This is a genomic window from Nocardia sp. NPDC059236, assembly GCF_042754085.1.
Classification (GTDB): Bacteria; Actinomycetota; Actinomycetes; order Mycobacteriales; family Mycobacteriaceae; genus Nocardia.
This window is the reverse complement of record NZ_JBHZAF010000007.1, coordinates 1-55961: the sequence shown is the minus strand read 5'-3', so window position 1 is coordinate 55961 and position 55961 is coordinate 1. Positions and strand designations below refer to the sequence as shown.

Genomic DNA, 55961 nt, shown 5'->3' with positions numbered 1-55961 from the left:
CGACATGCCGACCCTGGCCGCCGGGCGGGTCACCCTGGCCGGCGACGCGGGCTACTGCGGCTCCCCCCTGACCGGCATGGGTACGGCGATGGCACTGGTGGGCGCGTACATCCTGACCGGCGAAATCGCCGCCACCCCGGACGATCTGCCCGGCGCGCTGGCCCGCTACGAGGAGCGGGTGACCCCGTTCCTGGACGCGGCCAAGGAACTTCCCGGCGGCGGCATCCAGATGATGCTCCCGAAGTCGAAGGTCCTGACCGCCCTGGGCCGGCTCAATATGCGGATCATGACCTCGGGCCCGATGCTCCCGCTGACCCGGAAGCTGTTCGAGCCCAAGGCCGAGGACTACCGGCTGCCCGCGTACGAGACCGAGACGCTGGTCTGAATCCGGCCTCAGCCGAGATGCTTGCGCAGGAAGGCCGCGACCTCGTCGGTGGCGGCCGCCGCCTCCGGGGTGTCCCGCATGATCGGGTAGACATGCGGGAGACCCTCACCGCGCGACAGCGTCACATCGACGCCCGCGGCCCGCGCGGCGGCCGCGAAACCCTCGGAGTCACTGAGCAGCAGTTCGGCCGTGCCGACCTGGATATGCAGCGGCGGCAGGCCGGCCGGGTCACCGAAAAGCGGTGAGGCCGAAGGAATTCGGGGATCAGCGCCATTCAGGTAGGCGGCGAAGACACCCCGCAGCATGCCGGCGGTGAAGATCGCGTCCTGGCCGTCGAGCTCGGTCATGGAGACCCCGGAAGCGCTCATGTCCAACGCGGGCGAGAGCAGCACGGCTGCCGCGGGCAGCGCCGCGCCGGCATCGCGCAGCTCCAGCAGCAGCGCCGCGATGAGATTGCCGCCCGCCGAATCGCCCACCAGCGCAATGGAATTCACGGCCACACCCGGTTCCTCGCGCAGCCGGCGCCAGACCGCCCGGATATCCTCCACCGCCGCCGGGTACGGATGCTCCGGCACCAATCGATACTCCGGGAACAGCACCCGCGCCCCGGCCGCCCGCCCCAGCCGCGCCGCCAACTCACCGTGGCTGTCCAGCGAGCCCAGCGAGAACCCGCCGCCGTGCACGTACACCAGCACCCGATCCGGCGAGGTCCCCGGCGCGTCCAGCCAGTACGCGGGCACGCCCGCCACCGAAACCGCGCTCACCCGGACATCATCGGGAATCTCGTACCGCTTGCCCGCGGGCAGGAAATTGGCCCGCAACTCCTCGATCGACGGCGGCGTCGCCGGCCGCGCCACCCGGTTCCGCTCGAACAGCTCGATGTGCTCCCGCATCTCCGGGCTCGGCATGGCGATTCCCCTTCCGCTCCAAGTCCTTTTGATCTCGTCGCAGCCGACAACCCTGCCCGCCCGCCGTTTGTTCCGGCCACCCCCGGATATGCCACGACCCCGGTCACCGGACCGGGGTCGTGGAATGCCGAGGGGATTCAGGCGCTGCCGTTGGTGGCTTCCGGCTTGGTCTCGCTGCGCGGCTCGGACTCGGTGTCCTCCGCCTGCGCGGCCTCGTGATCCTCACGCGCCGCGATGCCGTGCTCGGTGCCCTCGTCGGCCTCCTGGTCCGCCTCCGGATGTTCCGGGGAGAACTCGGCGGGCAGGTTCTTGATGTGCCTGTTCATGTTCCGGATGAGCAGGATGGTGCCGGCCAGCAGCACCAGCACGATGACCAGACCCAGCGGGGACGCCTTGCCGAACTCGGGTCCGGTGGGCGAGTTGGTGCCCTGGGCGAGCAGCGTGAGCATCATCGGGCGGTGTCCTCGTTGTCGGCGGCGTCGAAGCCGGAATCGGCCTCGTCGATTCCCGCGAACAGGTCGGTCTCCGGGATCGCGGTCTTGACCCGGGTCTTGGCCAGCTCGAACTCCTCGGTGGGCCACAGTCGCTGCTGCATCTCCAGCGGAATCGCGAAGAAGGCGCCGTTGGGGTCGATCTGGGTGGCGTGGGCGCGCAGGGCGTCGTCACGCTGCGGGAAGTACTTGGCGCACTCTACCTGGGTGGTGACCCGCGCCATGATGTCGCCGCGCTCGGCGGCGTACTTGCGCATGCGGTCCATCCAGTCCTGCATGGGGAAGGGCTCGCCGCGGCGCGCGTACTCGTCGGCGAAGACCTCCAGCCGGGTGAGGCTGAAGCCGTGGTTGTAGTAGAGCTTGAGCGGCTGCCAGGGTTCGCCCGCGTCGGGGAACCGCTCCGGATCGGCCGCCGCCTCGAAGGCCGCGACCGACACCTTGTGGCACATGATGTGATCCGGGTGCGGGTAGCCGCCCATCTCGTCATAGGTGGTCATGACGTGCGGCCTGAACTGGCGGACCACGCGCACCAGCGCCTCGGTGGCCTCCTCCAGGGGCACCAGCGCGAAGCTGCCCTCGGGCAGCGGCGGCAGCGGATCACCTTCCGGCAGACCGGAATCCACGAAGCCGAGCCAGGTCTGGCGGACGCCCAGCGCCTCGGCGGCAGCGGCCATCTCCTCGCGGCGGACCTCGGTGATGCGGTCCTTGATGCCGGGGGTGTCCATGGCGGGGTTCAGGATGTCGCCGCGTTCCCCGCCGGTGAGGGAGACGACCAGCACGTCATTGCCTTCGGCGGCATAGCGCGCGGTGGTCGCCGCGCCCTTGCTGGATTCGTCGTCGGGATGCGCGTGCACCGCCATGAGGCGAAGACCACTCACTTCTCGTTCACCTCACCGATCACGTTTTTCACCTCGTAGCGTCGAGCTGTATCACTTGGCACGTGCAGGGGTCCTGCGTGGTTACGCAAGCTGCCTCCTCCGGACCCTGACCGCACGTGCCGAGTCCAGACACAGGCATCAGATATGCATTCCCTATAGTTCCATCCGATCGTTGTTTGTTCCGACCTACCCCCCGGGAGCGTCCCCGATATGAGTGAAAGACCGGCTGACCGGTACGGGATTACGCCTCGGAAGACCCGCCGCTGGCTCCCCTACGCCCTCGGAGCGGTCGTCATCCTCGCCGGGCTCGGGGTCTCCTATCTGGGCTACCGCACCTACGGACCGCAGGCCATCGAACCGGATCGGATCGGCTACACGATCGTCGACGACTCCACTGTCAGTGTGGATTTCAAAGTGACACGCAAGGATCCGGGCCAGGCGGTCGTCTGCTTCGTGCGCGCCATGGACGGCGACACCGACGAGGTCGGCCGCCGCGAGATCCTGGTGCCCGGCTCCGACTCCGGCACCGTCCGCGTGGTCACCACGATCAAGACCACCCGACGGGCCGGCGCCGGCAATGTCTACGGGTGCACCGACCATGTGCCGGCCTATCTGCGCGCCGGGTGAATCGTCCGTAAAGCGACCCGCATTGACGCTTCTACCTGCGCCTTTCCGAATCGTGCTAAAATGACGCGATACACGGTTCCGACGTTCGGAGCCGTGTTTGCTGCATTGACGGCCGGCGCTGTCGGGACTCTCCCCAGGGATCGCTCTGGCTGTCCGGTTGCTGCTGTGCCCATCTCCGGATGGCCACGGTAGCGGGCATCAGGGAATCCCGGCTTGCCGGGGACAACTACTAGGGAGTGATCGAGATGACTGAGACCGTGACTTGGCTGACCCCGGAGTCGCACGAGAGGCTCACGAGCGAACTCGGCGCGCTCATCGCCAACCGTCCCGTCATCGCGGCCGAAATCAACGAGCGCCGTGAAGAGGGCGACCTCAAGGAGAACGGCGGTTACCACGCGGCGCGTGAGGAGCAGGGCCAGCAGGAGGCGCGCATTCGCCAGCTGCAGGAGCTGCTGAACAACGCCAAGGTCGGCGTCGCGCCCACCAAGTCCGGCGTCGCCCTGCCCGGCTCGGTCGTCAAGGTCTACTACGACGGCGACGAGACCGACACCGAAACCTTCCTCATCGCCACCCGCGAAGAGGGCCTCGGCAGCGCCGACCTCGAGACCTACTCCCCCAACTCCCCGTTGGGCGGCGCGCTCATCAACGCCAAGGTCGGCGAAACCCGCGAATACACCCTGCCCAACGGCAACACCATGAAGGTGACGCTGGTCTCCGCCGAGCCTTACCACAGCTGATTTACGACCGACGGATTCGCGGCCCCGGTCCACACGGACTCCGGGGCCGCAATGTTTGTCGGCACCGGTAGCGATATGACGAAGCGCCGCACCAAGAATGGTGTGGCGCTTCGCTTCTTTCCGAAGGTGACAACTGATTTCGCGAGGTTCCGGGTAACTCACCGGGTACACCCGAAATCGGTTCGGCTCCCGACCGCCGGCACGGGTGCGTGACCGAGCACGGCACCCGGCCGCCCGCTAAAGGCTCGGGGAGGCGGTCAGGCCAGGGCCTGCTCGATGTCGGACAGCAGGTCGCTGATGTCCTCGATGCCGACGGAGAGGCGGACCAGGTCGGCGGGGACCTCGAGGGCCGAGCCGGCGGTGGAGGCGTGGGTCATGGCGCCGGGATGCTCGATGAGGGATTCGACGCCACCGAGGGATTCGGCGAGGGTGAAGATCTTGGTCTTGGCGCAGAAGGCGAGGGCCGCGTCCCTGCCGCCGTGGACGCGAACCGAGATCATGCCGCCGAAACGGCGCATCTGCTTCTGGGCCACGGTGTGGCCGGGGTGCTCGGGCAGGCCGGGGTAGATGACCTGAGCGATCTTGGGGTGGTTGGCGAGGAATTCGGCGATGGTCTCGGCATTGTCGCAGTGCCGGTCCATGCGCAGGGCCAGCGTCTTGATGCCGCGCATGGTGAGGAAGGCGTCCATCGGGCCGGGGACCGCGCCGGCACCGTTCTGCAGGAACGCGAACTTGGCGTCCATCTCCTGATCGTCGGTGATCAGCGCGCCGCCCACCACGTCCGAGTGCCCGCCCAGGTACTTGGTGGTCGAGTGCAGCACGATGTCCGCGCCCAGCAGCAGCGGCTGCTGCAGGTACGGCGAGGCGAAGGTGTTGTCCACCACCAGCTTCGCGCCGCCCGCGTGCGCCACCTCGGCCAGCGCCGCGATATCGCCGACATTCAACAGTGGGTTGGTCGGCGTCTCGACCCACACCAGCTTGGTGTTGGGGCGCATGGCCCCGGCGACCGCGTCCACATCCGACACCGGCGCGACCGAGTACTCGATCCCCCACTGGGTGAACACCTTGTCGATGAGCCGGAAGGTGCCGCCGTACGCGTCGTTCGGGATCACCATGTGGTCACCGGGCCGCAGGTTCGCGCGGATCGCGCAGTCGGTGGCCGCCATACCCGAGGCGAAAGCCCGCCCGTAGGTACCGGATTCGAGCGCCGCCAGGTTCGCCTCCAGCGCCGTGCGGGTCGGGTTCCCGGTGCGCGCGTACTCGTACCCGCCGCGCATCCCGCCGACACCGTCCTGGGCGAACGTCGAACTCGCATAGATCGGCACGTTCACCGCACCGGTCTGAGGGTCCGGATCGAACCCAGCGTGCACCGCCCGTGTGGAGAAACCCAGCTCGCTCATGCGAACAGCCTAAGGGCTCCCCCGCCACGCTCCCCCGCCTCCCCGGGTATTCAGCGGGCGGCTGAGAGCCGCTTGCTGTCGGCAACCCGTACCGGCGGTTGGGTGCCGAACCGATTTTGGTCGTACCCGGCGAGTTACCCTCCCCTCACGAAATCGGTTGTTGCGTTCGCATGGACCGGTGTAATGCGGTGGCGGCCGAGTTCGGGTGGGGGCGCGGCGCGGCGTTGTCGGTAGGGCGGAGACGGTCTTATGGTGGGGCGCATGGTCACCGTGGACGAGTTGTTCGCCATCGATTCCCTGCTCAGTGACGAGGAGCGGGCGATCCGGGATACGGTGCGCGCGTTCGCCGCGGAGCGATTGCGGCCACGGGTGGCGGAGTGGTTCGAGGCGGGGACGTTTCCGGCGCGGGAGCTGGCGCCGGAGCTGGGGAAGCTCGGGCTGCTGGGGATGCATCTGGACGGGTACGGGTGCGCGGGGACGTCGGCCACGGCGTACGGGCTGGCCTGCCTGGAGCTGGAGGCCGTGGATTCGGGTGTGCGCAGCATGGTTTCGGTGCAGGGGTCGCTGGCCATGACCGCGATCCACAAGTACGGGTCCGAGGAGCAGAGGCTGCGGTGGCTGCCGGAGATGGCGGCGGGCCGGGCGATCGGATGCTTCGGGCTGACCGAGCCGGACTTCGGCTCGAATCCGGGCGGCATGCGGACGCGAGCGCGGCGGGACGGGGACGACTGGATCCTCGACGGGTCGAAGATGTGGATCACCAACGGGTCGGTCGCGGACGTGGCCGTCGTGTGGGCGCAGTCGCGCGAGGGTGAGCGGGATGTCGTCCGCGGATTCGTAGTACCCACGGACACACCGGGTTTCAGCGCTCGCGAGATGAAGCACAAGCTGTCGCTGCGCGCGTCGATCACCGCCGAACTCTCCCTCGACGGCGTCCGGCTGCCCGCCGGCGCCCTGCTGCCCGAGGCCCGTGGACTCCGCGCGCCGCTGGGCTGCCTGTCCGAGGCGCGCTTCGGCATCATCTTCGGCGCGCTCGGCGCGGCCCGCGACTGCCTGTCCGCCACAATCGAATACGCGCAGACCCGCGAGGTGTTCGACAAGCCGCTGGCGGCCTACCAGCTCACCCAGGCCAAACTGGCCGATATGGCGCTCGAACTCGGCAAGGGCGAACTGCTGGCGCTGCACCTCGGCCGTTTGAAGGACCGGCACGAGATCTCCAACGAGCAGATCAGCGCCGGCAAACTGAACAGCACCCGCGAGGCCATCAAGATCGCGCGCGAGTGCCGGACCATCCTGGGCGCGAACGGCATCACCCTCGAGTACCCGGTGCTGCGGCACGCCAACAACCTGGAGTCCGTCCTCACCTACGAGGGCACCGCCGAAGTCCATCAGCTCGTCCTCGGCGAGGCCCTGACAGGCGCGAAAGCGTTCCGCTGACCGGCGGTTCCGACGAATTGCGCGATATGTCACAGCCGGTCCCCCGGGTGCCGGTCGATTGCTAGCATCACCGGGTGTTTGTGCCCGGCTCCGCCCTGCTCGTCGTTTCGGCGCGTAAAACCCTGAACCGCCTGCAGCGCACCCATGGAGCCCCCGCCGCGGAGGCCGCGGCCGTCTTCCCCGGTGTGTCCGCAGCGATCGACCAGCATGCCGCGGCTATCCGCGACATCCTCGACCTCGGCGTCGACAACTCCGGCCTCGTCCCGGCAAGTGTCCTGCTGGCCGGCTACGCCCGCGGCATCCTCGAGGACCTGCGCGAAGCCGAGACCATCCTCCCCCACTCCCTGCTCGACTGGCAGGACGCCGACTGGCTCCACCTGCGCCTGGCGGGCGTCTGCGCGCTGGCCCGCGCCTCCTGACCTCACGATGAAGCAGCCCCGGGGGTAGAGACCCCGGGGCTGCTCGGTTTCCGGCGGCACGGGATCAGCCCATGTCGTCGCGATCTCCCCGGTCCTGATTGCCGGGCCGCGGCATCGGCCCACTGGAACGTGGGGGCTGTCCGGGCGGCATCGGCTGTCCGGGCGGCGGCATCTGGCCGGGTTGTGCAGGCATCTGGCCGGATTGGGGCGGCATCTGCCCAGGCTGCTGCGGCGGCATTTGGCCGGATTGCTGCGGCGGCATCTGGCCGGGCTGCTGCGGCGGCATCTGGCCGGGCTGCTGCGGCGGCATCTGGCCACCGCCCGGTCCCCAGCCGCCCTGTTGGCCGTATCCCGTTTGCCCGTAACCCATCTGGCCGCCGCCCTCGGGCTCTGCCCACTTGCCCGGAGGCATCTGGCCCATACCCTGCCCCGCCATCATGGGCCGGGTGGCCGAGCGCTGCGCCCACATGGCCGCCTCCTGCGCCTGCCGCTGACGGGCCGCATCCTCACGGCCCCGCTGATAGGCCTGCGCATGCCCCTTCACCTCGGGCATTTCGCCCTCGATGGCGTCGAGCCAGCCCGCCCACCGCTCCTGCATGGGCCGGATCAGGCCACCGCCGAGACCGACGACGAGGATACCGCCGATCGTCGCCAGCACCGTGATGAGAATCGGCATGGTGACCGACGTTCCCACCCCGATCTGATTGAGGGCCGCGATGATGCCGATGCCCCAGATGAACACCGCCGCAATGCGTCCCAGCGTGCGGCCGTAGTCCAGACCGCTCAGCATGTTCGACACCATGTCCTGCACGACGCGTGCGATCGCGCCCGCGATGCAGATGATGACGATGGCGACCGCCAGCCGGGGTAGCCAGGCCACGATGCCGTTGAGCATGGTGCTCACCGGGTTCGGGCCGAAGACGCCGAAGCCGAGCTGCAACGTGATCAACAGAATCGCGTAGTACGCCAGCTTTGCGATGATGCCGGTGGCGTCGTAACTACCGCGGGCCAGCATGTCCTTGATGCCGCCGCGTTCCACCAGCCGATCGAACCCGACTCGGTTCAGGATCCGGGTCACCAGCTTGGCCACGAGTTTGGCCACAAGCCAGCCGATGAACAGAATGACCAGGAACCCGACGAATTTGGGCACCCACGTGGCGATGGAACTCCACGCGTTCGAAAGCCCCTGCCCGATCTGAATATCGATAGCCGAACTCGAGGTGTGCATGACCCCGTCCCTTCGCTATCCGTTCCGGCCGTGTGCCGGAACTGCTCTCCGGGGTCGTTATACGCCTGGTCGATCGTCGAGTTCGCTTGTTTGCGAAATAGTTGCCAAATCGGATGCCTGAGATTAGCCAAATGGCGGTATGACCGCCACCAAGACTCCGGCGACAGGCACCGCGGGCGGAGACGCAGCGATGGCCCGCCCGATCGGGCAGGCCATCGCGGTGTCGTCCGGTACGTCGTCGGACCGGATCAGTAGGCGCTGAAGACGTTGTCCATCGAGCCGTAGCGGTGCGCCGCGTAGTTGCAGGCAGCCACGATGTTTGCGACCGGGTCCCAGACGTCGAAGGCGGTGCCGTCGACGTGGTACGCGTTGAAGGTCGGGTCGATCACCTGGAGCAGGCCCTTGGACGGGATGCCCATGGCCGCGTTGGAGTCGTACAGGTTGATCGCCTGCGGGTTGCCGCTGGATTCGCGAATGATGTTGCGGTAGATGCCGTCGTAGCTACCCGGGATGCCGTGCTGAGCCATGATGTCCAGCGCGTGGTGGATCCAGCCGTCCAGGTTGTCCTCGTAGACGGGGGCGGGCGGCGCGGGGGCCGGAGCCGGCTCGGGAGCGGGCAGCGGGGCCGGCATGGGCGCCGGGGCCGGAGCCGCAACCTCGGCCACGGGGGCGGGAGCGGGAGCGGGCTGTTCCTTGACCGCAGCGGCGGCGGGCGCGGCGACGGCCAGGGAGGCCTTCAACGCGGCCGGCTGGATATCTCCGCTGGCGGCGGCGCCGGCGGCGGTGATGATGGAGCCGAAGACGCCCAGGGCGAGGGCGGCGGCGCCGGCCGTACGAGCGGCGGCAACTACCTTGCTACGTCTAGCAGGGTCACTGAGAGCAGTCATAACATTCTTGGGCATGGCGAATTTGGATTCCTGTTCGGTTTCGGGCTCGCGGGCCTGAAGAAGGCAGCGCAGGACCATCCGGACGTCTCACGACCCCCGTCTGCGTACCTCGGGCTGTTGTGGATGCTGTTGTGAAACCCGGTATGGGTCAATGGGTTTGGCACACTGCGCGGAGTGCAGTGGGTACCTGTGCGACCTTCCGGCCGCGGTGCCTCATCGCACCGATGTAGTGATCACGTTCCGCATGTGTGTTCACATCTCCTTGCGCCATTCAGACTTGCGGTCTGTTTCCGACAAGGTCACAGCTTGATTGCGTCTCGTGAACATAGCCTGAATCAAACGTGAACAGAAAGTGAACTGGCCCGTTAGGAAGCTCCTGGACCTGCATTAATACATGCGCTGACCTGGTGATTCAATTCGAAACGCAAAGTGTTTCGGATCACAGAAAAATATCGCCCCAAGATCGCGATATACCGATATTTGCCTGATTTCTCGGCGTTCATCAGCGTTTCACATTCCAAAAGTAACAGCTCAGCAAATTCACATTGGCTATCACGAATCACATCAGCCCCAATTTTCACGCGATATAAAGGCGCCGCAACGCTGCCTATCGCGGCCCGCACCGTGGGCGACGCGCCTACCGGCTGTAACCCGCCGAGGTATCTCCGGTGCCCCTTCTGAGAACACCAACCACAGAGGCGAGATGTCCTTGCTGACAGACGTTTTCACCGTGTCTCGGCGCAATCTGATCGCGGTGCCGGTGCTGCTGGCCGGCGCCGCGGTCGCGATCGCGCTCGGGATGGCAGGCACCCACTACTGGCCCGGCACCCAGCCCCTACCCACCTGGGGCTTCTCCGCACCGCAGATCTTCAAGGCGTACCTGAGCAGCGTGGTGCTGGTGCTGATCGGCGGCCAATTGCTGACCGCCGTCTGGATCTACCGCTTCCACGCGCCGCGATCGGTGCACATCTACCACCGGCTGTGCGGCGTGCTGGCCTTCCTGCTCAGCCTGCCGGTGGCCTTCTACTGCCTCTACAGTTTCGGCTTCCAGTTCGGCCGGGGTGTCACGGGCCGGGTCATGGCGCACTCCGTCGCGGGTGTGGTGTTCTACGGCGCCTTCGCCTCGAAAATGCTGACGCTGCGGCTGAAGCGGACACCGGGCTGGCTGCTGCCGATCCTCGGTGCCCTGGTCTTCACCAGCTTCGTGCTGGCGTGGACGCTGGCGTCACTCTGGTGGTTCCGTACCGTCGGATTCGCGAGATGAGCAGCCGCGAAAAGCAGACCGCCCGCCGGAACCAGCTGTGGCTCCGGCGGGCGGCAAATACTCGGGCTGCGACCTAGGAGAGGGCGCCGGTGCTGAGGAAACCGAGCAGGTCGTGGCGGGTGATGACGCCGACCGGCTTGCCGTCCTCGACGACCATGAGGGCGTCGGTGGACTCCAGCAGCTTGGTGGCCGCCGCGACCGGCTCGCCCGCGCCGATGAGCGGGAAGGCCGGGCTCATGTGCTTGGCGACCGGGTCGGTGAGCTTGGCGCGGCCCTCGAAGACGGCCGACAGCAGATCGCGCTCGGTGACCGAACCCGCGACCTCGCCCGCCATCACCGGCGGCTCCGCACCGACCACCGGCATCTGCGAGACGCCGTACTCGCGCAGGATCTCGATGGCGTCGCGCAGCGTCTCCTGCGGGTGGGTGTGCACCAGGTCCGGCAGCTCACCGGACTTGCCGCGCAGCACGTCTCCCACGTGCACCTCGGTGTCCGAACCGTCGAGGCGGGTGCGCAGGAAGCCGTAGGAGCTCATCCACTGGTCGTTGAAGATCTTGGACAGGTAGCCGCGGCCGCCGTCCGGCAGCAGCACGACCACCACGGCGTCCGGATCGCGCTCGGCGACCTTGAGCGCCGCCACCACGGCCATACCGCAGGAGCCGCCGACCAGCAGGCCCTCCTCGCGGGCCAGGCGACGGGTCATCTCGAAGGAGTCGGCGTCGGAGACGGCGATGATCTCGTCCGGGATGGCCGGGTCGTAGGCGGTGGGCCAGAAGTCCTCGCCGACGCCCTCGACCAGGTATGGGCGGCCGGTGCCGCCGGAGTAGACCGAGCCCTCGGGGTCCGCGCCGACGATCTTGACCTTGCCGCCGGAGATCTCCTTCAGGTACCGGCCGGTGCCGGTGATGGTGCCGCCGGTACCGACGCCCGCCACGAAGTGTGTGATCTTGCCCTCGGTGTCGCGCCAGATCTCCGGGCCGGTGGTCTCGTAGTGCGATTCCGGGCCGCCCGGGTTGGAGTACTGGTCCGGCTTCCACGCGCCCGGGATCTCGCGCACCAGGCGGTCGGAGACGTTGTAGTAGCTGTCCGGATCCTCCGGCGCGACCGCGGTCGGGCAGACCACGACCTCGGCGCCGTAGGCGCGCAGCACGTTCCGCTTGTCCTCACTGACCTTGTCGGGGCAGACGAACACGCACTTGTAGCCGCGCTGCTGCGCGACCAGGGCGAGGCCCACACCGGTATTGCCGGAGGTCGGTTCGACGATCGTGCCGCCGGGCTTCAGCAGCCCGGCCTTCTCGGCGGCGTCGATCATCTTGACGGCGATGCGGTCCTTCGAGCTGCCGCCCGGGTTCAGGTATTCCACCTTCGCCGCCACCAGTCCCGAGTTCGGACCCACCACGGAGTTCAACCGAACGAGCGGGGTGTTTCCGATCAGATCGACGACATGGTTAGCGATGCGCATACCCCTTATCGTTGCAGAAAGGAGATCCGCGCCCACGCGCACGTCGGAGATATCACGGCGCCGCGAACTACGATCGGCCCTATGTGGATGCCGACGAGCGTGCCCGCCGCCGCCCTGCTCGCCGCCTCCGGCCTCGCGACCATGATCGTCGCGGCCGCGCCCGCGGAGGCCGCAACCGTCGAATTCCCGCAGGTCCCGAGCATTTATCACGATGCTTTGATCTGTGGCGGCAATATCCGATCCTGGGCCGACACCGGCCCGCAGTGGCCCGGCCGGGCGATCATCAGCATCCAGGCGCTGCCGGTCGCCGGGTTCGATCCGGGCGAGTACAGCTTCGCCCCGCAGTGCATCACCGTGGCCACCGTCGCGTGGCGGAACATGGACACCGGCGCCGCCGGCGAATATCGAGTTCCCGTGCTGGCCGGCTTCTACGGCAGCGAGCACTACGCCCTGTTCCAGGACACCGGGCCGGGGCACATCATCGTCACCGTCTACACCGACATGCCGAACATCCCGGCGCACAGCGCCTTCGACGTCCCCGGGTGACCCACCTTTGTCGCTGTGCTGCCCCATCTTTCCCCCTGTCCGTGCCGCGCTGCCGGCAGGCAGCGCGGCACGAGAGCCGGGAGAGTGAGCGATATCCCACAGTTCAGTAGTTGGGATACGGGCATACCGGATGTTTGAGCCGGAACACACCCGTCGTAAATTCGAAGAGGATCACCCCAGCAAAAAAGGAGTCCTCATGGCTGAGGCCGTCATCGTTTCGTACGCCCGCTCGCCCATCGGCCGCGCTGGCAAGGGTTCTCTGGTGAGCATGCGACCGGACGACCTCGCCGCGCAGATGGTGCGCGCCGCCCTCGACAAGGTGCCCTCGCTCGCCGTCTCCGACATCGACGACCTGCACCTGGGCTGCGGCCAGCCCGCCGGTGAGGCCGGTTTCAACATTGCGCGCGCCGTGGCCGTGCAGCTGGGCTACGACTCCCTGCCGGGCGTCACCGTCAACCGCTACTGCTCGTCCTCGCTGCAGACCACCCGGATGGCCTTCCACGCCATCAAGGCCGGCGAGGGCGACGTGTTCATCTCCGCCGGCGTCGAGACCGTCTCGCGCTTCCCGAAGGGCACCGCCGACGGCTGGCCGGACTCGCACAACCCGCTGTTCGCCGAGGCCGAGGGCCGCACCAAGGCGACCGCCGAGTCCAACGCCACCTGGACCGACCCGCGCAACGACGACATCCTCCCGGACGTCTACATCGCCATGGGCCAGACCGCGGAGAACGTCGCCACCTACACCGGCATCTCCCGCGAGGACCAGGACCACTGGGGCGTGCGCTCGCAGAACCGCGCCGAGGAGGCCATAAAGTCCGGCTTCTTCGAGCGGGAGATCACCCCGGTCACCCTGCCCGACGGCACCATCGTCACCACCGACGACGGCCCGCGCGCCGGCACCACCTACGAGAAGATCTCGCAGCTGAAGCCGGTCTTCCGCCCCGACGGCACCATCACCGCCGGTAACGCCTGCCCGCTGAACGACGGCGCGGCCGCCCTGGTCGTCATGTCCGACGTCAAGGCGCGCGAGCTGGGCCTGACCCCGCTGGCCCGCATCGTGGCCACCGGCGTCTCGGGCCTGTCCCCGGAGGTCATGGGCCTCGGCCCGATCCAGGCGGTCCGCAACACCCTGAAGACCGCGGGCATGACCATCGACGACCTCGACCTGTACGAGATCAACGAGGCCTTCGCCGTGCAGGTGCTCGGCTCCGCCCGTGAGCTGAACATGGACCTGGACAAGCTGAACGTCTCCGGTGGCGCCATCGCCCTCGGCCACCCGTTCGGTATGACCGGTGCCCGCATCACCGCGACCCTCATCAACAACCTGCAGACCCACGACAAGCAGTTCGGTCTGGAGACCATGTGTGTCGGTGGCGGCCAGGGCATGGCGATGATCATCGAGCGCCTGAGCTGAGGCACGAGATACCCGCAGCTGAGCTACGGCATTAGTTGGGCCGCCCGACCTCACGGTCGGGCGGCCCACTTTGTTTGGGGGAAGGTGGGCCACACCCTCTGAGGAGTCGGCTTTACCTGGTGGGTAATCGACTTCGTTCCCGGTAGGCGGAAATATCAAGGGCAGCAAAGCAATCCGACCGAGGAGCCTGAAATGCCCGCCTACGCCATCGCCAATCTGTGGGACGTCGACATCAATGCCGAGATCGTGGAATACCTGGAGCGCATCGACGGCACGCTGGCGCCCTACGGCGGGAAGTTCATCGTGCACGGCGGCACGCAGCGGGTGATCGAGGGCCCGGCCAGTGCGATCGTCATCGTCATCGAGTTCCCCGACTATCAGGCCGTGACCGACTGGTACGAGTCGGCCGCCTACCAGGAGATCCTGCCGCTGCGGCTGCGCAACTGCTCCAGCGTCGGAGTCCTGGCCGCGGACTGCGGCGAGAATCACGTCGCCACCGACGTCCTGAAGGAGGTGGTGACCAACGACTGAACGCTCTCAGGCCGGCTACACAGCAGTGGGCGGGCACCGGATTCCGATGCCCGCCCACTCATGTATTCAGCTGTGCGTCAGCCCTTCCCGGACTACCTGTCCTGGAAGTAGCTGAGCAGGCGCAGGATTTCGAGATACAGCCAGATCAGGGTGACGGTCAGGCCGAACGCCACGCCCCAGGCCGCCTTCTCCGGAGCCTGGGCCCGGATGAGCTGGTCGGCGGCGTCGAAGTCCAGCAGGAAGCTGAAGGCAGCGACACCGATGACCACCAGGCTGAACACGATCGAGAGGGTGCCGCCCGAGCGCAGGCCGAAGCCGTCGGCGGTGAAGAAGCTGGCGACCAGGTTGCCGAGCATGAGCACCAGGACGCCGATCATGGCGCCCACGATCATGCGGGTGAAGCGCGGGGTGACGCGGATCGCGCCGGTCTTGTAGACCACGAGCATGCCGAAGAAGACGCCGAAGGTGCCCAGCACCGCCTGCGCGATCAGGCCGGATCCGCCGACGCCACCGAACTGCACATTGGTGAACAGGAACGAGAACGAGCCCAGCAGCAAGCCTTCCAGCGCCGCGTAGCTGAGCACCAGCGCCGGGTTGTCCTGCTTGCGGCCGAAGGTCATGATCATGGCGAGCGCGAAGCCGCCGAGGCCGCCGACCGCGAGGAACAGCACGGCCAGGCCGTGGTTGGCCGAGGTGAGCGCGTAGGACAGGATCGCCGTCAGGGTGACCACGCCGAGGGTGATGCCGGTCTTCTGCACCACATCGTCGATGGTCATCGGGCGGGTGGTCGGTACGGCCGGCTGGTAGGGCTGCTGGTAGCCCGGGTACTGCGGCTGCTGACCGTACGGGTTGTTGGGGAACTGTCCGGCTCCAGGCGCCGAGCCGAAGCCGGCGTAGCCGCCCTGCTGCGGCTGCAAGTTCCGGAAGACCGGGTTGGATGTGGAGCGCATTTCCGTGCGTCCCTTTCTGGAGTCGCGGCTCACGTCGGTCGTGGCCAGTGAAGCTACTCGTCCAACGCGCTGTGGGGGCCCGGAGTTCCCGAACCCCCACAGGTCGGACGAACCGGACTTTACCTTAGCTTTACCGAGCGCGCCGCCCGATACGCCGCGGCCCGGCCGCCCCGGAAGCCGGTCTCAGCCCAGCTGGCTCATCACGCGAGTTGCGATGAGCTCCAGATGATCCAGATCGGACAGATCCAGAATCTGCAGGTAAACCCGGCTGGTACCGGCGATCTCGGCATAGCGGCCGATCTTCTCGACCACCTCGTCCGGGCTGCCGGCCAGGCCGTTGGCCTTCAGCTCGTCCACCTCGCGCCCGATGGCGGCCGCGCGCCGCGCCACCTCGGCATCGCTCGCGCCGACACAGGCGACCAGGGCGTTGGAGAAAGTGATGTCGTGCGGATCGCGGCCGGTGTCCTTGGCGGCCATGCGGACTCGCTCGAACTGCTCGGCACTGGCCTCGGCCGACTGGAACGGCGCGTTGAACTCGGTCGCGTACTGCGCGGCCAGGCGCGGGGTGCGCTCGGCGCCCATGCCGCCGATGATGACCGGGATACGCGGCTGCGCGGGCTTGGGCAGCGCCGGGGAATCGGTGAGCGTGTAGTGCTCGCCGGCGAAGGAGAAGGTCCCACCGACCGGCGTCGACCACAGGCCGGTGACGATGGCCAGCTGCTCCTCGAAGCGCGGGAACCTCCGGGCCGGGAACGGAATGCCGTAGGCGGCGTGCTCGGCCTCGAACCAGCCCGCGCCGAAACCGAATTCGACGCGGCCGCCGGACATGGCGTCGACCTGGGCCACCTCGATGGCGAGCACGCCCGGGTGGCGGAAGGTGGCCGAGGTGACCAGGGTGCCCAGCCGGATGCGGCGGGTCTCGCGGGCCAGGCCCGCGAGGGTGATCCAGGCGTCGGTGGGGCCCGGGAGGCCGTCGGCGTCGCCCATCTTCAGGTAGTGGTCGGACCGGAAGAAGGCGTCGTAGCCCAGGTCTTCGGCGGTCTTGGCGACGGTGCGCAGCGTGTCGTAGGACGCGCCCTGCTGGGGTTCGGTGAAGATTCGAAGATCGATTCGTCCCATGCGCCCGATTATTCGACGTCGTGCGGGCCGGGTACCCAGCGGGTCACAGTGGGCGGATCCCGGCGGGTCACAGGGGACGCACCGAGCGGGTCACGGTGAACTTGCGATTGCGGCCCATCACATCGGTTCTGCCGACCATGCGTTCCATGACGCCCCGGTAGTTGAGGTGGGTGTTGTAGACCGTCCACAGCTCGCCGCCGGGGCGCAGCACCCGGCCGGTCTGCTGGAACATCTTGATGGCCGAGCCGGTGTGCACGGCCGCGCCGACATGGAAGGGCGGGTTGCACAACACCAGGTCGGCACTGTTGTCGGGGGCGCTGGACATGGCGTCGTCCTGCAGCACGGTGACGCGGTCGGCGACGCCGTTGGCGGCGGCGGTGGCGCGGGTGGAGGCCACGGCGGCCGCGGACTGGTCGGTCGCCGTCACCCGGATGCCGGGGCGGGCCTTGGCGAGTGCGACCGCGAGAATACCGGTGCCGCAACCCAGATCGATGGCATCGTGGGCATCGGGCTTCATCCGCTTCAGGTGGTCGAGCAGGAAGCGGGTGCCGATGTCCAGGCGCGGGCCGGAGAAGGCCGCACCGTGGGCCACCACCTCCAGGCCCTGCTCGTCGAGCCGGTTGCGGATCGGAAAACGGGGCTCGCCAATGGTTTTGGGCTCGGCGGCGAGCAGGATGCGGGATTTCTGGCGGCCGCGGGTGGCGCGCACCGAGCCGAAGGATTCGGCGAGCACCTCGTTCATGGCGGGGGTCAGGTACTTGTCGCGGCCGCCGGCGAAGACCTCGACATCGGGTGCGGCCCATCGTGCGATGGCCTCGGCGGTTTCGGCCAGGCCGGACAGCGCACGCGGCAGCCGCCACAGCACCACGCGGACATCGGAGAGCAATCCCGCACCCAATTCGCGGGTCGAAAAGCGATCGGCTAGACCGACAATTCGGGCATTGTTGGCGAGTGCCAATTCACCGGTGAGCAAATCCTGATGCACCCGGACCCCGTGCAGGTCGTGCGCGGCGATGGCCCCGAGCGTCAACGCCCCGTAGCCGTCGTCGATCACGGCCACCCGCCCGTCCCCGGCGGTGGCCAGCGAATCCGCGGCGACATCCAGCATGAGGCGGTCGGCGGCATCGACCGCATACAGGTTCACCGCTTCGACATCCGGATACCGCCGTAACCGGCCCAATACGTCCTCGACCTCAACCACACCTACAGTGTGCTAGATCATTGCCGAAGGATTCCATTCGGCACGGTCGGCGGCCTTTTTGCGGAATTAACCGATCCCGGCGCTATTCTGCGATTCCGCAAATCACATGTCGATCGTGTTCACGCCGAATGGATTTCCGAGTTGCCCGCGCTTCGCCGGGGCATGACGGCCGCCGCACCGATGAGGACCACCGCCATGGCGGCCACGCCCAGGAAGACCAGGTGCACCGCTGGCGCGAGGTCCGACGCGGCCGGATGGCCGGTCTTCCCGAGCCGGGCATTGACCAGCGCGCCGAATACGGCCACGCCGACCGCGCTGCCCAGCGAGCGGGCGAACATATTGGTGGCGGTGACCACGCCCCGCTCCGACCATTCGGCGCTCGCCTGGGCGGCGATCAGAGTCGGGCTGGCCACCAGGCCCATCCCCATGCCGACGACGAAACAGCCGATCGCCAACTGCCACAGGCTCGACCGCGCGTCCACCACCAGCAGCGACGCCGCGCCCACCACGGCGATCAGGCTGCCGATCACCGCCGTCGCCCGGAACCCTATGCGCAGGTACACCTTTCCGGCCTGCGACGCCGACACCGGCCAGCCCAGCGTGAGCGCGCCGACGGTGAGACCCGCGATCAGCGCCCCGCTGCCCAGCACACCCTGCGCGAAGGTCGGCACGTACGAGGTGAGACCCAGCAGGATCGCGCCGACCAGCAGCGAGGCCAGGCTGCTGGCCACGACGATGCGCCGGGTGAAAACCCACAGCGGCAGAATCGGATTCGCGGCCCGCCGCTCCACCAGCCCGAACAACGCCAGCGTCACCCCGCCGCCCGCGAAGAGCACCAGGCTCGCGGGTGAGCCCCAGGCCCACGCCTGGCCGCCCTCGAGCAGGGCCAGGATCAGCGCCCCGGCCCCGACGGTGAGCAGTCCGGCACCGAGGTAGTCGATCCGATGGCTCTGCCGCGGAGCGCTTTCGGTGAAGTTCCGCAGGATCATCCAGGCCGCCAGCGCCGCCAGCGGCAGGTTGATCAGGAAGATCCACCGCCAGCTGATGTACTCGGAGAACACGCCGCCGAGCAGCGGCCCCAGCACCGACGAGGTCGCCCATACACTGGCCAGATACGCCTGCACCTTGGCCCGCTCCGGCACCGTGTAGATATCACCCGCGATGGTCATCGAGATCGGGCTGACCGCGCCCGCCCCGATGCCCTGCACCGCCCGGAACGCGATCAGCGCGGGCATGCTCGTCGCCAGCCCGCACAGCAGCGACCCCACCGCGAAGGCCCCGATCCCGAACAGCATCACCGGTTTCCGCCCGACCATGTCGGCGAGCTTCCCGTAGATCGGCACCGTCACCGCCTGCGCCAGCAGGTAGATGCTGAAAAGCCAAGGGAACTGCGCGAACCCACCGAGCTGATCGGTGATCGTCAGCACCGCGGTGGCAATGATGGTCGAGTCCAATGCCACCAGCGACGTCGACAACATGATCGCCGCGAGAATCGGCCCCCGCTCCGACCGCAAACCGATCGACGACGTCACATCCGTAGCCGTCACCGGCAGCCCCTTCCCTCAACACAACTCACCACCACAGTCGAACACGCCATCCGGGCCGCTATTCCCGGCGCGGTTGCGCCGGATCGTGCGGGACACGAAACACGAAGGCTCGCAACGGCCGGCACGCGGCCGCGCCGACGGCGAGCCAGCGTGCCCATGAAATCGGGGGCGCAACGATCTGCGTGCGGGACTCGACGTGCTCGGTAGTACCGAGTGGGAGGGATTTTCATGAAGAGGATCGTTGGCATCATCGCGGCGGTCGCCGCGGTGGCCCTGGCGACGGCATGTCAGGACGGTGGTTCTACACCGGCGACCAGCGGGGCGTCGGTGCCGAGCTCCGCCACAGTGACCGCACCGGGAACTGTTCAGTCTCCCGCCCCTCAGCAGTCGCCGGGCGCCACACCGCCCGCCGGTGACGGCGCTCCCGCCACCGCCGGAAACGGCAAATGCGTCGATCTGAAGTCGGCGGTGGTCACCGCCGCGCTGGGCAAACTCGGCCCCGGTGTCGGCGGTGACGGGTACTACGCGGACAGCGGTACCGATGCCGCCGTCGGCTCCTGCCCCGCCCTGCTGTGGGTGCTCGCCGGGACTCCGCACGGCACGGCCAGCTCACCCTGGCACGTGCTGCTGTTCAACCACGCGGGTTACCTGGGTACCGCGACCAAGAAGTCGACGTCCTATACCCAGGTGGTCGGCTCGTCCGATCGCAGTGTCCAGGTCCAGTACCGGTGGCTCGCCGGTCAGGACGCCAGCTGCTGCCCCTCGGGCGGACCGGTCACCGTCACGCTCACCCTGGGCGCGGACGATCACACCGTCACCCCGGATCGTGACTTCCCGGCCGAGGTGACCGATCCGAGTTCCGCAGGCACCCCGCCGGTGTGCCCGGTCACCAAATCCGTTCTGCTCCAGGCGTTGCACGGCACCGACATCGAGTCGCGATTGGCGCAGCCGGTCGAACTCGAGGATCGAATCGACTGCTCGGGCGATTGGGCGATGGCCCACAGCGGAACCCACAACAATACGGTCAACCGAGCCCAGGTCCTGTTCCACTACGTGGCGGCCGACGGCGGCTGGAAGCCGGTAAACCTCGGCAGCGCCCTGCACTGCACCGAGATCGGGGTTCCCGCCGATGTCGCGGACAAGATCTGCCACTGATCGATCTGTCACCGGGGCGATCTGTCACCGGGGCGATCCGTCACCGGGGCGGGCGCCGGTGAGCCACGCCCACCGGCCTGCCCGCCACCGAGTGTCAGAGGGAGTCGGCTAGATCGCGCAGAACCGGGAGGCTGACCGAGCCGGAGCCGAGCACCGTGTCGTGGAAAGCCTTGATGTCGAAGGCGGATCCGAGGCGGTCCGTGACCAGGGCGCGCTGGCGGCGGATCTCGAGCTGGCCGACCTTGTAGGCGACCGCCTGGCCGGGCATGGCGATGTAGCGGTCGATCTCCACCCGGATTTCCTCGAGCCCGACCGGGGCATTGGCGGACATGAAGTCGACGGCCTGCTGACGGGTCCAGCCCTTGGCGTGCAGCCCGGTGTCCACGACCAGGCGGCAGGAGCGCCACGAGTCGGCGGCGAGCATGCCGATGCGGGTGAGATCGTCGGGGTACAGGCCCATTTCGTCGGCGAGGCGCTCGGTGTAGAGCGCCCAGCCTTCGACGAAGGCCGTATTGGAGAAGGACATGCGCTGGAAGCGCGGGAGATGGTCCAGCTCGTTGGCGATGGTGAGCTGGAGGTGGTGGCCGGGGATGGCCTCGTGGTAGGCGACCGCGGCGGTCTCGTAGCGGTTGCGGCTCTTGGGTTCCCGCAGGTTCACGTAGTAGGCGCCAGGCCGGGAGCCGTCGGCCGCGGGCGTGAAGTAGTAGGCCGCGGGCGCATCCGCGGCCAGGAAGTCGGGGACGGGCAGGATGTCGCAGGACTGGCGTGGGAGCCGGCCGAACCAGTTGCCCATCTCCGCCTGGGCGGCGGCCAGATATGCCCGGGCGTCCGCCATGATCTCCGCACCGTCGCCGTAGCGCAGCGCCGAATCCTCGCGCAGCCGGGCGAAGATGGCGGTCTGATCGGCGAGTCCGAACAGACGGCCGCCCACCTCCTCGTATTCGGTGCGCAGACGGGCCAATTCGTCCAGCCCGAGCTGGTGGATCTCTTCCGCGCCCAGGTCGGGCAGCGTGGTGTGGTGGCGCAGCAGGCGGCGGTAGATGTCCGCGCCGTCGTCGCCGAGCCAGCAGAGGCCGGGCTTGTCGTCGGGGCGCGAAACGGGTTCGAGCTCGGCGGCGAGCACCGCCCGGTAGGCGGCGAAGGCGGGCCGGATGACCTCCCGCGCGACCTCGGCCAGCTCTGCGCGCCAGGCGGTTTCGCCATCCCAGCCCGCCGGGCCGGCCAGGGTGACGAACGGGTCGTCGGCGAGATCGGAGGCCAGGTAGCCGTCCAGCTGATTGAGCGAGCGCTCGATGGTGATGTGCGCGGGCGTGCGCCCGGCCGCGATTCCCGCCCGGAAGCGCTCCACGGCCTGGTTCATCAGGGTGCCGAACTGCCGGTAGCGCTGCACCAGCCGCTGCGCGTTCTCCGGTTCGGGCGCGTTCACCAGGGGAGCCATGGTCAGCATCCCGGCGTGCACGCCCGTCATCTGATCCGAGGCCATCTCGACGGGCCGCCACTCCAGATGCGAGACCGCCGACGCCAATTCGGTGCGCAGCAGGCTCCGTGTGGTCCGGTCCTCGTCGCCCAGCCGCGCCGGATCCAGCGCATCCACCTCGGCCAGTAGCCCCCGCCAGGTACCCAGCAGCCGTTCCTCCGCCGCGACCGACAGATCCTCGATGCGATCGTCGAATCGCCTGTCCCCCAACAGGGTCGCCTCGCTGGGCGCGGACTCCAGCATGGCGTCCCAGTACCGGTCGGCGAGTGCGATGAGTTCCTCGTGCGAGTCCATGCCGACCATCATGCCCGGGCCCGCCACCGCCGCGCGCCCGCACGGAAACTTCGCACCCCCAGCTGCGAGGCCGCCCGCTCAGCGGCGCGGCGGAACCGGAATGCGCATCAGATCCTCGGCCACCACGATCTCCCCGTCGAAATGGGCCCGGGCATCGGCCAAATGCTGGTCCAGGGTGCGGTAGCGCTGCGAGTAATGGGTCAGTACCAGGGTGCGGACCCCCGCCCGCGCCGCCACCTCCGCCGCCTGCCCGGCCGTGAGATGACCGTATTCGACCGCCAGGTGCTCATCGGCGTCGATGAAGGTGGACTCGATGACGAGCATGTCCACACCCCGGGCCAGGTCGTGGACGCCGTCGCAGAGCCGCGTGTCCATGACGAACGCGAAACTCTGTCCCGGCCGCGCCTCGCTCACCTCGTCGAGAGTGACGGTGCGCCCGCCGATCTCGACTTCGCCGCGCCGCTGCAGTTCACCCACGACCGGCCCGGACAATCCCAGTTCACGCAACCGCTCGGGAATGAAGCGCAGGCTGTCCGGCTCGTCGAGGCGATAGCCGAACGATTCGACCGGGTGGGACAGCCGCTCCGCGCGCAGGGTGAAATCGGCTCCCGGCGGCGGCAATTCACCGGCGTCGGTGATCGGGTGCGGGTGCAGCTCCACCTGGCGGTTGTGCGCCGAGGAATCGATGAGCCGTTCGTAGTAGACCTCGCCGGACGCCGGGAAGTAGACGTCCACGGGATGCAGCGCCCCGTCGAGGCTGATGCGGCCCAGCACACCCGGCAGGCCGAAGCAGTGGTCCCCGTGGAAGTGGGTGATGCAGATGCGGGTGATCCCGCTGGCGGCCACACCGGCGAAGCTCATCTGCCGCTGGGTGCCCTCCCCCGGGTCGAACAGCAACCCCTCGCGATCCCACCGCAGCAGGTAGCCATTGTGATTGCGCTGTTTGGTCGGTACTTGGCTGGCCGTCCCCAGAATGACCAGTTCGCGCTGTGACACGGCCGTCAGGCTACCGCCCACCCCGCCGATCCTCGCGATGGCGAGGCGGGCGCGTCCCGCGACGATACCGACAGGGGGTATCCGGCCCGGGTCGGCGGCAGGTCCGTAGAATGGCCGCCGTGATCGAGCAGCAGCCCCGAGGCACCCGGTTCATCCGGGCCTTCGGGCTGCTCGCCCTGCTGGCCGGGCTGGTGGCCATGCACGCGCTCGTCCTCGGCATGAGCCACGACCGCATGACCGGCGACCACGCCGGGAGCCCGGCGACCGTCATGACCGAGCACCTGCACGACGGCGTTCTGCCCATGACGGGTATCGCCCCGATCGCGATGGCCGCGGGCGACGACCACGAGATGTCCATGCCCGGCTGCGGCGGCGATTGCGGCAATGGCCACGCCGGAATGCACGGTTGTCTGTTCGTGCTCGCCGCACTGCTCCTCGGACTGGGTCTGGCCGTGCTGGCCTGGGTCGGCATCGGTCGCCGCGACGCCGCCACCTCGACACCGCGCCACCCGCGCGCGCATCACGCCCGTCCACCGCCCTGGACGGTGCTCTCCCTGGCCGAACTGGCGATCCTGCGGATCTGATGGGCCGCCGCGGCCGCGTATCCCCCACGCGGACGCGGGTTTTCGCCTGCTCATTTTCCGATTCGCCAGCACCCACCAAGGAGTTCGACCATGTTCAGCACCCGGATCAAGCTCGCCCTGATCGCCGGCACCGCGGCCACTGCCCTGATCGCCGCCGGCTGCAGCAGCAATGACAGCGACACCTCGAAGGCCGCGCCGTCCTCGACCACCACGGCCATGGATCACGGCAGCATGCCCGGCATGGATCACGGCACGACCGGCACCTCGGCGCCGGCGGCCACCCGCAGCGACTTCAACGCCGCCGACGTCACGTTCCTGCAGATGATGTACCCGCATCATGCGCAGGCCGTGGAGATGGCGAAGCTGGTGCCCACCCGCTCGCAGAACCAGCAGCTGATCACCCTGGCCACGGCCGTGGAACAGGCGCAGTCGCCGGAGATGCGGCAGATCACCACGCTGCTGCAGAGTTTCGGCAAGCCCGCACCGAGCGGCGACATGGGTCACGACATGCCCGGCATCATGTCGAAGGACCAGATGACCAAGCTGGAGGGCCTGTCCGGCCCGGACTTCGACAAGCTGTGGATGCAGATGATGATCGAGCACCATCAGGGCGCGGTCACCATGGCGAATACCGAACTGGCACAGGGCGCCAACGCCGAATCGAAGGCTCTGGCCCAGTCCATCGTGACCGCCCAGCAGCAGGAGATCACTCAGATGAACACCATGCTGGGCCAGAGCTAGCAGCGAGAAGCAAACGGGTGCGCCGGTATCCGGCGCACCCGCAAGCCTCGGTCCCCCAATGGGGTTCCGGGGGCGAGGCCACGGCCTTGGGAGGTATGGCCGCGAGTTACGAGAGTGGTTCTAATTGCCGATGACGGCGTTCATGATGGTGCCGGCGCTGGTGGCGGTGACGCCGCCGATCATCGCTCCGGCCACCATCTTCGGTGATTCGAGGCCGCCACCGCTCCACTTCTCCCAGGCGAACCGGCCACCGCCGTAGGTGATGGCGGTGACGCCGGACAGCATGGTGAACCAGGTGAAGTAGCGGACCAGCTTCATCAGCTTGTCCGCTACGGGCGGGGTCTCCGGGGTCGGGTTGCCGATCTGCGCGACAACCGTGGTGTAGGCGTCATGCACAGCGAGGAGCATGCTCACGATCGGTTCCTCTCGGGATGCTGAGACGGTGCTGATGGGCCGAACTTGTGGCACAACTCTCAATATTCAGAGCAATTGAACCGCATTCCGCGAGGTGGCGTATGGAAGACACACCACCAGCACCAAACTCGAGCACCCGATCAGCTACCGGTTTTCGCCTCCGCGCGGGCCATCACCGAGTGCTTTCGGCCGTAGGCGAAGTACACGACCAGGCCCAGCGCCATCCAGATGACGAACCGCAGCCAGGTCTCCACCGACAGGTTGAACATGAGCCAGGCACAGGCGATGACCGACAGGATCGGGATGAACGGCACCAGCGGCACCCGGAAGCCGCGCTTCAGATCCGGCCGGCTTCGGCGCAGCACGACCACGCCGATGGACACCAGCACGAACGCGAACAGCGTGCCGATATTGACCATTTCCTCCAGGGTGCCGAAGTCCACGAACCCGGCCAGCACCGCGCAGATGACGCCGACGATGGCGGTGATCCGCACCGGTGTGCCCTTGGGACCGGTGTGTGCGAGCCGGCGCGGCATCAGGCCGTCGCGGGACATCGCGAACAGCACGCGGGTCTGGCCCAGGAACAGCACCATGACGACGGTGGTCAGACCGGCCAGCGCGCCGACGGAGATGATGTTCTTGGCCCAGGTGACGCCGTGCAGGGCGAAGGCCGTCGCGAGGGTGGCGTCGTTGCCCTGCAGGTCCTTGTAGGACACCATGCCGGTGAGCACCAGCGAGACCGCCACGTACAGCACGGTCACGATGGCCAGCGAGCCCAGGATGCCGCGCGGCACATTGCGCTGCGGGTCCTTGGTCTCCTCGGCGGCGGTGGCGACCACGTCGAAGCCGATGAAGGCGAAGAACACGATGGAGGCCGCGGCCAGCAGGCCGTACCAGCCGTAGTGGCTGTTGCCGCCGCCGGTGACCAGCTGGAACAGGGTCTGCTGCAGCTTGCTCGCGCTGCCGGAGTCCGCGTTCGGGACCGATGCGGGGACGAAGGGCTTCAGGTTCGAGGCCTTGAAATAGGTGGCGCCGACCACGACCACCAGCGCGATGACGGCCAGCTTGATGGCGACCGCGACCGCGGAGACCCGCGAGGACAGCTTGGTGCCGAGGGCGAGCAGCACGCCGAGCACGGCGATCAGCACGACCGCGCCCCAGTCGAACTTGACCGACCCGAAGTGCCAGATGGGCTGATGCCCGCCCATGACCGTGCCCAGGTACTGCGACCAGCCCTTGGCGACCACCGAGGTGCCGAGCGCGAACTCCAGGATGAGGTCCCAGCCGATGATCCAGGCGACCAGCTCACCGAAGGTGGCGTAGGAGAAGGTGTACGCGCTGCCCGCGACGGGGACGGTCGAGGCGAATTCGGCGTAGCAGAGGGCGGCCAGGCCGCAGGCGACGGCGGCGAAGACGAAGGCCAGCGAGACCGCGGGTCCGGCCATGTTGCCCGCGGTACGCGCGGTGAGGGTGAAGATACCGGCGCCGACCACGACCGCGACGCCGAAGACCGTGAGGTCCCACGAGGTCAGTTCCTTGCGAAGTTTGGCATCGGGATCGTCGGTGTCCCGGATCGACTGTTCGACGCTCTTGGTGCGGAACAGTCCGGTGGTGCGTTGGGCAGCGGGACCGGCAGCGTCTCTCGAGGAGTCCGATATCGCCACTGTCTCTCCTAAATCTGGCTTCTCGGCAACAATGCAGTTCTCACCGGTCGGTCACCATCAGGCGAGTTATCGGCGTCACACGGCACCGTATCATCAGCTGGTACGTACCAGTTCAGCAACAGGCTGGTCACCGAGAAGGCACCCGCGTGCCGTCGCAACACCACGCCGGGGACCGGTGGGCGGATTAGTGTTTCGGTATGGCTTTCGGGGGAACGTCCGCGGGCGGCGATCCGGTCGCGCTGGATCGGGTGCTGGCGCATGCGCACAGCGTCCGGGTCAGGGAGATGCCCGGGGACGGCCCGACCCTGCTCGAGGAGCGGGACCCGATTGCCGTACGAGCGCTGCGGGACGCCCTGCGCATTGCCGACCTGTCCGGTTTCGTGTGCATGTGCTGGGGCGATGTGGTGCTGGACTTCTTCGACACCGACGAGCGTCCGCTCACCACGGTGACCCTGCATCACGGGTATTCGATCCGCTGGGACGGCTGGCCCCAGGACGCGCTGCTGGCCGACGGCGTCCGCTCGCTGGAATGGCTGGCCGTGCGCGGCATCGCCGTTCCTTTGCGCGAATACCGTGTGGCCGAGCAGCGCCAGGCCGAAATCGACCGCACCGCCCGGCTCTGGGCGGCCGAGATCCCCACACCACTCATGCCCTACACCGACGTTTTTCTCGATACGTCCACCTCCGACGGCGGTCTGACCGGACCCCAGGTGGCAGAGGCCGGTGCCGTGCTGTCGGCGGCGTACCCGGATGCGGTGGATCGAATCCTGCGCCTGTGCGCCTGGTACGCCGCGGGCACCGGCGCCTACTCGGGTCACCCGCCGCACGAACGTATTCCGGCCCAGTTCCTGGATCTGGAGAACCGCACCGATTTCGCCCGCGCCGTCGACCTGGCCGACGACGCCGCCATCGCCGGCGCGGTCCGCTACCTGATCAGCTGGGATACCCGAAAACGCCTGGCCCGCCTCCTATCCGCGCTCTCCCCCGCCGCCCGCCGCAAGGTCCTCGTCCACGCCCGCGACGCCGAATCCCGCCGCTGGCTGGAGCGCCGCATCGCGGGGTTGCAATGAGATACCGCCGGGAGCTGGTGCCCGGTGGTCAATTCGAGGTCTGGCCGGAGGCCTCGCACGCCATCAACGGCGAGTTCCCGGACGAGATCGCGGCGCGCCTCGCGAAGTTCCTCGGCGAGATGGAGCCCGCCGCAGGCTGATTCGTCCGGCCTGTCTCGGGCTCATTCGCGAATCGGTCACGGCACCAGGACCGCGCGCCCCCGGATCTGGCCCGCGTCCAGGCGGCGGAAGGCTTCCGGCCCCTCGGCGAGGTCGAAGCGCTCGACCTCCATGTGCAGCTTGCCCGCCTGGGCGAGAGCCACGCACGCGTGCAGGTCGCTACGGGTGCCGCCCAGCGATTTCCGCACGGTCGCGCCCCACGGCCAGCCGGGGCCGCCGGCCGGTCCGGCGGTGATTTCCGGTGCGCCACCGCCGATTCCGACCATGCGGTAGGCGCCGTTGGGGGCGACTGTCTCGCAGGCCAGCTTGGCGGTGGAGTCCACGCCGACGAAGTCGAAGACGGCGTCCGCGCCGCGCCCGTCGGTGAGGTCGAGGATCTGCTGGGCGGTGTCGCCGCCGGAGAGGATGCCGAGTTCCGCACCGCAGTCGGCGGCCAGGTCCAGCTTCTCCTGCGCCTGGTCCACGGCGATGACCCGCACGCCGGAGATGGCGTGCAGGATCTGCACCGCCACGTGCCCGAGCCCGCCGATGCCGATGGCGACCGCGGTGCCGCCGGGCCGGAGTGCTTCGCGCGCACCGCGAATGGCGTGGTAGGCGGTGAGGGCGGCGTCGGCGACCGGCGCGGCCTGCAGGAAGTCCAGGTCGCCGATGGGCACGAACGAGCTCGCCGGAATCCGCACGTACTCCGACATGCCGCCCTCGATGGTGAGTCCGGGACAGGGCGGCATGGCGACGCGACCCGCCGCGAGACAGACGTTCTCGTTGCCGCTCACGCACTCCCGGCAGACGCCGCAGGTCCAGAACAGGTAGACGACGCCGCGTTCGCCGATCTCGCGCCCGTTCACGTCCGAGCCGATGGCCTCGATGGTGCCGGCGATCTCGTGGCCGAGGGTGAGCGGATCCTCGCGCAGCTGGATCGGGAAGTTGACCAGCGTCAGGTCGGAGTGGCAGACGCCCGCGGCGCCGACCTTCACCAGTAGGTCGGTGGGTCCGATGTCCGGGACCGGGATGTCGTTGATCTGCACCTTTTCCGGGCCGGTCCACTGGAGTGCGCGCATCGTGCTTCCTTGCCTCGTGCTTGTGATCTGGCGCACACGGTAGCAGTGGCTTTACACTGTGTCTAGCGAATGACGGAATGTCTACTGATTTACTCGAAAGTCTTCCCACCATGTCGGACATCTGTCTAGGCTCGCGTCCCATGAACACACCGCGGATCGCCATCGTGGGCGCCGGAATCTCCGGGATCTGCATGGCCGTAGCTCTGCAGCGGGCCGGATTCACCGACTTCACCCTGTACGAGAAGGCCGACGAGTACGGCGGCACGTGGCGCGACAACAGCTATCCGGGCCTGGTGTGCGACGTGCCCTCGCGGTACTACCAATTCCGGTTCGCCATGAATCCCGAATGGTCACACCTGTATTCGGCCGGACCGGAGATCAAGGACTACCTGGTCGGGGTGGCGCGCGAGCACGGACTGCACCGGCGCACCCGCTTCGGGACCGAGGTGACCGGCGCGGTGTTCGAAGGCGACGGCTGGCAGCTCACCACCTCCGACGGCGTGACCCAGCGCGTCGACTTCGTGCTGTGCGCAACGGGTTTCCTGCATCACCCGAGCCGGCCCGATATCCCCGGCCTGGACGAATTCGGCGGCCCGGTCATGCATTCCGCGCGCTGGCGGCACGATGTCGAGCTGACCGGCAAGCGGGTGGGCGTGATCGGCACCGGCTCCACCGGCACCCAGCTGGTGAGCGCGCTCGCGGGCACGGTGCCGGAAGTCGTACTGTTCCAGCGCACTCCGCAGTGGATCCTGCCCACGGTGAACCGGTCGTACACGCGAGTGTCGAAGCGGCTCTACTCGCTGATCCCCGCGCTGGGCGCACTCCCGTACTGGTTCAATCGCGCCGCCTTCGCCGTGTTCTCGCAGGGCCTGGTGCATCCCGGCCGGGTGCGCGGGTTCATCCAGTGGGTGGTGGAGCGAAACCTACGGTCGGTCAAGGATCCTGAACTGCGGCGCAAGCTGACGCCCGACTATCAGGCCATGTGCAAACGGCTGGTGGTGTCCGACCGCTTCTACCAGGCCGTACAGCGCCCCGATGTCACGCTGGTGACCGAGGGCATCGATCACGTCGAGAAGCGCGGCGTGGTGACCACCGACGGCCGCCTGCACGAGCTCGACATCCTGGTCCTGGCAACGGGATTCGACTCGCACGCTTTCATGCGCCCGATGGCCGTCACCGGACTGGACGGCCGTACCCTGGATCAGGCCTGGGAGCAGGGCCCGCGCGCCTTCGAGGGCGTCATGATGCCGGACTTCCCGAATCTGTTCATGCTCGTCGGCCCGCACAGCCCCTTCGCCAATCATCCGCTGACCGCGGTCGCCGAGGCGCAGTCCGCCCGCATCGTCGGCTGGCTGCGGCGGTGGCAGGCAGGTGAATTCGCGACCGTCGCCCCCACCCGCGCCGCCACCGACCGCTACAACGCTCGAATGCGGGCCGCCGCCCCGAGCACGGTGTGGACCACCGGCTGCACCAGCTGGTACCTCGGCAAGGACGGGCTGCCCGAGCTGTGGCCGTGGACCCCGGGGCGCTACGAGAAGCTGATCCGCAGCGCACCGGATCCGGTCGACTACGACCTGAATCAGCGCGTCGAGAGCCGGAAGTGAGATCGTGGAAATAGCGTTCTGGCGCTTGCTCTCCCGCCTGGTGGGCCACTGGTGGTTCGGCCCCGCCCCCGACTGGTCCCGGGTCCGCGCCCGGGTCGGCGCGGGCACCACTTTCGCCCGGGCACCCCGCGGTATCGCCGTCGAGACCAGTCGACTCGGCGGCATACCGGTCGAAACTCTCACTCCCCGTTCGGCGCCCGCCGATGCCGCGGTGCTGTACCTGCACGGCAGCGGCTATGTGATCGGCATGCCGCGCATGGTCCGCACCCTCACCGGTGCGCTGGCGGCGGCCATGGGGACGACCGTGCACGCCCTGGATTACCGGCTGGCCCCCGAGCACCCGTACCCGGCCGCCATCGACGACACCGTCGCCGCCTATCGAGCCCTGCTCGCAGCGGGCATCCCGGCCGAACGCATTGCGGTGGTCGGTGATTCGGCCGGTGGCGGCCTGGCGCTGGATCTGGCCCTGCGGCTGCGCGAGAAGCACTGGCCGCAACCCGCGATCCTCGGCCTCATCTGCCCGGTGCTGGATCTGACCGCGAATTCCTCGGCGTTCCAGTGCGATCCGAGTCGGGAGCCGCTGCTGAACCCGCCGCTCATGACGCAGTTCATGGATGCCTACCTGCCGGGTGTCCCCGAGGACGAGCGCCGCGCCCGGTCCCCGCTGTACCGCGACATCACCGGCCTGCCGCCCATCGTCATGCATTCGGCGGGCGACGATCTACTGGCCGGGGACGCCCACCGCTTCGCCGCCCTCGCGGCGAAATCGGCTGCGCCCCTGCGGCACCGCGAGTACCGCAATCTCTGGCACGTCTTCCACGCCATGCCCATGCGGGTGGCACGGGAAGCCGTGACCGACCTCGCCTCCGCGCTGTCCGACCGCCTCTACGGCCACCACGTCGGCCACCGGGCAAGCCGCTGATCGATCGATCCGACATCGCCGCCCGGGTCCGGCACGTTCAGCGCCGGGCGGCGTGCTCGTCCAGCTCGAGGTCGATGAAGGCTCCGATCATGGCCCGCCACACCGCTTCCGCGACGGCAGGCGCCAGTCCGGTCGCGTCGGCACGCTCGCGGGCGAGGGCCACGACCCGCTCCACGCGATCGGGCGCGCGCACGGCCTGCTCGTCGGCCTTGAAAGTGGCGGCCGCGCGCACCAGCTCCTGTCGCTCGGCCAGCAGCCGGATCAGGTCACCGTCGAGAACGTCGATGCGCGTGCGGACTTCGGCCAGCGAACGTGGAGCGGACATGAGCAGGCAGCCTATCGAACGCCGGGCGCCCGACGTTCGGGCCGACGGCCCCGCGGCTCACACGAAGGCCCGGCTGACGACCGGCACCACGAACTCCTCCAGCATGGCGCGCTCCTCCGCGTCGTCGCGGCCGGGGGCGGCGAGGAAGGAGACGATGATGCGGGTCAGCCAGCGGGCCAGCCGGCTGCGTTCGGGATCGGTGAGGGCGGTGGGCGTGAACAGGCCCGCCGCAATGGATTCGATGACGTCGGAGTCCTGGCTGATGCGCCCGGCCGCGCCGGATTCGCCGGGGCGGAACCAGGCGATGAGCATGGGGTCGGCCCGGACCGCGTGGATCGCGCCGAGCATGGCGGTGACCACCTTCTCGCCCGGATCCTCGATCGCGGCGACCTGCTCGAACACGCCCCCGGCAATGCGGCGGGTGGCGCGGTGCACGAAGGCCAGGCGGACGGCCTGCCGGTTCTCGAAGTACCGGTAGAGGGTCGCGCGGGAGCATCCGGCCGCCTTGGCGATATCGCCCATGCCGACCGCGGTGACGCCGCGCTCGGCGAACAGGCGCGCGGCGGCATCGAGGATGCGCTCGGCGGCCAGGTCGGCGCGGTCGTCGGCCAGCCAGTCTCGGCTCATGGATGTCCCTTCGATGCTCGCGGGTCCGGCGGCGGGGCAGCCGCCACGGACCCACTCGTTCACACTCTGCCCGCGCGGTGCGCGGACGGTGCGACCGGGCCGACCTTGCGCGGTGGCCGGCCCGGAGTCGGTCAGGCTGTCGCCCGGAACGGGACGGAGATCGGCCAGCGCACGTAGTTGCCGTGCGCCCACTGCACGGTATCGAGATCGACGGTGAAGTCGGGGCAGCGGGCCAGCAGTTCCTCCAGAGCGACCCGTGCCACCATGCGGGCGGCGGCCGCGCCGAGGCAGTGGTGGTGGCCGTGGCTGAAGGTCATGATGCGCTTGGGATTGCGGCGCACGTCGAGTTCGGCAGCGGTGGGCCCGAATTCGCGTTCGTCGCGGTTCGCCGACCCGTAGAGCAGCAGCACGCGGCGGCCCGCGGGGATGGTGACGCCGTGCAGCTCCACATCGCGGGTGGCAGTCCGAGCCAGACCCTGGACCGGGGAGGTCATACGCAGGAATTCCTCGACGGCATCGGGGATGAACGCCGGATTCTCCACCAGCAGGCGGCGCTGCTCGGGGAAGGCGGTGAGCAGTTGCACCGCGCCGCCGAGGTTTCCGGTGGTGGTGTCATTGCCGCCGGTGATCATGGTGAAGGCGAAGCCGAGCATGGCCAGCAGGCCCTCGTTGTCGCCGTCCGCGCCGAGCCCGGAGGCCAGCAGGTGCGAGATGGTGTCGTCGCCGGGTTCCTTACGCCGCCGGTCGATGAGCTCGCCGAAGTAGCCGACCATTTCACCGACAGCGGTGAAGGCGTTCTGGTCGCCCGCGGCCAGCCCCGCACCCTCGACCGCGCCGCCGACGATGTTCTCGGTCCACGCGTCGAACTTGCCCCGATCCTGTTCCGGCACACCGAGATAGTGCGCCACCACCATGGTGGGCAGGGGCTTGAACAGGTCCTTGACGATATCGCCGGAGCCCGCGGCCCGCAGCCCCTCGATGCGCTCGATGACGAAGGCGCGCACCTCGGGTTCGACCGAATTGACCTGCCGGGGTGTGAATCCCGGTGATACCCGGCGGCGGAAGTCGGTGTGGTCGGGCGGGTCCATGAAGACGAACGGCTTGGCGGCGCCGAATCCGGCGGCCAGCAGGTCGACGTAGTCGACGGTCAGGCCGGAGGCCGAGGAGAAGGTCTCGGGGTCGCGCGCGGCCGCGTACACGTCCGCGTGCCGGGACAGGACGTAGAAGTCGTCGGATTCGCGGCCCTCCGGGACGGCCCGGTGGACCGGATCGTGGTCGCGCAGCTGGGAATACATGGGATACGGGTCGCGCCAGGTTTCGCCGGAGCGCAGTTCGAATCGCACCCCATGAGACGCCGTTGAACTCATGAACCGACGGTAAGACAAAACTCACGATATGTCTAGAACCTGTTGCACAACTGTCCCGATGTACCAAGAAGTCGGGATCAGAGCACCCGGAAACGCACCGGATGGGCCAGCGGCCGGCCCGCATCATCCAGGTGATGCAGCAGGTAGGAGCCCGTCGGCAGCGGACCGGACCGCAGGGCCGCGTCGGCCGGGACCGCGGCCGCGCCGACCTGCCGCAGGCCCGCTACCGGAGCGACCGCTGCATCGGCCGCGCCCGGCTGGGCGATGACCGGCAGGACCACCTGATCCCGCGTCACCCCGTTCCCCAGCGTGAGGGTGCGCAGCGCGGGCGTGGCGGGCACCGCGGCGGCCAGGCCACCGGGATCGGCGTAGACGGCGAGGCGATGCCCGGCCACCGCGCCCGCGAGGCCATAGCTGACGACCAGGTCCCGGCCGGGCTCGTAGAGGGACCGGTCGAGCAGCAGCCGATCGAAGGGCGCCGCGTCGTCGGCGGTCCTTCCGGCGGCCCCGGTTTCCACGAATCCGCGTGCCCGGCACCAGAATCCGGCATCGGCGGCGGCGGTCACCGAGAAGTCGTACCAGCCTGCTCCCTCGGCGTCGGCGTCACAGGACATCTCGCGCCGTTCGGTCCCGCCCGCCGCGATATCGATAGTCCAGGGCCCGTCGTGCCGGTAGGCATGGGAGACCACCGCGACCGAAACACGTTGCGTCCCGCCATTTTCGAATACCCAGGAGAGCTTGCGCCTGCCGGAGGTGGCCGCGGCGGCGGTGACCCGCAGCGCGCCGCACGGACCGGTGAGATCGCCGGCGAAGCGGCGCTGGAAGCCGTCGGGGCCGTACACCGAATAGTCGTAGCGACCGTTCACCACCGGAAAGTCCTGTGCGACAGTGCCCCCGCCGGGGATGTCGAAGCGGGTCGGCGTGAAGTCCGCGGCGAAGGCGTTCGGATGCACCCGGCAGTGCACGGTGCCGGTGCCGCCGTTGTCGATGGTGAGGGTGATCCCGCCCTGCCCGTTGGGCGCGCACCGGGCCTGCATCCGGTACGGCAGCGGTACCCGCGCCTTGCTGCCGTTCTGCTGCTTCGGCAGGCGCTGCACGAACGGAAGCGGTTGCGCGACACCGGACATCGTCTGCTCGGCGCGCGGGGCGGCGGTGGGCAGGATGAGGGTGCGGCGCGCGCCGAAGTCGAACAGCGAGGACAGGTCGCCACACACCTCCCGCCGCCACGGGCTGATATTCGGTTCGGCGACACCGGTGACCCGCTCCAGGAACTTCAGCACCGAGGTGTGGTCGAACAATTCGGAGCAGACGGCCTGTTTGCTCCACGGCGACACGATGATCGCGGGTGTCCGCGCGCCGAGGCCGACATTGTGGCGGCCGAAGTATTCACCGGTCGCGCCCTCCGGCGGCGCCGGCGGCGGGATGTGGTCGAAGTACCCGTCGTTCTCGTCGTAGTTGAGGATGAATACCGTCTTGTTCCAGACGTCCGGGTGTTCGGCGAGCGCCTCCAGCACCCCACGCACCATGGCCTGCCCATTGCGCGGGCCCATGACCGGATGCTCGCAGTCGACGTAGGGCGCGACGATCCAGGACACCGTGGGCAACCGTCCGGTCGCCACATCGGTGCGGAAGGATTCCACGAGCGTGCCGGTGCGCGCCCGCAGCAGCCCCTGCTCCACCAGCGCCCGCTGCCCCGCCGACAGCTCGTCCAGGCCCCGCTTCAGGTCGGCGGCGTAGGCGGGTTCGAGGCTCGGATCCCGTTGCAGGTCCGTGTAATAGCGGAAGAAGTTCTCGAAGGCGACCCCGCGACCGCCGTTGGTGTACTTCAGCGCGGCCCGCGCGGCCTCGCGGAAGGGCAGGAAGAACTCGAGCGCATTGTCGGTGTAGTTGTCCCACTCCTGGTAGACGCGCCAGCCGATGCCGCGCTCCTGGAGACGTTCGGCGTAGGTGGTCCAGGGCAGGCCGAAGATGATGTCGTTGACGCAGCGTCCGGCGTCGGGGCCGAGCAGCGCGTCGTAGAGGAACAGATTGCCGGTCCGCGGCGCCATCAGCCCGGCCAGCGATTCGGCGACCGAGTGCGGGAGGGCGCTGGTCAGTCCGTGCACCATCCCCAGTACGGCGTCCACGATCCCGGCGACCGGCAGGCTGCGCATCCAGCGCAGTTTCAGATCGTCGGCGAACAGCGAGACCTGCAGGGATTCCGCGAAATTGTCCAGGGCCAGTGGGTTTTCCACGGTGCCGGTGAACAGGTACATGCGATTGGGGTCGGTGGGCCCGTTCACCGAGCAGTGGTAGCCGTCGCACAGGGTGAACGCCTCGGCGAGCTGGTAGTAGAAGCCCAGGCTGTCGCGGTCGTAGCCGACCATGGTGCCCTCGCCCTTGGCGGGGATCCAGCCGTCGTGCCGGCCGAAGGCGAAAGCGTCATGGCCGGTGCGGGTTCCGTGATCGGTGCCGTCGATGTTCTGCAGCGTGGTGGGGTACGGCAGCACCACCCGGCCGCCGTCGGGCTGGTGGAAAACCGAGCGTCCGGTGGACAGTTGTAGCGCATTGAGATCGGCGTAGCCGCGCACGCCGGCCATGGAGCCGTAGTAGTGGTCGAAGGAGCGGTTCTCCTGCATGAGGACGACCACGTGTTCGATCCGGTCCCAGCCGCCGGGCGGGGCCGGTTCGGCCCAGGCCTGCACCAGGCTCGGCGGGAGCATCGACATGGCTCCGGCCGCACCACCCAGCTGCGCGGCGTGCTTCAGAAAAAGCCTCCGATCCATGGCAACCCCTGTGAGCATAGGAACGGCTACCGTTGAGGATCGCCGACCGAGCTTGGGGGTTCGTGGCGGTGAGGGGGATCAGTAATGAAGGGTCAGTTAATCATTGGCTCCGGACGTCGCGGATCTGTCATGTGGCATTCACTACTGTTCAGCCGGCGTTGTCCTCGTCGCGAACCAGCAGGAAGACCAGTTCGGTATCGCCGATGCGCAACACCGCTCCATCGGACAATAATCCGCTGTCGGCAACCCGTGCGCCATCGACGTAGACGCCGTTGGAGGAGTGCAGGTCCTTGATCACCCAGGTGTGCCCGTTGTCGATGAGCAGCGCGTGGTGGCGGCTGACCCGGCCGTCGGCGAGCGCGATGTCATTGTCGGACAGGCGACCGATGCGGGTCGTGGAGCCGGTCACCGGGAAGACGTTCCCGGAGCGGTCGCGCAGCAGCGCCTGGGGCTCGTGCCAGCTGCGGTCCACGATGGTGGTGGCGCGGGTGGCCGAGGCCGCCGCGACCGCCGGCACACTGAGCTGATCCTGGCGGAGGATGCGCGATTCCAGCTCCCGGATGCGATGCCCCGGATCGATGCCGAGTTCCTCGGCGAGGATGCCGCGCAGCCGACGGGCCGCCTCGAGCGCGTCGGACTGCCTGCCGGTCAGGTAGAGCGCGGTGATCAGCTGCTCCCAGAGCGATTCCCGCAGGGGATGATCGCGCACCAGCAGGGCCAGTTCGGAGACCACGCCCTCGGCGCGGCCCTGGGCGATATCGGCCTCGGCGCGGGCCTCGATGACGCCGATGCGCTCGTCGCCGAGGGCGACGGCGTAGGCGTCGGCGAAGCCGAGTCCGCGCAGATCGGACAGGACCGGTCCGCGCCACTGGGCCAGCGCGTCGGAGAGGGCGGTGGTGGCGGCGGCGAACCGTCCGGCGGCGAGGGCGCGCAGGCCGTTCTCGCGGCGGGCACGGAAGCGGAAGACATCGCAGGCCGGGTCCGCGAGCACGATGCGATAGCCGGTGCCCATGTGCTGCAGCATGTTCCGGGCGTCGATGCCGCCATCGCGCAGCGGCTTGCGCAGATTGGAGATGATGGCGTGCAGGCTGACGCGTACGTCGGGCGGCGGATTGTCCTCCCAGACCGCGCTGGCGAGGGCCTCGACGGATACCGGACGATTGGCATTGATCGCGAGGTAGGCGAGCACAGCGCGCTGTTTGGGCCCGCCCAGCGGCTGGGACACCCCGTCGATGGTCAGCTGCACCGGGCCGAGCACCCCCACCTGCGCGCGCACGTCGCCCATCGCCGACCTCCCACCCGGCCCCAGCTGTCGTCCGTCACTGTAGCTATCCACGGCCGCCCCGCCCCTCGCATCCGCCGAATTCCTCTCACCGAACTGGTCGGTCCCCGGCCCGAATTCGTTCCACCCGGGCGCGAATACGACGGGCATGCACTGGTGCCCGCACCAGTGCATGCCCGTCGATGCTGTTCCCGGTCAGGGGTTGAGGTTGTAGACCTCCACGCTGCCCATCTTGGTGACGGGGTAGTTCGCTTTCACCCAGGCGGTGATCTGGGCGGACGTGGACTGATCCGACTCCGAATTGCCCGGGCCGGACTGGGGGTTGCTCGGCTGACCGGCATTCGGCCGGCCACCCCGAGAGTTGTTGTCCTGTCCGGATTCCTCGCGTTGACGCACCAGCAGGTAGCCGATCTGGTGGTCGGCGACGTACTGCTGGAACTGGGCCAGCGTCGGCGAATCGTCGCGACCGCTGAAGCCACCGACCGCGAGCAGCGCCTTGCCCGTGCTCAATTCGAGCGAACTGACGTCCTGAGCGCCGATAGCCGCTGCGGCCCAACGGGTGTCACTGCCCGCGATGAGGCCGGCGATCTGCGGGTCGGCCACGCCGCCGCGCTGGCCGGGGCCGCCACCGTGTTCGCTGCGGGGCGGACCGGCGGTCGGGCTGCCGCCATTGTGCACCTGGGCGACGGTCTCGAGGGTGTAGACGGTGGGACCGAGCAGACCGGCGAGCAGGGCGAAGACGCCGATGGCGAGCGCCAAGCGCGGCAGCTTCGGGGCGATCAGCAGCACGGCCGCGGCGACCACCGACAGCGCCACCAGCGTCCAGCGCAGCCACGGCAGCCATTCGGGGGTGCGGTGCAGCAGCACGAACGACCACCCGCCGGTGGCGAGCGACATGACCGCGAGGGTGCCGCGGGCCGCGAGATGCGTACGGCGCTGCCACAATTGGGCCGCGCCGATGCCGATCAGCGCGGCCATCGCCGGCACCAGTTCCATGGCGTAGTACGAGTGGAAGCTGCGGCTCATGTAGCTGAGCACGGCCCCGGTGACCAGCAGCCAGCCACCCCACAGCAGCAGGCCGGCGCGCACGCGATCGGTGCGCGGCAGCCGGCGGGTCAGCCACAGTCCGGCGATCAGGGCGATCAGCGCGGCGGGCAGCAGCCAGGAGAATTCGGTGGCGAGCTCACCGCTGAACAGGCGGGTGAGGCCGGGCTGCGAACCGAAACCGCCGAAGCCGCCGTGCATCTGGGACGGGTCGGCATGCTGGGCCGGATCCGGTGTGGGCATCGGGGGCGGCGTGGGCCGGTGGCCGCCGCCGTTCTTGTTCCCCAGCACCCGGCCGAGGCCGTTGTAGTCGACGGCCAGTTCCCAGAGGCTGTTGCTGGTGGAACCGCCGATGTAGGGCCGGGATCCGGCGGGCCACAGTTCGACCAGCGCCACATACCAGCCCGCGGACAGCACCAGGGCCACGCCCGCGGACGCCAATTGCGTGATGCGCGTGCGCCATCCGCCCGCACCGGCCACCAGCACCACCAGCGCGAGGCCGGGCAGCACCAGGAAGGCCTGCATCATCTTGGCGAGGAAGCCGAACCCCATGAGCACGCCCGCGCCGACCAGCCAGCCGGTGCTGCCGGACCAGAAGCGCTCGCCGCGGGCATCGATGGCCCGCACCGTGCAGTACGCGGCGGCCACCAGCAGCAGAAGCATGAGGGCGTCGGGGTTGTTGAAGCGGAACATCATGGCCGCCACCGGGGTCACCGCGAGCGCCGCACCGGCGATGAGGCCGGCGGCCGGTCCGGCCCAGCGCCGCACCGCGGCGATGAGCAGCGCCACCGCGGCCACGCCCATGAGGGCCTGCGGCGCGAACATGGACCAGGAGTTGAAGCCGAAGATGCGGCCGGACAGGCCCATCGCCCACATGGCGGCGGGCGGCTTGTCGACGGTGATGGAGTTCTGCGGGTCCAGCGACGCGAACAGCAGGGCCTTCCAGCTCTTGGTGCCGGACTGCACGGCGGCGGCGTAGTAGCCGTTACCCCAGCCCGCGCCGCCGAGGCCCCACAGGTAGACGACGGCCGTGGCGATCAGCAGCGCCAGGGTGGCCGGTCGCTCCCAGCGCGGCTGCCCGGGCGGGGTGAGCAGCGTCGCCCACCGCGACGCGCGCCTACCCTCCGACAAGGCTGCGTTGTCCTCCCCGATGGAGGCGTCGCCGCCTCCGGAGGAGGCCGCATCGCCCGCGACGCTGGTGATGGTCGACATGCCACCCGCCTTCCTGTGTTCCCAGATTCCGATTGACCTCGCGGAGCCTAGGCGGCGGGTTTTGAACCGAGCTTCAGGTCGGCTGGGAGTTCCCTGTGAGAGACGGCGAGGGCGCTTCTACCTGGGCCGACAGCAGGAAGGGCAGCCATCCGGATGCCCTTCCGCGTGTCGTCCGGCGCTGCGGACCGCGTTGTTCGGTTGTCGCGCTCCGGGGACATCGGCAGTCGCACACGGCTTCTCCGATCCGGGCCGGTGTGGTCAGACGGTGGGCAGGGTGAAGGCGGCGGTGCGGACCTTGTCGGCGTGCTTGAAGTCGAGGAACAGCCGGTAGGTGCCGCGGCCGGGAACGGCGGTGTGGAAGGTGATGTCGGGGCCGGGCGCGGTGACGCCGTCGCCGGGCTCGCCGTTCGGGTGCACGTGGACGTAGGCCAGATCGCCGGCGCGCAGGATCACCAGATGGCCGTAGGCCGCCAGGTAGGGCTGCAGATCGGTGATGGGCGCGCCGTCCTTGCGCACGGTGAGGGTGAGCAGGCGGCCCTCGCCGGGAACCAGATCACCGTCCAGGGTGACCTGGTAGCCGTCGACGGTGATGGTGCGCTTCGGCTCCGGCGCGGTGCCTGGCCGGTAGTCGCCCGCGATGGCGAAATCGGCTCCCAGCGTGATGGTCGTGCCGAGGGCGCGCGGCGCGATATCGGTGAAGGCGCGGTAGGCGCCCGCCTCTGGCAGGTTCAGCCGGACGGTCCAGGTGCCGTCGGCCTGCCGCTCCGGGTGCACGTGCCAGAAGCCGGTCAGCTCGCGCTGCACGACGATCAGGTGCAGTTCCTTGTCGTGGATGGCGTCGAAGTCGTTGACGGGCAGGCCGTCCGGGCCCAGGATGCGGAACCGGAACTCGATTTCGCCTGCGGCCACGACCTTTTCGGCGAGGTCGAGGGTGTAACCGTCCTGGGTGATCTGGAGTCCGCCCGGCAGGCCGCCGTCGTGGCCGCCGTGGGCTCCGTGCGCCTCGTGGGCCGCATGAGCCGCGTGATCGCCGTGCCCGGCGTGGGCCGCGTGATCGGCATGGTGGGCGTGAGCAGTGTGGTCGACCGGGGCCACGTGGTGAGCACTCGCGGCGTGATCGCCGTGAGCCGCGTGGTCGTGGTGTCCGGTGTGCGCCTGGGTGGTCATTTCTCTTCCCTCTCAACTGCTTCGGTGCCTTACGAAAGATCAAGTTAATACCCCCCAGGGGTATGTGCAAGATGTGCTGTTGTGAACTGGATCACCGCCGAACCGGCGCGGGTTCGGATCACCGTGACGGCAACCGTGGCCGGACGAGCACGGTTCGACAATCGTCCAACCCATGGCGAGCGAGAGCGAGTACCGAACGGGCCTGTTCGCGTTGGGAATCGAACTCGACGGGGAGGGTCACCACCCCGCCGCGTGGCATCGAGCCGAACACGAACCAGACCGTCTATTGCATCCACAGACCGTGCGCACCCGGGTCCAGGCGGCGGAGAACGCGGGCTTCACGTTCGCGACCTTCGACGATGCCCTGAACCCCGGACCCGGTCCGGGCGGGCGGCTCGATGCCACCACCCGCGCGGCCTTCGTCGCGGCCACCACCAGCACCCTCGGCCTGGTCCCGGTGTCGGCGGCGACCTACGCGGAGCCGTTCCACCTGTCGTCGCAGCTGGCCTCGCTGGACTATGCCGCGCGCGGCCGGGCCGGCTGGCTGGCCGTCGACGAGCCGGGCGCGGCCCGGGCCTGGGGAGCCACCGCCCGCGAGATCCCGGCCGAGATCCGGCGCGAGCGCGTCGATGCCGTCGAAGTCGCACGGCGACTGTGGGATTCGTGGGAGGACGACGCGGTCGTCCGCGACTACGCGGCCGGGAAGTTCCTGGACCGCGACAAGCTGCACTACATCGATTTCATCGGCGAGACCTTCTCGGTGAAGGGCCCGGCCATCGTGCCCCGGCCGCCACAGGGGCAGGTCGTCGTATTCGGCTACGGCGCAGCGGGAACCGAGGGCATCGATGTGGCACTGGTGAGCGGAACCACGCTGCCCGAGATTCACGAGGCGATCGAGAGCGCCCGAGCGGAAGGGGTTTCGCGCGTACTCGTGGATATCGAGGTCACCCTGGACACGCCGACCGCGACCGCTGCGGAACGCCGCACGGATCTGGACAGTCACGGCGACCCCGGATCCACTGGGCGACTGTCCTTTTCGGGCTCGCACTCCGAGCTGACCGCCCGGCTCACCGAGCTGGCCCCGATCGCCGACGGCGTCCGCCTGCATCCGGCCGTCATCGACGAGGACCTTCCCGTCCTCGCCCGTTATGTCCTCCCCGCCCTGCTGCGCGCGGGTCTCGCTCATCGCCCGGTCCCCGGTTCGACGCTGCGCGCGAATCTGGGCCTGGCCCGCCCCGCCAATCGCTACGTCAAGGAGCTCGCCCGATGACCGAGGTCCCCTTCCCCGGCGCCCAGGTGCATTTCGGGGTCTTCTTCCAGGGTGTCAATCACCACACCGTCTGGGCGGATCCGAGCAGCGGTTCGCAGATCGACTTCGAGACCTTCCGCCGGGTCGCCACCACCGCCGAGCGCGGCCTGTTCGACGCCTTCTTCCTGGGTGAGGGCCTGCGCCTGCGCGAACAGGACGGGCAGCTGCTGGACACCGATATCGCCGGACGGCCCGACGCCATCACGCAATTGGCGGCGCTGGCGGGAATCACCACGCGAATCGGCCTGGTGGCCACGCAGAATGCCACCTACAACGAGCCCGCCGATCTGGCGCGCCGGCTGGCGAGCCTGGATGTGCTGTCGGGCGGGCGCGCGGGGTGGAATGTGGTGACCACCGACAATGCCTGGACCGGTGAGAATTTCCGGCGCGGCGGATTCCTGGATCACACCCGGCGCTACGAGCGCGCCGCCGAATTCCTGAGCCTGGCACGGGAGATCTGGGATGCCTGGTCCGGCAATGCCATTGCCGCGACCCGCGAGCACGAGAGCTGGCTGCACCCCGGTGCGGTGCGCGTGGTCGAACGCGACAGCGCGCAATTCAAGGTCGCGATCACCCCGACGGTGCCGCGGAGTCCGCAAGGTCATCCGGTGATCTTCCAGGCGGGTGTCTCCCCCGCCGGTCGCGATTTCGCGGCCGCGCAGGCGGAGGTCATCTTCTCCCCCTTCGGCACCGATTTCGATCCGGCCCTGGAATTCGCGAACGATATTCGTGCCCGGCTCGCCGCGGCGGGGCGGCCCGCCGACGATATCCGGATTCTGCCCGGCACCCAGATCGTGCTGGCCGAGACCGCCGCCGAGGTCGAGGAGAAGCGGCGCTGGGTGCTGGAGCAGCAGATCACCGGCGCGACGGCGCTCTCGCTGGCGGGGCAGGTGTGGGGACGGGATCTGTCGCACCTGGATCCGGACGGCCCGCTGCCCGCGGAAGATCCGGCGCCGTCGGTGATTTCGTCCACCCGCGGCGCGCAGCGGGACGGGCAGGACCGCGGGGTGATCGTGGCGCAGTGGCGGGCGCTGGCGGAGTCGAAGGGGCTGACGCTGCGGCAGGTGGCCGTCGAGACCACGGCCCGTTTCGGTTTCGCGGGCACGCCGGGGCAGGTCGCCGATGAGCTCACCCGCTGGGTGCGGCACGGCGCGAGCCACGGCTTCAACATCACCCCGTGGCGGGTTCCGGCCGGTCTGGACGAGATCGTGGACCTGCTGATCCCCGAACTCCAGGAACGCGGTTCGTATCGGACCGCCTACACCGGTGTCACCCTGCGCGAACACCTGGGCCTGCGCCCGCCCCTCACCCGGCGCTGACGCCCGCTCACCGCTCCGCGCAAAAATACGCCGGAAGGCGGTGTCATACCGCTTGGTCCGGGCGGCGGCCGCGTTCAATGAGGGCCGTGGTCGAGACACTCGAGACTCCGAAGAAGCATCCGCTGACCGTCGACCGGCGGCTGCGCCGCGATCAGCGCGGGGACGCCTATCGGCTGACCGCGCTGGGCGGGCTCGCGGCGCTGTCGCTGGACGCCCTGTCGAGCGTGGCCTACGGCCCGGAAGCCATTGTGCTGGCGCTGATTCCGGCCGGGATCGGGGCGGTGTCGTGGACGCTGCCGGTGTCGCTGGCCATCACGGCGCTGCTGCTCGTGCTGGTGCTGTCGTATCGGCAGGTCATCGCGGTGCACCCGGATGGCGGCGGCGCGTACGCGGTGGCCAAGAAGGATCTCGGGCGCGGGGCCGCGCTGCTGGCGGCGGCCAGCCTGGTCGTCGACTACGTGCTGACCGTGGCGGTCAGCCTGGCGGCGGGCGCGGCCAGCCTGGCCAGCGCCTTCCCCGCCCTGGCCGATCATCTGCTGCTGGTGACGCTGCTCGGGCTGGTGGTGCTGACGGTGCTGAACCTGATCGGCATCGCGGAATCAGCCAAGGTGCTGATGGGGCCGACCATCGTGTTCGTGCTGGCCATCTTCGCGGTCATCGCCGGCGGCTTCCTGCACCACGATCCGGTGGCGGTCATCGGCACCGATCAGGGTCCGGTGGAGCCGGTCGAGGCGGTGGGAATCGTGTTGCTGCTCAAGGCGTTCTCGGCCGGCTGCTCGGCGCTGACCGGTGTCGAGGCCATCGCCAACGCGGTGCCCGCCTTCCGCACGCCCGCGGTGAAACGCGCCCAGCACACCGAGATGGCGCTGGGCGCGCTGCTGGGGATCATGCTGATCGGGCTGTCGCTGCTCATCCGGCAGTACCACATGGTGCCGCGCGGGGACGTGACGATTCTGGCGCAGCTCTCGGCGGCCGCGTTCGGCACCGGCTGGATGTTCTATCTGACCAATATCGCGGTGACCGTGGTGCTGGTGCTGGCCGCCAACACCAGTTTCGGCGGACTGCCGGTGCTGCTGTCGCTGCTGGCCAAGGACCACCGGGTGGCGCACGCCTTCGCCATGCGGTCGGAGCGGCCGGTATTCCGGTACGGCGTGGGCGCGCTGGCGATCCTGGCGGCGATCGTGCTGCTCATCGTGAAGGCGGACACGCATCGGCTGCTGCCGGTGTTCGCGATCGGCGTGTTCATCGGATTCACCATCAGCCAGATCGGTCTGGTGCGGCACTGGCGGGAGGTGCGCGGGCCGGGCTGGCTGCCGCGCGCGCTGCTCAATGGTTTCGGCGCGGTGCTCACCGCTGTCGCCGGGGTGGTGCTGATGCTGGAGAAGTTCCGCGAGGGCGCATGGCTGCTGTTGATCATCATCCCCGCCCTGGTACTGCTGTTCGCGCGCACCGAGGACTACTACGCGCAGGTCGCGAAGGTGCTGGAGCTGGGCCGGATTCCGGCCACGCCGGCGCCCGGCACGAAGACCAGCCTCATCGTGGTGCCGGTGGTGGCCGTCAGCGCGCTCACCGAGCAGGCCCTGACCACCGCGCTGCGACTGGACGGCGAGGTGGTGGCGGTGGCGGTGGCCATCGAACCGGACTCGGCGAAACATCTTGGGGCGCAATGGAAGAAATGGAATCCGGGCGTGCCGCTCATGGTGCTGCCCGCTCCGAACCGCAGCCTGGTGGCCACGCTGGTCGGGTACGTGCGCAAGCAGACGGCCAAGGGCCACCAGGTGACGGTGCTGCTCACCCAGGTCGAGACGCGCCGCTGGTGGCATCGGCTGCTGCACAATCCGCGCGGGCCGGTGCTCACCGCCGCGCTGCGCGCCCGCACCGATGCCGTGGTGGCGACCCTGGCCGTGCGAGTGGATTGATCACGGCCGCGCGGGAGGCGAATCGTCCGCTATGTCCGGGACTCGCTACGCCTCGTGGCGCTCCGGGACCTGCCCCGTGGCATAGCGGGCGTAGGTGTTCTCCGGGTTCACCGTGATGATGTCGGCGACGGCCACCAGATCGGCAGGTACGCAACCTCCTTCGAAATGATCGACGCTGGGTACGATGACGGCCTCCAGGTCGAGCCGTGAGACCAGCATGCGGAGCCGTTGCACCGGCCGGTCGGTCCGCGGGCCGAACACCACCGTTCTGCGCAGGTCGTAGCCGAGCCGGTGGGCCAATCCGCGTATCCGGGCCTCATCCCATTGCAGACGTTCGCCGGATATGTCGCTCCGCAACCATCCGATCGCACTGGGTTCCGATGTCATGGCTATCCCTCGGGGGTTTTCGCTGCCGGCCACTGTGCCGACTTCAACGTTGGTCCGCCGCAGGCGATTGATCGATGGCGTGCGATGGGGAAAGTACGGGGCAAATGAGGGTCATGGCGGCACGGCAAATCTGTGGAAAGCCTATTCTCGGGAGAGGTCCAGCAGAGAGGCCGCATGCCGTGACCGGACGGAACGAGCTGCTCATCGAGGCTCGGCTGCGCATGGAATCACCCGGAGCGCCGGGACAATCGATGACTCGCCGGGAGTTGGCCGACGCCGTCAACGACCAGGTCTTCCGGGCCACCAGCAAGCGCGGGGCCGTCGACGAACGGCACGTCGGCAAGTGGGAGCGAGGCGAAACGACGTGGCCCAGAAGGCATTACCGATCCGCACTGCGTGCGGTCCTGAACGTGGCGACCGATGCCGAACTCGGCTTCAGCACGCCGCATCACGCGGTGGATGACGAGCCCGTGAACCGCAAGCAATTCCTGTCCAGCGCACTCGTGGTGACCACGAACGTGGTGCTGTCGAACTCCGCGCCAACCGAATCCGAGCTCATCGACACCATGGCCGGACCGACCGCCAACTATCGGCGGATGGAATCCTCGGTGCCCTCGGATCGGCTGGCGCCGGTGGTGGACGCGCACCTCGATCTGGTGGCGGGGGTGGTGCGGGATCGGCTGCGCACCTCCGGCGGCTTCCGGGCGCTGTCCGAAATCGCCGGGCTGGCAGCGTGGCTGGCGGCCGACCGCGGTGACGACGCGGCGGCGCGGCGGCGCTACGTGGAGGCGATCCGCCATGCCGAGCGCACGCATCATCCGCTGCTGGTCTCGTACATGACCGCCAGCCTCGGGCACTACGCGGTCGAAATGGGTGATGCCCGAGCGGGTTTGACCCTGTTGCGCACTGCCGCCGCGCAGCTGGGGCGCGAGGCGCCCGACAGCGCCGGGGCGTGGATGTCGTCGCTGCTGGCCGTCGCCTACGCCGCGACCGGGGATCGCGCCGGTGCGCTGGGGGCGTTGCGGCGGGCAGAGCGGCTGGTGGATCGGCAGCGTGGAGAACCGCAGTGGCCGTGGGTGTTCGTCTTCGACGGGCCCAAGGCGGCGCGGTATCAGGCCAGCGCGCTGACCCGGCTGGGCGACAATCGCGCGGCACACCTCGCCTTCGAGAACGCGGACTCCGCGCTGACCGCCGAGAAGCCGCGCGCACTGGCCAAGGTCGAGCACGCCCAGGTGCTGGCGCGCAGCGGCGACATCGAGGCGGGCTGCGCATTGGCGGCCGAGGCGCTGCTGGTCGGTCTCACCTATCACAGCGAGCGAATCACCCGCCTGGCCAGGGCATTCCGCGCCGATCTGCCCGCGCGTACCGTCGAGGCGAGGGCACTCGACGACGCCCTCGCGACCCTCTACGGACGAGACGATCGATGACGAGCGTCGCCATCACCGGCCATCGCGGGCTGCCTGCGGCCACGCTCGCCCTGGTGGATCGGGTGCTGCGACTGGAGGTGGCGCTGCGCATCCGGCCCGGCGGCCCGCCCCCGGTCGGGGTGAGCTGCCTGGCCGACGGGCCGGATTCGCTCTTCGCGCAGGCGATCCTGGATGCCGGCGGTGTACTGATCGCGGTCGTCCCGGCCCGGCGGTACCGGGCGAGCCTGCCCGCATTCCATCACCCGGTCTACGACCATCTCCTCACCGCCGCCGACCGGGTCATCGAACTGGACCGCGAGGAATCGAACCCCGAGGCGCACCAGGCCGGCAGCCTCCGCATGCTCGACGAGGCCGGGGAGCTGCTGGCGGTGTGGGACGGACTGCTCGCGCGCGGTTTCGGCGGCACCGCAGATGTGGTGGCGACGGCCCGCGCGCGCGACATGCCCGTGACGGTGGTGTGGCCCGAGGGCGCCGAGCGGCCGTGACCCGCCCGCCGATCACCAGCCGGCGGACCCGCGAAGTCACACGGGAAGTGTTCTCCGAGAACGACGCCGAACAGGTTGTCGACCTCGTACTGAACGGGCTGCTGCACTTCCGCTGACGCGATCACCACTCGAAGATGGGTTCGTGCGCGGCGACGGTAATGGGTGGTTTCGCGATCTCGACGGGGTGCGGCACTGGGGGCGGTACGGCGCGGCCGGGCTGCTCCTGCGGGTTCCGCTGGCCGAATCAGATTCCAGCGCAGTGCTTCTGCAATTGCGGGCGCGAGGGCGAGCGGGGACGCGGGGGACGTGGACGATTCCGGGTGGCGCGTGCGACAGCCACGAGAGCGCAGTGGAGGCCGCGTTGCGGGAGGCATGGGAGGAGACGGGAATCGATCCCGGGCGGGTGGTGATTCGCGGGGAGCGGGTCACCACCCGGGTGCCGGGTGGGTGGACTTTCACCACGGTCGTCGGGGACGCGCGCACCGCAGCGCCGGTGCGACCCGACCACGAGACGCACGCGGTGCGGTGGGTTCCGGAGAGCGAGGTCGCCGCGCTGCCCCTGCATCCGGATTTCAGGGAGGCGTGGCCGCGGCTGCGGGCGGAGCCGGTGTATCTGCTGCTGGACAACGGCTTTCATCGCGGGGCGGGGCAGGTGCTGCCGCGGACGGTGGAGGTTTCGGGGCAGGGCTTCGTATGGCTGCATCGATCGGGCGAACCAACCGGTCGCACTACCCGATTCGTCACCGGCCCACTCCCGTACTACCAGCGTCCGGGCGAGCAGCTGCTGCTGCACCGGGGCCAAGTCTTCCCCGAATCCGTCACACCGTCTTGACCTCAATGGAGGTTGAGGTACCAGGATGCCTGCATGGGCTGCTCGCAGCCCGGCCCCGCGGCCCCGCCGAGTCCCCGTACACCCCTCGGCGGGGCCGCGGGTGCGTTCCGCCGCCGGTCCGGGACCTGGCCGGAATTCGCGTGACCCGGATCGCGGTGCCGCTCGGCCGCGGCGGGCCCGCGTCGGCGTAGGGTCGATAGCGACCGCTCAGCTATCCCGCAGCCGCACCGCGTGATTCACGATGGGAGAGGACTCAGCATGTCGACAGGGGAAGCCGTCATCGTCGCCGTGGACGAATCGGCCGGTTCGGCCGTCGCCTGGGCGGCCCACACCGCCGCCCTGCACCACGCGCCCCTGCACCTGCTGCGCGTCCTCGAGATCACCCCCGACCAGGGTCTGGGCCTGGGCACCACGATCACCACCGAGGACTACTCCAGGCTCGAGGAACACGGCAACTGGCTGCTGGAAACCGCCGCCGAAGAAGCCGCCAAGATCTCCCCCGGCCTCACGGTCACCACCGAATTGAGCGCCGGCGCCGTGGTCCCCACCCTCCTCGAACGCACCCGCGACGCCCGCATGGTCGTGGCCGGCGCCCGCGGCGGCGGCACCCTGCGCCGCGCCCTGCTCGGCTCGGTCAGCTCGGTCCTCGCCCGCCGCTCCCACTGCCCGTTCGTCGTGGTCCGAGACGGCGTCCCCCTACCCCCCGATCTGCTCACCCGCCCCATCCTGGTCGGCGTCGACGGCACCAAGATCAGCGAGCCCGCCATCGCGGCGGCCCTCGACGAAGCCTCGGTCCGCGGCGTGGCCGTCATCGCCCTGCACGCCGAAGGCGCCTCCGACGACCCCGAAATGGACGCCCTCGACGACTACGTCCTCGCGGAGAGCCTGGCCGGCTGGCAGGAGCGCTACCCCAACGTCCGCATAGACCGCGAAACCTCCCACGACAGCCCCGAGCGCTCCCTCCTCGAACTCTCCTCCAGCACCCAGCTTCTGGTGGTGGGCACCCGAGGCCGAGGCGGCTTCGTCAGCAAGGTCTTCGGCTCCACCAGCCAATCCCTCCTGCTCCGCGTCCAAACCCCCATCATGATCGCCCCCACCCCCTGACCCGCCCCCCAAATACCTGCTACCAGCACGACCGTACGGCTCGGTAGTCTGACCCAGACGCCCCCGTAGCCCAATTGGCAGAGGCAGCGGACTTAAAATCCGCCAAGTGACGGTTCGAGCCCGTCCGGGGGCACCTAGGAAACCACTGGTAGGCCGAGTTTTTCGGGGTCGTTCGGTTGATCTTGTCCGGTCTGCGTCCGCAGCAGCTTGCGCGCCCGCGTTCATTGCTGTCGCCACTGCGGCGCCGGCGCTGATCGCGAGCGATGCGGCGGTGTGGCGCAGGCCGTGGGGAACCATCCCGGTCACTCCGACCGCCTGCGTGGCTTGGTCGAAGGCCCACCGGAATTCGCCGAGCGGCAGATACTCACCCTTGCGGCTCTCGAAGGCGAGCGCGCCGAGGTCACGGTTGTCGAGGAAGGCACCGAGTTCCTTGGCAAGGAACTCCGGGACCGGCACGGTGCGAGATCAGCTGGGACTGAGGCGTTTAAAGCCTAAATGGGGTGCCGGTATTGACACCGATCTGTCCCCGTCGCACGCTGCGGCGATGACAATTTTCTTGGTCATCGTGATCGCGTTCTTCACGCTGCTGTTCGCCTACGCGATTCGCACCATGATCGTCCACCGCGACACCCGGCCGCGCGCCCGCCAGCGCGGCGGCGCCCTGAACGACTTCGGAATCTCGTCCGACACATCACAATCCGGATTTCCGCCCCACCACGGTGGTCACCACCACCATGGCGGCCACCACCACGGTGGCCACTCCGACAGCGGCGGCCACCACACCACCGGCGGCTGGACGGATTGTTGACCTGCCACGACGGCAGCGGCAGGGTGTCAGTCTTCTTGGGCCCGAACCAATTCCGTGACACGCGGATGAACGGGTAGCGGCCCGGGTGTCCTCGACCGATTCCACGGTCGCATGCTCGCCCTCGATGGTGAGTGCGGCCTATACCGGCACTGACCCTACTTCGTATCCGATGCCCTGCGATGGTCCACGACGGAGTCCGGCCCCGGGGACATGATGGTCTCGTGGCCTCTATCGTCTCGTACTCGGTAGGGAGGATTGCCTTTGGAGCCGAGCACTTCGACGATCTCGACAGTGTGTGTTTGCTGTCCGACGACTCGGCCGTGGATGATCAGCCGATCGCCCTTGGATGCATGCATGAACGACCTCCTAACCCTTCACCTGAGTGCAATTGCATTACTTAGGAGTTGGCCTCGTGAGCATCGAGAGCCGCGATGAACTCTTCGACGGTGAGCTGACTGTTCTGGTCCACATCGGACTGTGCGAACCAGTCCGCGACAGCGTCCAGGTTGGCGAAACCCAGGCCCAGGACGTCGATCTCCCCCGCGCTGCTGGTCTTTATGCGCAGGGCGGTGATCAGTTCCCCGCGAGTGAGTGCACCGTTCTTGCCGAGGTCGAGCGCATCGAAGAGCTTCCGCGCCTCCACCTGATCCACCATTGCGCAGCCCCTGTTCTCCAGTGTGGTGCTAGGTCGTCGGATTCCTCACCACCACACCAGGTTCCGGTGTGGTGTCGTAGGAGTCGGCCACAGACCTCAGCGCCTCCCGCATCGCCCTCCCACTACGGGCTCGCCAGTTGTCGGCATTCGGTCCGGGTCCACTACGACAGTGTCGCACCGAGTCCGCGCCGGCGACGGAGGTCTGCCGTCGTCGGGCGTTTCCGCGCGCCGCCGGGGAGAAGAAAGCCGCCCTCGCCGGCCATAACGCTGAGGCTTCCTGGCACACCGCTCGTGACAGCGTGTCGGCGCGTCAGCGGGTGCGGGCGCGCGGGATCTTCTAGCGTCGGGTCAGCAAGGGGATGCGGCAGCGTGGGCAGCGGCCGCCTGGCTGGGCTCGTGTTCGACGGCGAGGAGTGCAAACTTGAACACGTTTTGGGATTACGCAGCCGTGCCGCTTTTAGGGATAGCCATCACGGTGGTCTTCTGGCTGATGGTCTGGATCGCGGTCTCCGTCGCTCGTGTCCGGTCGGGAGGGCGGTCCCGGTTGGGCCGCGTCAACGTCTTCGATGCGACGCTAGGAAGATTGCCACAGCGGCGGGGCTGGAGGCGACAAGTACTCGGCCTGATGTTGCTCGTCTATGTCCCCATCGTGGCATGTGGGGTGGTGTCAAAGGTTCTCGGAGTGATCCCCGACTGGGGGTTGGGAGCGATCGTCGTTGGTGGCGCCGGCGTGGCAGCGACCGTGTCCCGTGTGTGGTTCCTGATGCGTGCGTGGACGTCCAATGAGTAGCGTCGCGTGGCGTCATCCCGTAGGTCGTCGGCGACGCGGGCTATGAACGAAGTAGGGGCGTCGATTTCGGCCCGTAACGGGAACATGCTGCCTGACAACACACTTCGGAACCGAAGGATCGCCCGCAGGTGCTAAGCGTGCTTTTCGCGTCACTGGCCCTCACGGGCCGAAGCCTGCTTCACGCTCAATCCCGGCGTCGACGAACAGTTCTGGCCGACACAGGAGTAGTTCGGCCCCATCGCCGCCGCCTCACTTATTACGTGACATGTAGGCACCGCAACTTGACCCCCGACAGAGTATGGCCGCACGGCCTGGATACAGGGAGGTATTCACATGAAGGCGATTGTGGTGACGGACCAGGCCGCCGGAACGGCCGGGATGACGTTGGTGGAGCGGCCCGATCCGGATGCGGCGAGGTTCGCTGGCCTCTCGGGCGCGAGCTACGGCGATGTCGTCGTTGAGGTTCATGCGTCGGGATTCACTGGGGATGAGTTGGAGTGGCCCTCGACCTGGATCGATCGGCTCGGCCGGGACCGGACGCCGTCGATCCCCGGCCACGAGCTGGCCGGGGTGGTCAGAGTTCTCGGCTACGGCACAACCGGCCTGTCGGTGGGGCAGCGGGTGTTCGGGCTCACGGACTGGACTCGCGACGGCACGCTGGCGGAGTACGTAGTCGTCGAGGCACGCAATCTCGCGCCGCTGCCGGGCGACATCGACTTCACGGTGGGCGCGGGCGTCGCAATGGCGGGCTTGACCGCGTGGCAGGGGCTGTTCGATCACGGCCGTCTTCAGGCGGGGCAGCGCGTCCTCGTGCACGGTGCGGCCGGCGTAGTCGGGTCGATGGCAACCCAGCTCGCACGTGAGGCCGGCGCCTACGTCATCGGCACCGGGCGTGCGGCCGGCCGACAGACCGCGCTCGACTTCGGGGCGCACGAGTTCGTCGACCTTCAGAACGACTCTCTGGAAGACATCGGCGGAGTCGATCTGGTCTTCGATGTACTCGGCGGAGACATCCAGAAACGGTCCGCGGATCTCGTTCGAGCCGGAGGAACGCTGGTGACCGTCACCGGGCCGCCCGAGGCTCGACCCGCCCACGGACTGGCGATCGACTTCGTCGTCGTATCCGACCGTGCTCAGTTGGGCGAGATCGCCCAGCGGGTGCGAGACGGACGAGTGCGGACGAACATCGGCACAGTTGCGACCCTCGACGACGCCGTCGCCGCCTTCAACCCGACCAAGCGACGCAAGGGAAAGACAGTCATCCGCGTTCGTCCGTGAGCACCCGGGATAGCGACCGGTCCCGCCCTCCTGTGGATCAGCATCATCGGCATGGCCAGGCCGGTGAGGGGCCGATTGGTCCGCCGCAGATTCGGGATAAGGCCGACGGCACCTCGGTTTCCGCCACTGTCCGAGTCGGGGGTGTCGGCTTCGGATCTGAACTCTTAGGAGTTCGTCGTCTACCCATCCGGCGTCGATGTGTCTCAGGTAGTGCAGAGTCGAGGGCACCTTCACCCTTCTCATGCCACCTACAACCTTCTGTAAGGAGAATCGTCCGCGGCGGGTGCCCGCGCGTTCGGAAAACGATCACCTGCCGAACACGAACACTCCTGCCAGGCGAGGGGCGTTCCCATAGCTGATGGTGTTCGGAAAGTCGTTCGTTTCGGGCCGAGTCGGCTCGGCAGGTCGTCGGGTGCGCCGCGGACACGGTCGTACGACTCCCCCGAGCCGGGGACCACGCGGTGGCACTCGACAACTGCCCCAGGAACGGGGGGCACTCAATCCTGTTTCAAATAAAACAATTTCACATATCTTCCGTTGGTGAACACCAACAGCCGCATGCTCCGGGTCGGGCTGGCAGCCCTCGCGCTCGCCGCGACCCTGTCGACCGTTGCAGGCCCCGCCGCAGCCGACATCCCCCTCGTGTCACCCTCGTCGAGCACGTCCGATATCGCCGGCGTCCCGACCGGAAATGGGCAAGGAACCCCGATAACCGGTTCGGCCTCCGGTTCGGCGAGCGGAAGCCAGCAGCTCATCAACCCCCTCAGTGCCGCGCCGGTCGGAAGCAACACGGTCGCGGGCACGATCCTCGATGCCCTGGGGTACTCCGCCTGCTCGAACCTGAACGGCACCTCCCGCCCGGGCACTGCCCTGGGCACCATGGCCGCGCTGTTGATCGCCCTCACCACCGGCACCCTGTACGGGTCCCCGGGGTGCCCGTCATAACCGGAAACCGCACAGTCCGAACCGGATTCGCCGTCCCCGTCCTCGCCGCCACCGCGGGGACCCGCCACGGCCGACATCCCCGTCGGTAAACATGCGGAGGGTGTGGCGGTGGAGCCCGGCACCCACACCGCCTACAACACCAGCTACTACGACGCGACGGTGTCGGTGATCGTGGGGGCGTGACGGTGCGGATACGACGCTTCCTGCTCCCCAACACCGCCGGCGAACCCCTGTGCGCCCCACCGCTCCTCACATTTTCGGGCACAAAACGAGAACCCGCACAAGTTCTTGTGTCGGTGTGGGATACACCCGTGCCCGGCACCCTCGATCCCCTTGCACGGCCGTCGGAATAGAGTCCGCGCCGGTTCTTCCGACACTTGCCGGTGTCGGTTCTTGGACTCCAGCCCGGCGCATTCCCACGCGCAGAAGGGATTCGGCGAACGATGCACGCGCGTGTCTGACCGCGCGGGGTGACGAGTTGTTCGAGCTCACCGATGCGGTGCTATGCGCGCAGGGCGCGGTGCGGTCGGTGGTGGAGTCGACGTGACCCCGGAGCATCGCCGTGAGCACGGGGCGCTCTACGACCGCCTCAACGACGGTTACCGCAGCAACCTATCTGGACGTGGCATTAGCCGATCAGAGGATTTGTGATGATCCTCAACTGCTGAGGAATCCGGTCAGTTCCGTGTCGACGGCGGCGGGGTCGTCCTCATGGGCATTGTGGCCCGCGCCTGCGAGCATTCGCAATGTCGATGTGGGGATCAGGTGTGCGAGTTGCTGTGCCTGCGATGGGCTTATGACGCGATCCTGTTCTCCCCAGAGGATCAGGGTGCGCGCTCTGATCGTGCTTGCTTCCCATTGCACCTGGGACAGATCGAGATTGCGTGGCTGCTTCCACATCGCCGTGCGGTTCTCGTCGTGGCTCTGCGGGATCCAATAGGTGTCCGCCAGTTCCTTCGTCAATTCCTCGGGGCGGGCGTACGCATCGCGCAGTCCCGCCACGTAGATGTCCTCGGTCATCACACGCGTGGCCAGTTCGCCCAGGACGGGCGTGCGCATCAGCTGCATGTTCACATTGAGCTCGGTATCCAGAACAAGCGGTGAGATGAGCACCAGCTGATCCACCTGCGAGGGATATCGTGCGGCGAAATCCACGGCGACCGAACCGCTCAGGGAATGTGCCAGTACGGACGCACGGGCAATGCCGACCGCGGACATGAACAGCCGCAGATGACTGGGCCCCGATGGCGGGTCCACCGGCTATGCGAGTTGTAGCCGTTGCTCGAACTCGGTCGGTGACCATTGCTGCCGGAATGCTTGCGGGGTAAGGAAACCCAGCGATCCG

At 68.5% G+C, this 55961-nt stretch carries 54 protein-coding genes and 1 tRNA gene (1 of these 55 running past the window's edge); 28 read left to right on the top strand and 27 right to left on the bottom strand.

Translation table 11 applies throughout. The features are described from left to right. Positions 1-385 carry the final stretch of an FAD-dependent monooxygenase gene (locus tag ACFXIV_RS19560; RefSeq protein WP_379393738.1) on the top strand. 848 nt of this gene lie to the left of the window's left edge, so only the last 385 of its 1233 coding nucleotides appear in the window; its start codon lies beyond the left edge, outside the window; it ends in the stop codon at positions 383-385. Positions 386-393: 8 nt separating this feature from the next. On the opposite strand, the gene ACFXIV_RS19555 is transcribed toward ACFXIV_RS19560, so the two are convergent. The 3 genes from ACFXIV_RS19555 to mca form a co-directional block, all read right to left on the bottom strand. Then, complete coding sequence (locus tag ACFXIV_RS19555) at positions 394-1293, bottom strand: alpha/beta hydrolase (protein WP_379393736.1); 900 nt, start codon at positions 1291-1293, stop codon at positions 394-396. Positions 1294-1430: 137 nt separating this feature from the next. Next, positions 1431-1745, bottom strand: a complete 315-nt coding sequence (locus tag ACFXIV_RS19550; RefSeq protein ID WP_379393734.1) for a hypothetical protein — start codon at positions 1743-1745, stop codon at positions 1431-1433. Further along, positions 1742-2644, bottom strand: coding sequence for a mycothiol conjugate amidase Mca (gene mca / locus ACFXIV_RS19545; RefSeq protein WP_379394331.1), 903 nt, complete (start codon positions 2642-2644; stop codon positions 1742-1744). The genes ACFXIV_RS19550 and mca overlap by 4 nt, the downstream gene beginning before the upstream one ends. A 228-nt stretch (positions 2645-2872) precedes the next feature. On the opposite strand from mca, the gene ACFXIV_RS19540 reads away from it, so the two are divergent. Both ACFXIV_RS19540 and greA read left to right on the top strand, forming a co-directional pair. Continuing rightward, the gene (locus ACFXIV_RS19540; RefSeq protein WP_379393732.1) at positions 2873-3289 is read left to right on the top strand and encodes a DUF4307 domain-containing protein; all 417 of its coding nucleotides are present in this window, start codon (positions 2873-2875) and stop codon (positions 3287-3289) included. A gap of 245 nt (positions 3290-3534) precedes the next feature. After that, positions 3535-4026: a transcription elongation factor GreA gene (greA, locus tag ACFXIV_RS19535; RefSeq protein WP_354833370.1), complete on the top strand. Its 492-nt coding sequence runs from the start codon at positions 3535-3537 to the stop codon at positions 4024-4026. Positions 4027-4283: 257 nt separating this feature from the next. Here greA and ACFXIV_RS19530 read toward each other — a convergent pair whose 3' ends face one another. Next, positions 4284-5426 carry a cystathionine gamma-synthase gene (locus ACFXIV_RS19530; protein ID WP_379393730.1) on the bottom strand — a complete coding sequence of 381 codons (1143 nt, stop codon included), beginning with the start codon at positions 5424-5426 and terminating at the stop codon, positions 4284-4286. Between the two features lie 261 nt (positions 5427-5687). On the opposite strand from ACFXIV_RS19530, the gene ACFXIV_RS19525 reads away from it, so the two are divergent. Together ACFXIV_RS19525 and ACFXIV_RS19520 are read left to right on the top strand one after the other, a co-directional pair. Next, positions 5688-6863, top strand: coding sequence for an acyl-CoA dehydrogenase family protein (locus ACFXIV_RS19525; protein WP_379393728.1), 1176 nt, complete (start codon positions 5688-5690; stop codon positions 6861-6863). Between the two features lie 74 nt (positions 6864-6937). Then, positions 6938-7282, top strand: coding sequence for a DUF6401 family natural product biosynthesis protein (locus tag ACFXIV_RS19520; protein WP_379393726.1), 345 nt, complete (start codon positions 6938-6940; stop codon positions 7280-7282). Between the two features lie 64 nt (positions 7283-7346). Here the strand turns inward: ACFXIV_RS19520 and ACFXIV_RS19515 are convergent, their stop codons facing one another. Beyond that, positions 7347-8510: a hypothetical protein gene (locus ACFXIV_RS19515; protein ID WP_379393724.1), complete on the bottom strand. Its 1164-nt coding sequence runs from the start codon at positions 8508-8510 to the stop codon at positions 7347-7349. Positions 8511-8758: 248 nt separating this feature from the next. After that, positions 8759-9412, bottom strand: a complete 654-nt coding sequence (locus tag ACFXIV_RS19510) for a transglycosylase SLT domain-containing protein (protein ID WP_379393722.1) — start codon at positions 9410-9412, stop codon at positions 8759-8761. A 688-nt stretch (positions 9413-10100) separates the two neighbouring features. Here ACFXIV_RS19510 and ACFXIV_RS19505 point away from each other — a divergent pair. After that, a complete protein-coding gene (locus tag ACFXIV_RS19505; protein ID WP_379393720.1) occupies positions 10101-10661 on the top strand; it encodes a DUF6529 family protein in 561 nt (186 codons plus the stop codon). A gap of 73 nt (positions 10662-10734) precedes the next feature. Here ACFXIV_RS19505 and ACFXIV_RS19500 read toward each other — a convergent pair whose 3' ends face one another. Then, on the bottom strand, positions 10735-12123 hold the full coding sequence (locus ACFXIV_RS19500) for a cystathionine beta-synthase (RefSeq protein ID WP_356995699.1): 1389 nt from the start codon (positions 12121-12123) through the stop codon (positions 10735-10737). An 81-nt stretch (positions 12124-12204) separates the two neighbouring features. Here ACFXIV_RS19500 and ACFXIV_RS19495 point away from each other — a divergent pair, with 81 nt between their 5' ends. From ACFXIV_RS19495 to ACFXIV_RS19485, 3 genes are all read left to right on the top strand, one after another. Then, positions 12205-12669, top strand: a complete 465-nt coding sequence (locus tag ACFXIV_RS19495) for a hypothetical protein (RefSeq protein WP_379393718.1) — start codon at positions 12205-12207, stop codon at positions 12667-12669. A 196-nt stretch (positions 12670-12865) separates the two neighbouring features. After that, positions 12866-14083 (top strand): acetyl-CoA C-acetyltransferase, encoded by a 1218-nt coding sequence (locus tag ACFXIV_RS19490; RefSeq protein WP_379393716.1) that lies wholly within the window; start codon positions 12866-12868, stop codon positions 14081-14083. A gap of 192 nt (positions 14084-14275) precedes the next feature. Further along, the gene (locus ACFXIV_RS19485) at positions 14276-14614 is read left to right on the top strand and encodes a DUF1330 domain-containing protein (protein WP_354833352.1); all 339 of its coding nucleotides are present in this window, start codon (positions 14276-14278) and stop codon (positions 14612-14614) included. A 92-nt stretch (positions 14615-14706) separates the two neighbouring features. On the opposite strand, the gene ACFXIV_RS19480 is transcribed toward ACFXIV_RS19485, so the two are convergent. The 4 genes from ACFXIV_RS19480 to ACFXIV_RS19465 form a co-directional block, all read right to left on the bottom strand. Continuing rightward, entirely contained in the window at positions 14707-15564 is an 858-nt protein-coding gene (locus tag ACFXIV_RS19480; protein ID WP_379393714.1) for a Bax inhibitor-1/YccA family protein, read from the bottom strand. Positions 15565-15747: 183 nt separating this feature from the next. Then, positions 15748-16674 (bottom strand): LLM class F420-dependent oxidoreductase, encoded by a 927-nt coding sequence (locus ACFXIV_RS19475; protein ID WP_379394329.1) that lies wholly within the window; start codon positions 16672-16674, stop codon positions 15748-15750. Between the two features lie 76 nt (positions 16675-16750). Further along, the gene (locus tag ACFXIV_RS19470) at positions 16751-17884 is read right to left on the bottom strand and encodes a class I SAM-dependent methyltransferase (protein ID WP_379393712.1); all 1134 of its coding nucleotides are present in this window, start codon (positions 17882-17884) and stop codon (positions 16751-16753) included. A gap of 119 nt (positions 17885-18003) precedes the next feature. Next, positions 18004-19431 (bottom strand): MDR family MFS transporter, encoded by a 1428-nt coding sequence (locus tag ACFXIV_RS19465; protein ID WP_379393710.1) that lies wholly within the window; start codon positions 19429-19431, stop codon positions 18004-18006. Positions 19432-19659: 228 nt separating this feature from the next. On the opposite strand from ACFXIV_RS19465, the gene ACFXIV_RS19460 reads away from it, so the two are divergent. Continuing rightward, entirely contained in the window at positions 19660-20586 is a 927-nt protein-coding gene (locus tag ACFXIV_RS19460) for an LppP/LprE family lipoprotein (protein ID WP_379393708.1), read from the top strand. Positions 20587-20680: 94 nt separating this feature from the next. On the opposite strand, the gene ACFXIV_RS19455 is transcribed toward ACFXIV_RS19460, so the two are convergent. Both ACFXIV_RS19455 and ACFXIV_RS19450 read right to left on the bottom strand, forming a co-directional pair. Next, positions 20681-22357 carry a DUF885 domain-containing protein gene (locus ACFXIV_RS19455; RefSeq protein WP_379393706.1) on the bottom strand — a complete coding sequence of 559 codons (1677 nt, stop codon included), beginning with the start codon at positions 22355-22357 and terminating at the stop codon, positions 20681-20683. Positions 22358-22435: 78 nt separating this feature from the next. Then, a complete protein-coding gene (locus ACFXIV_RS19450) occupies positions 22436-23353 on the bottom strand; it encodes a ribonuclease Z (protein ID WP_379393704.1) in 918 nt (305 codons plus the stop codon). Positions 23354-23472: 119 nt separating this feature from the next. On the opposite strand from ACFXIV_RS19450, the gene ACFXIV_RS19445 reads away from it, so the two are divergent. Then, entirely contained in the window at positions 23473-23937 is a 465-nt protein-coding gene (locus ACFXIV_RS19445; protein ID WP_379393702.1) for a DUF6153 family protein, read from the top strand. A gap of 90 nt (positions 23938-24027) precedes the next feature. Continuing rightward, positions 24028-24678: a DUF305 domain-containing protein gene (locus ACFXIV_RS19440; protein ID WP_379393700.1), complete on the top strand. Its 651-nt coding sequence runs from the start codon at positions 24028-24030 to the stop codon at positions 24676-24678. A 120-nt stretch (positions 24679-24798) separates the two neighbouring features. Here the strand turns inward: ACFXIV_RS19440 and ACFXIV_RS19435 are convergent, their stop codons facing one another. Further along, on the bottom strand, positions 24799-25086 hold the full coding sequence (locus tag ACFXIV_RS19435) for a hypothetical protein (RefSeq protein ID WP_356995903.1): 288 nt from the start codon (positions 25084-25086) through the stop codon (positions 24799-24801). A gap of 146 nt (positions 25087-25232) precedes the next feature. Then, a complete protein-coding gene (locus tag ACFXIV_RS19430; RefSeq protein WP_379393698.1) occupies positions 25233-26756 on the bottom strand; it encodes an APC family permease in 1524 nt (507 codons plus the stop codon). 197 nt (positions 26757-26953) lie between these two features. Between ACFXIV_RS19430 and ACFXIV_RS19425 the strand changes: the two genes are divergently transcribed. Together ACFXIV_RS19425 and ACFXIV_RS19420 are read left to right on the top strand one after the other, a co-directional pair. Beyond that, positions 26954-27826, top strand: a complete 873-nt coding sequence (locus tag ACFXIV_RS19425) for a hypothetical protein (RefSeq protein ID WP_379393696.1) — start codon at positions 26954-26956, stop codon at positions 27824-27826. Beyond that, a complete protein-coding gene (locus ACFXIV_RS19420) occupies positions 27823-27966 on the top strand; it encodes an alpha/beta fold hydrolase (RefSeq protein ID WP_379393694.1) in 144 nt (47 codons plus the stop codon). Before ACFXIV_RS19425 ends, ACFXIV_RS19420 begins: the two co-directional genes overlap by 4 nt. Positions 27967-28002: 36 nt before the next feature. Here the strand turns inward: ACFXIV_RS19420 and ACFXIV_RS19415 are convergent, their stop codons facing one another. Then, on the bottom strand, positions 28003-29043 hold the full coding sequence (locus ACFXIV_RS19415; RefSeq protein ID WP_379380145.1) for an NAD(P)-dependent alcohol dehydrogenase: 1041 nt from the start codon (positions 29041-29043) through the stop codon (positions 28003-28005). Between the two features lie 140 nt (positions 29044-29183). Between ACFXIV_RS19415 and ACFXIV_RS19410 the strand changes: the two genes are divergently transcribed. Both ACFXIV_RS19410 and ACFXIV_RS19405 read left to right on the top strand, forming a co-directional pair. Then, complete coding sequence (locus tag ACFXIV_RS19410; RefSeq protein ID WP_379393692.1) at positions 29184-30647, top strand: flavin-containing monooxygenase; 1464 nt, start codon at positions 29184-29186, stop codon at positions 30645-30647. Between the two features lie 4 nt (positions 30648-30651). Beyond that, positions 30652-31569 (top strand): alpha/beta hydrolase, encoded by a 918-nt coding sequence (locus ACFXIV_RS19405; protein ID WP_379393690.1) that lies wholly within the window; start codon positions 30652-30654, stop codon positions 31567-31569. Between the two features lie 37 nt (positions 31570-31606). Here the strand turns inward: ACFXIV_RS19405 and ACFXIV_RS19400 are convergent, their stop codons facing one another. From ACFXIV_RS19400 to ACFXIV_RS19370, 7 genes are all read right to left on the bottom strand, one after another. Further along, positions 31607-31894, bottom strand: coding sequence for a chorismate mutase (locus tag ACFXIV_RS19400; protein ID WP_379393688.1), 288 nt, complete (start codon positions 31892-31894; stop codon positions 31607-31609). 57 nt (positions 31895-31951) lie between these two features. Next, positions 31952-32521, bottom strand: coding sequence for a TetR/AcrR family transcriptional regulator (locus ACFXIV_RS19395; RefSeq protein WP_379380153.1), 570 nt, complete (start codon positions 32519-32521; stop codon positions 31952-31954). A gap of 131 nt (positions 32522-32652) precedes the next feature. Beyond that, complete coding sequence (locus tag ACFXIV_RS19390; RefSeq protein ID WP_379393686.1) at positions 32653-33888, bottom strand: cytochrome P450; 1236 nt, start codon at positions 33886-33888, stop codon at positions 32653-32655. 77 nt (positions 33889-33965) lie between these two features. Further along, positions 33966-36653: an alkaline phosphatase family protein gene (locus tag ACFXIV_RS19385; RefSeq protein WP_379393684.1), complete on the bottom strand. Its 2688-nt coding sequence runs from the start codon at positions 36651-36653 to the stop codon at positions 33966-33968. A 148-nt stretch (positions 36654-36801) separates the two neighbouring features. Next, positions 36802-37938, bottom strand: a complete 1137-nt coding sequence (locus ACFXIV_RS19380) for a BTAD domain-containing putative transcriptional regulator (protein WP_379393682.1) — start codon at positions 37936-37938, stop codon at positions 36802-36804. 192 nt (positions 37939-38130) lie between these two features. Then, a complete protein-coding gene (locus ACFXIV_RS19375) occupies positions 38131-40191 on the bottom strand; it encodes a glycosyltransferase family 39 protein (RefSeq protein ID WP_379393680.1) in 2061 nt (686 codons plus the stop codon). 258 nt (positions 40192-40449) lie between these two features. Then, complete coding sequence (locus ACFXIV_RS19370) at positions 40450-41358, bottom strand: hypothetical protein (RefSeq protein WP_379393678.1); 909 nt, start codon at positions 41356-41358, stop codon at positions 40450-40452. Between the two features lie 172 nt (positions 41359-41530). Here ACFXIV_RS19370 and ACFXIV_RS19365 point away from each other — a divergent pair, with 172 nt between their 5' ends. The 3 genes from ACFXIV_RS19365 (at position 41531) to ACFXIV_RS19355 (ending at position 45905) form a co-directional block, all read left to right on the top strand. Beyond that, entirely contained in the window at positions 41531-42628 is a 1098-nt protein-coding gene (locus ACFXIV_RS19365; protein ID WP_379393676.1) for a nitrilotriacetate monooxygenase, read from the top strand. Continuing rightward, positions 42625-43986 (top strand): NtaA/DmoA family FMN-dependent monooxygenase, encoded by a 1362-nt coding sequence (locus ACFXIV_RS19360; RefSeq protein ID WP_379393674.1) that lies wholly within the window; start codon positions 42625-42627, stop codon positions 43984-43986. The genes ACFXIV_RS19365 and ACFXIV_RS19360 overlap by 4 nt, the downstream gene beginning before the upstream one ends. Before the next feature lie 86 nt (positions 43987-44072). After that, positions 44073-45905 carry an APC family permease gene (locus ACFXIV_RS19355; RefSeq protein WP_379393672.1) on the top strand — a complete coding sequence of 611 codons (1833 nt, stop codon included), beginning with the start codon at positions 44073-44075 and terminating at the stop codon, positions 45903-45905. A gap of 45 nt (positions 45906-45950) precedes the next feature. Here the strand turns inward: ACFXIV_RS19355 and ACFXIV_RS19350 are convergent, their stop codons facing one another. Then, on the bottom strand, positions 45951-46292 hold the full coding sequence (locus tag ACFXIV_RS19350) for a hypothetical protein (RefSeq protein WP_379393670.1): 342 nt from the start codon (positions 46290-46292) through the stop codon (positions 45951-45953). A 179-nt stretch (positions 46293-46471) separates the two neighbouring features. On the opposite strand from ACFXIV_RS19350, the gene ACFXIV_RS19345 reads away from it, so the two are divergent. The 6 genes from ACFXIV_RS19345 to ACFXIV_RS19320 all read left to right on the top strand — a co-directional run bounded on the left by ACFXIV_RS19345 (position 46472) and on the right by ACFXIV_RS19320 (position 50948). Then, complete coding sequence (locus tag ACFXIV_RS19345; RefSeq protein ID WP_379393668.1) at positions 46472-47719, top strand: hypothetical protein; 1248 nt, start codon at positions 46472-46474, stop codon at positions 47717-47719. Continuing rightward, entirely contained in the window at positions 47716-48204 is a 489-nt protein-coding gene (locus ACFXIV_RS19340; protein ID WP_379393666.1) for a hypothetical protein, read from the top strand. The genes ACFXIV_RS19345 and ACFXIV_RS19340 overlap by 4 nt, the downstream gene beginning before the upstream one ends. A gap of 142 nt (positions 48205-48346) precedes the next feature. Beyond that, positions 48347-49036: an NUDIX domain-containing protein gene (locus tag ACFXIV_RS19335; protein ID WP_379393664.1), complete on the top strand. Its 690-nt coding sequence runs from the start codon at positions 48347-48349 to the stop codon at positions 49034-49036. 258 nt (positions 49037-49294) lie between these two features. Then, a complete protein-coding gene (locus ACFXIV_RS19330) occupies positions 49295-50140 on the top strand; it encodes a universal stress protein (RefSeq protein ID WP_379380177.1) in 846 nt (281 codons plus the stop codon). 59 nt (positions 50141-50199) lie between these two features. Then, positions 50200-50273, top strand: a tRNA-Leu gene (locus ACFXIV_RS19325). A gap of 411 nt (positions 50274-50684) precedes the next feature. Continuing rightward, on the top strand, positions 50685-50948 hold the full coding sequence (locus tag ACFXIV_RS19320) for a hypothetical protein (protein WP_379393662.1): 264 nt from the start codon (positions 50685-50687) through the stop codon (positions 50946-50948). 155 nt (positions 50949-51103) lie between these two features. Here ACFXIV_RS19320 and ACFXIV_RS19315 read toward each other — a convergent pair whose 3' ends face one another. Both ACFXIV_RS19315 and ACFXIV_RS19310 read right to left on the bottom strand, forming a co-directional pair. After that, the gene (locus ACFXIV_RS19315) at positions 51104-51304 is read right to left on the bottom strand and encodes a DUF1918 domain-containing protein (RefSeq protein ID WP_379380179.1); all 201 of its coding nucleotides are present in this window, start codon (positions 51302-51304) and stop codon (positions 51104-51106) included. Positions 51305-51345: 41 nt separating this feature from the next. After that, the gene (locus tag ACFXIV_RS19310; protein ID WP_379393660.1) at positions 51346-51603 is read right to left on the bottom strand and encodes an EF-hand domain-containing protein; all 258 of its coding nucleotides are present in this window, start codon (positions 51601-51603) and stop codon (positions 51346-51348) included. A gap of 421 nt (positions 51604-52024) precedes the next feature. On the opposite strand from ACFXIV_RS19310, the gene ACFXIV_RS19305 reads away from it, so the two are divergent. The 3 genes from ACFXIV_RS19305 to ACFXIV_RS19295 all read left to right on the top strand — a co-directional run bounded on the left by ACFXIV_RS19305 (position 52025) and on the right by ACFXIV_RS19295 (position 54616). Next, positions 52025-52393, top strand: coding sequence for a hypothetical protein (locus ACFXIV_RS19305; RefSeq protein ID WP_379393658.1), 369 nt, complete (start codon positions 52025-52027; stop codon positions 52391-52393). 333 nt (positions 52394-52726) lie between these two features. Further along, positions 52727-53671, top strand: coding sequence for an NADP-dependent oxidoreductase (locus tag ACFXIV_RS19300; protein ID WP_379393656.1), 945 nt, complete (start codon positions 52727-52729; stop codon positions 53669-53671). Between the two features lie 540 nt (positions 53672-54211). After that, the gene (locus ACFXIV_RS19295; RefSeq protein WP_379393654.1) at positions 54212-54616 is read left to right on the top strand and encodes a hypothetical protein; all 405 of its coding nucleotides are present in this window, start codon (positions 54212-54214) and stop codon (positions 54614-54616) included. A gap of 657 nt (positions 54617-55273) precedes the next feature. Here ACFXIV_RS19295 and ACFXIV_RS19290 read toward each other — a convergent pair. Beyond that, positions 55274-55834, bottom strand: coding sequence for an alpha/beta fold hydrolase (locus ACFXIV_RS19290; protein WP_379393652.1), 561 nt, complete (start codon positions 55832-55834; stop codon positions 55274-55276). Positions 55835-55961 lie beyond the last annotated feature (127 nt).

Bases quoted from the DNA above. Each gene is read 5' to 3' on its own strand.
- ACFXIV_RS19320 (WP_379393662.1), top strand. From the start codon at position 50,685: ATGACAATTTTCTTGGTCATCGTGATCGCGTTCTTCACGCTGCTGTTC.
- ACFXIV_RS19480 (WP_379393714.1), bottom strand. From the start codon at position 15,564: ATGCGCTCCACATCCAACCCGGTCTTCCGGAACTTGCAGCCGCAGCAG.
- ACFXIV_RS19310 (WP_379393660.1), bottom strand. From the start codon at position 51,603: ATGGTGGATCAGGTGGAGGCGCGGAAGCTCTTCGATGCGCTCGACCTC.
- ACFXIV_RS19515 (WP_379393724.1), bottom strand. From the start codon at position 8,510: ATGCACACCTCGAGTTCGGCTATCGATATTCAGATCGGGCAGGGGCTT.
- ACFXIV_RS19380 (WP_379393682.1), bottom strand. From the start codon at position 37,938: ATGGGCGACGTGCGCGCGCAGGTGGGGGTGCTCGGCCCGGTGCAGCTG.
- ACFXIV_RS19550 (WP_379393734.1), bottom strand. From the start codon at position 1,745: ATGATGCTCACGCTGCTCGCCCAGGGCACCAACTCGCCCACCGGACCC.
- ACFXIV_RS19370 (WP_379393678.1), bottom strand. From the start codon at position 41,358: ATGACCACCCAGGCGCACACCGGACACCACGACCACGCGGCTCACGGC.
- greA (WP_354833370.1), top strand. From the start codon at position 3,535: ATGACTGAGACCGTGACTTGGCTGACCCCGGAGTCGCACGAGAGGCTC.
- ACFXIV_RS19400 (WP_379393688.1), bottom strand. From the start codon at position 31,894: ATGTCCGCTCCACGTTCGCTGGCCGAAGTCCGCACGCGCATCGACGTT.
- ACFXIV_RS19495 (WP_379393718.1), top strand. From the start codon at position 12,205: ATGTGGATGCCGACGAGCGTGCCCGCCGCCGCCCTGCTCGCCGCCTCC.
- ACFXIV_RS19525 (WP_379393728.1), top strand. From the start codon at position 5,688: ATGGTCACCGTGGACGAGTTGTTCGCCATCGATTCCCTGCTCAGTGAC.
- ACFXIV_RS19490 (WP_379393716.1), top strand. From the start codon at position 12,866: ATGGCTGAGGCCGTCATCGTTTCGTACGCCCGCTCGCCCATCGGCCGC.
- ACFXIV_RS19390 (WP_379393686.1), bottom strand. From the start codon at position 33,888: ATGAGTTCAACGGCGTCTCATGGGGTGCGATTCGAACTGCGCTCCGGC.
- ACFXIV_RS19360 (WP_379393674.1), top strand. From the start codon at position 42,625: ATGACCGAGGTCCCCTTCCCCGGCGCCCAGGTGCATTTCGGGGTCTTC.
- ACFXIV_RS19455 (WP_379393706.1), bottom strand. From the start codon at position 22,357: ATGGACTCGCACGAGGAACTCATCGCACTCGCCGACCGGTACTGGGAC.
- ACFXIV_RS19460 (WP_379393708.1), top strand. From the start codon at position 19,660: ATGAAGAGGATCGTTGGCATCATCGCGGCGGTCGCCGCGGTGGCCCTG.
- ACFXIV_RS19555 (WP_379393736.1), bottom strand. From the start codon at position 1,293: ATGCCGAGCCCGGAGATGCGGGAGCACATCGAGCTGTTCGAGCGGAAC.
- ACFXIV_RS19315 (WP_379380179.1), bottom strand. From the start codon at position 51,304: ATGCATGCATCCAAGGGCGATCGGCTGATCATCCACGGCCGAGTCGTC.
- ACFXIV_RS19500 (WP_356995699.1), bottom strand. From the start codon at position 12,123: ATGCGCATCGCTAACCATGTCGTCGATCTGATCGGAAACACCCCGCTC.
- ACFXIV_RS19415 (WP_379380145.1), bottom strand. From the start codon at position 29,043: ATGCGCGCACTCCAGTGGACCGGCCCGGAAAAGGTGCAGATCAACGAC.
- ACFXIV_RS19290 (WP_379393652.1), bottom strand. From the start codon at position 55,834: ATGTCCGCGGTCGGCATTGCCCGTGCGTCCGTACTGGCACATTCCCTG.
- ACFXIV_RS19330 (WP_379380177.1), top strand. From the start codon at position 49,295: ATGTCGACAGGGGAAGCCGTCATCGTCGCCGTGGACGAATCGGCCGGT.
- ACFXIV_RS19510 (WP_379393722.1), bottom strand. From the start codon at position 9,412: ATGCCCAAGAATGTTATGACTGCTCTCAGTGACCCTGCTAGACGTAGC.
- ACFXIV_RS19540 (WP_379393732.1), top strand. From the start codon at position 2,873: ATGAGTGAAAGACCGGCTGACCGGTACGGGATTACGCCTCGGAAGACC.
- ACFXIV_RS19425 (WP_379393696.1), top strand. From the start codon at position 26,954: ATGGCTTTCGGGGGAACGTCCGCGGGCGGCGATCCGGTCGCGCTGGAT.
- ACFXIV_RS19340 (WP_379393666.1), top strand. From the start codon at position 47,716: ATGACGAGCGTCGCCATCACCGGCCATCGCGGGCTGCCTGCGGCCACG.
- ACFXIV_RS19485 (WP_354833352.1), top strand. From the start codon at position 14,276: ATGCCCGCCTACGCCATCGCCAATCTGTGGGACGTCGACATCAATGCC.
- mca (WP_379394331.1), bottom strand. From the start codon at position 2,644: ATGGCGGTGCACGCGCATCCCGACGACGAATCCAGCAAGGGCGCGGCG.
- ACFXIV_RS19440 (WP_379393700.1), top strand. From the start codon at position 24,028: ATGTTCAGCACCCGGATCAAGCTCGCCCTGATCGCCGGCACCGCGGCC.
- ACFXIV_RS19385 (WP_379393684.1), bottom strand. From the start codon at position 36,653: ATGGATCGGAGGCTTTTTCTGAAGCACGCCGCGCAGCTGGGTGGTGCG.
- ACFXIV_RS19395 (WP_379380153.1), bottom strand. From the start codon at position 32,521: ATGAGCCGAGACTGGCTGGCCGACGACCGCGCCGACCTGGCCGCCGAG.
- ACFXIV_RS19420 (WP_379393694.1), top strand. From the start codon at position 27,823: ATGAGATACCGCCGGGAGCTGGTGCCCGGTGGTCAATTCGAGGTCTGG.
- ACFXIV_RS19350 (WP_379393670.1), bottom strand. From the start codon at position 46,292: ATGACATCGGAACCCAGTGCGATCGGATGGTTGCGGAGCGACATATCC.
- ACFXIV_RS19530 (WP_379393730.1), bottom strand. From the start codon at position 5,426: ATGAGCGAGCTGGGTTTCTCCACACGGGCGGTGCACGCTGGGTTCGAT.
- ACFXIV_RS19505 (WP_379393720.1), top strand. From the start codon at position 10,101: ATGTCCTTGCTGACAGACGTTTTCACCGTGTCTCGGCGCAATCTGATC.
- ACFXIV_RS19435 (WP_356995903.1), bottom strand. From the start codon at position 25,086: ATGCTCCTCGCTGTGCATGACGCCTACACCACGGTTGTCGCGCAGATC.
- ACFXIV_RS19375 (WP_379393680.1), bottom strand. From the start codon at position 40,191: ATGTCGACCATCACCAGCGTCGCGGGCGATGCGGCCTCCTCCGGAGGC.
- ACFXIV_RS19365 (WP_379393676.1), top strand. From the start codon at position 41,531: ATGGCGAGCGAGAGCGAGTACCGAACGGGCCTGTTCGCGTTGGGAATC.
- ACFXIV_RS19410 (WP_379393692.1), top strand. From the start codon at position 29,184: ATGAACACACCGCGGATCGCCATCGTGGGCGCCGGAATCTCCGGGATC.
- ACFXIV_RS19300 (WP_379393656.1), top strand. From the start codon at position 52,727: ATGAAGGCGATTGTGGTGACGGACCAGGCCGCCGGAACGGCCGGGATG.